The organism is Streptomyces sp. NPDC028308 (genome assembly GCF_055565855.1).
The window spans coordinates 1-57,671 of the sequence record NZ_JBVHTO010000001.1 but is presented as its reverse complement, the minus strand read 5'-3'; the positions used below and the strand labels follow the sequence as shown (position 1 = coordinate 57,671).

Annotated in this window: 40 protein-coding genes and 1 rRNA gene (1 of these 41 running past the window's edge); 24 read left to right on the top strand and 17 right to left on the bottom strand. The window is 72.6% G+C overall.

Going from position 1 to position 57,671, the window contains the following annotated elements; genetic code table 11:
* The 9 genes from ACZ4VA_RS00205 to ACZ4VA_RS00165 all read left to right on the top strand — a co-directional run.
* Positions 1-3 carry the 3' portion of an FHA domain-containing protein gene (locus ACZ4VA_RS00205; protein WP_468079023.1) on the top strand. Its footprint begins 3,534 nt before the window's first position, so the window shows 3 of its 3,537 coding nt (coding positions 3,535-3,537); its start codon lies off the left edge, out of view; its stop codon occupies positions 1-3.
* A gap of 355 nt (positions 4-358) precedes the next feature.
* On the top strand, positions 359-1,738 hold the full coding sequence (locus tag ACZ4VA_RS00200; RefSeq protein WP_468079021.1) for an ABC transporter substrate-binding protein: 1,380 nt from the start codon (positions 359-361) through the stop codon (positions 1,736-1,738).
* Between the two features lie 70 nt (positions 1,739-1,808).
* Positions 1,809-3,089 carry a carbohydrate ABC transporter permease gene (locus tag ACZ4VA_RS00195; RefSeq protein ID WP_468079605.1) on the top strand — a complete coding sequence of 427 codons (1,281 nt, stop codon included), beginning with the start codon at positions 1,809-1,811 and terminating at the stop codon, positions 3,087-3,089.
* Positions 3,086-3,994 (top strand): carbohydrate ABC transporter permease, encoded by a 909-nt coding sequence (locus ACZ4VA_RS00190; protein ID WP_355787311.1) that lies wholly within the window; start codon positions 3,086-3,088, stop codon positions 3,992-3,994. Before ACZ4VA_RS00195 ends, ACZ4VA_RS00190 begins: the two co-directional genes overlap by 4 nt.
* 213 nt (positions 3,995-4,207) lie before the next feature.
* Positions 4,208-6,532, top strand: a complete 2,325-nt coding sequence (locus ACZ4VA_RS00185) for a bifunctional glycosyltransferase/CDP-glycerol:glycerophosphate glycerophosphotransferase (protein WP_452922484.1) — start codon at positions 4,208-4,210, stop codon at positions 6,530-6,532.
* A gap of 122 nt (positions 6,533-6,654) precedes the next feature.
* The gene (locus ACZ4VA_RS00180) at positions 6,655-8,838 is read left to right on the top strand and encodes a bifunctional glycosyltransferase/CDP-glycerol:glycerophosphate glycerophosphotransferase (RefSeq protein WP_468079018.1); all 2,184 of its coding nucleotides are present in this window, start codon (positions 6,655-6,657) and stop codon (positions 8,836-8,838) included.
* A gap of 1 nt (position 8,839) precedes the next feature.
* On the top strand, positions 8,840-11,041 hold the full coding sequence (locus ACZ4VA_RS00175; protein WP_356174233.1) for a bifunctional glycosyltransferase/CDP-glycerol:glycerophosphate glycerophosphotransferase: 2,202 nt from the start codon (positions 8,840-8,842) through the stop codon (positions 11,039-11,041).
* A 113-nt stretch (positions 11,042-11,154) separates the two neighbouring features.
* Complete coding sequence (locus ACZ4VA_RS00170) at positions 11,155-12,435, top strand: hypothetical protein (RefSeq protein WP_356174230.1); 1,281 nt, start codon at positions 11,155-11,157, stop codon at positions 12,433-12,435.
* A gap of 178 nt (positions 12,436-12,613) precedes the next feature.
* Complete coding sequence (locus ACZ4VA_RS00165; protein ID WP_468079016.1) at positions 12,614-14,209, top strand: hypothetical protein; 1,596 nt, start codon at positions 12,614-12,616, stop codon at positions 14,207-14,209.
* Between the two features lie 51 nt (positions 14,210-14,260).
* Here the strand turns inward: ACZ4VA_RS00165 and ACZ4VA_RS00160 are convergent, their stop codons facing one another.
* A complete protein-coding gene (locus ACZ4VA_RS00160; RefSeq protein ID WP_356174225.1) occupies positions 14,261-14,674 on the bottom strand; it encodes an organic hydroperoxide resistance protein in 414 nt (137 codons plus the stop codon).
* 126 nt (positions 14,675-14,800) lie between these two features.
* On the opposite strand from ACZ4VA_RS00160, the gene ACZ4VA_RS00155 reads away from it, so the two are divergent.
* Positions 14,801-15,313 (top strand): MarR family winged helix-turn-helix transcriptional regulator, encoded by a 513-nt coding sequence (locus tag ACZ4VA_RS00155; RefSeq protein ID WP_356174222.1) that lies wholly within the window; start codon positions 14,801-14,803, stop codon positions 15,311-15,313.
* On the opposite strand, the gene ACZ4VA_RS00150 is transcribed toward ACZ4VA_RS00155, so the two are convergent.
* Positions 15,310-17,058: a glycosyltransferase family 39 protein gene (locus tag ACZ4VA_RS00150; protein ID WP_468079603.1), complete on the bottom strand. Its 1,749-nt coding sequence runs from the start codon at positions 17,056-17,058 to the stop codon at positions 15,310-15,312. The two genes, ACZ4VA_RS00155 and ACZ4VA_RS00150, sit on opposite strands and share 4 nt — an antisense overlap.
* A gap of 167 nt (positions 17,059-17,225) precedes the next feature.
* On the opposite strand from ACZ4VA_RS00150, the gene ACZ4VA_RS00145 reads away from it, so the two are divergent.
* The 4 genes from ACZ4VA_RS00145 (at position 17,226) to ACZ4VA_RS00130 (ending at position 22,179) form a co-directional block, all read left to right on the top strand.
* Positions 17,226-18,497, top strand: coding sequence for a glycosyltransferase 87 family protein (locus ACZ4VA_RS00145; RefSeq protein WP_468079014.1), 1,272 nt, complete (start codon positions 17,226-17,228; stop codon positions 18,495-18,497).
* Positions 18,498-18,540: 43 nt separating this feature from the next.
* Positions 18,541-20,133 (top strand): glycosyltransferase, encoded by a 1,593-nt coding sequence (locus tag ACZ4VA_RS00140; RefSeq protein WP_468079601.1) that lies wholly within the window; start codon positions 18,541-18,543, stop codon positions 20,131-20,133.
* A 71-nt stretch (positions 20,134-20,204) separates the two neighbouring features.
* Positions 20,205-21,182 (top strand): UDP-glucose 4-epimerase GalE, encoded by a 978-nt coding sequence (gene galE, locus ACZ4VA_RS00135; protein WP_468079012.1) that lies wholly within the window; start codon positions 20,205-20,207, stop codon positions 21,180-21,182.
* A 43-nt stretch (positions 21,183-21,225) separates the two neighbouring features.
* Positions 21,226-22,179 (top strand): ADP-ribosylglycohydrolase family protein, encoded by a 954-nt coding sequence (locus tag ACZ4VA_RS00130; protein WP_356237584.1) that lies wholly within the window; start codon positions 21,226-21,228, stop codon positions 22,177-22,179.
* On the opposite strand, the gene ACZ4VA_RS00125 is transcribed toward ACZ4VA_RS00130, so the two are convergent.
* On the bottom strand, positions 22,166-22,804 hold the full coding sequence (locus ACZ4VA_RS00125; RefSeq protein WP_389389681.1) for a TetR/AcrR family transcriptional regulator: 639 nt from the start codon (positions 22,802-22,804) through the stop codon (positions 22,166-22,168). The genes ACZ4VA_RS00130 and ACZ4VA_RS00125 overlap by 14 nt on opposite strands.
* 159 nt (positions 22,805-22,963) lie before the next feature.
* Between ACZ4VA_RS00125 and ACZ4VA_RS00120 the strand changes: the two genes are divergently transcribed.
* Both ACZ4VA_RS00120 and ACZ4VA_RS00115 read left to right on the top strand, forming a co-directional pair.
* Positions 22,964-23,878, top strand: a complete 915-nt coding sequence (locus tag ACZ4VA_RS00120; protein ID WP_355786619.1) for an ABC transporter permease — start codon at positions 22,964-22,966, stop codon at positions 23,876-23,878.
* 4 nt (positions 23,879-23,882) lie between these two features.
* Positions 23,883-24,704 carry an ABC transporter ATP-binding protein gene (locus ACZ4VA_RS00115; RefSeq protein WP_388904019.1) on the top strand — a complete coding sequence of 274 codons (822 nt, stop codon included), beginning with the start codon at positions 23,883-23,885 and terminating at the stop codon, positions 24,702-24,704.
* Between the two features lie 33 nt (positions 24,705-24,737).
* Here ACZ4VA_RS00115 and ACZ4VA_RS00110 read toward each other — a convergent pair whose 3' ends face one another.
* From ACZ4VA_RS00110 to ACZ4VA_RS00090, 5 genes are all read right to left on the bottom strand, one after another.
* On the bottom strand, positions 24,738-25,928 hold the full coding sequence (locus ACZ4VA_RS00110) for a glycosyltransferase (RefSeq protein WP_356174252.1): 1,191 nt from the start codon (positions 25,926-25,928) through the stop codon (positions 24,738-24,740).
* A gap of 2 nt (positions 25,929-25,930) precedes the next feature.
* Positions 25,931-28,804, bottom strand: a complete 2,874-nt coding sequence (locus ACZ4VA_RS00105; protein ID WP_468079008.1) for a bifunctional glycosyltransferase/CDP-glycerol:glycerophosphate glycerophosphotransferase — start codon at positions 28,802-28,804, stop codon at positions 25,931-25,933.
* Between the two features lie 152 nt (positions 28,805-28,956).
* Complete coding sequence (locus tag ACZ4VA_RS00100; protein ID WP_356237581.1) at positions 28,957-33,903, bottom strand: NAD-glutamate dehydrogenase; 4,947 nt, start codon at positions 33,901-33,903, stop codon at positions 28,957-28,959.
* 1,178 nt (positions 33,904-35,081) lie between these two features.
* Complete coding sequence (locus ACZ4VA_RS00095) at positions 35,082-35,747, bottom strand: HAD family hydrolase (protein ID WP_356174205.1); 666 nt, start codon at positions 35,745-35,747, stop codon at positions 35,082-35,084.
* A 64-nt stretch (positions 35,748-35,811) separates the two neighbouring features.
* A complete protein-coding gene (locus tag ACZ4VA_RS00090) occupies positions 35,812-36,327 on the bottom strand; it encodes a DUF6912 family protein (RefSeq protein WP_388903969.1) in 516 nt (171 codons plus the stop codon).
* A 321-nt stretch (positions 36,328-36,648) separates the two neighbouring features.
* On the opposite strand from ACZ4VA_RS00090, the gene ACZ4VA_RS00085 reads away from it, so the two are divergent.
* Positions 36,649-37,236 (top strand): Rv3235 family protein, encoded by a 588-nt coding sequence (locus ACZ4VA_RS00085; protein ID WP_356174200.1) that lies wholly within the window; start codon positions 36,649-36,651, stop codon positions 37,234-37,236.
* Positions 37,237-37,389: 153 nt separating this feature from the next.
* Here the strand turns inward: ACZ4VA_RS00085 and secA are convergent, their stop codons facing one another.
* The gene (gene secA / locus ACZ4VA_RS00080; RefSeq protein WP_355785872.1) at positions 37,390-40,224 is read right to left on the bottom strand and encodes a preprotein translocase subunit SecA; all 2,835 of its coding nucleotides are present in this window, start codon (positions 40,222-40,224) and stop codon (positions 37,390-37,392) included.
* A 303-nt stretch (positions 40,225-40,527) separates the two neighbouring features.
* On the opposite strand from secA, the gene ACZ4VA_RS00075 reads away from it, so the two are divergent.
* Together ACZ4VA_RS00075 and ACZ4VA_RS00070 are read left to right on the top strand one after the other, a co-directional pair.
* A complete protein-coding gene (locus tag ACZ4VA_RS00075; RefSeq protein WP_355785869.1) occupies positions 40,528-41,097 on the top strand; it encodes a GNAT family N-acetyltransferase in 570 nt (189 codons plus the stop codon).
* A 75-nt stretch (positions 41,098-41,172) separates the two neighbouring features.
* Positions 41,173-42,348, top strand: coding sequence for a winged helix-turn-helix domain-containing protein (locus tag ACZ4VA_RS00070; protein ID WP_356174196.1), 1,176 nt, complete (start codon positions 41,173-41,175; stop codon positions 42,346-42,348).
* A gap of 30 nt (positions 42,349-42,378) precedes the next feature.
* Here the strand turns inward: ACZ4VA_RS00070 and ACZ4VA_RS00065 are convergent, their stop codons facing one another.
* The 7 genes from ACZ4VA_RS00065 to mtnA all read right to left on the bottom strand — a co-directional run bounded on the left by ACZ4VA_RS00065 (position 42,379) and on the right by mtnA (position 51,461).
* On the bottom strand, positions 42,379-43,125 hold the full coding sequence (locus tag ACZ4VA_RS00065) for a response regulator (protein ID WP_121402578.1): 747 nt from the start codon (positions 43,123-43,125) through the stop codon (positions 42,379-42,381).
* A 205-nt stretch (positions 43,126-43,330) separates the two neighbouring features.
* Entirely contained in the window at positions 43,331-44,023 is a 693-nt protein-coding gene (hpf, locus tag ACZ4VA_RS00060; protein ID WP_402383191.1) for a ribosome hibernation-promoting factor, HPF/YfiA family, read from the bottom strand.
* A gap of 315 nt (positions 44,024-44,338) precedes the next feature.
* The gene (locus tag ACZ4VA_RS00055) at positions 44,339-45,295 is read right to left on the bottom strand and encodes a ComF family protein (RefSeq protein ID WP_468079002.1); all 957 of its coding nucleotides are present in this window, start codon (positions 45,293-45,295) and stop codon (positions 44,339-44,341) included.
* Between the two features lie 128 nt (positions 45,296-45,423).
* A complete protein-coding gene (locus ACZ4VA_RS00050; protein ID WP_355794176.1) occupies positions 45,424-47,253 on the bottom strand; it encodes an LpqB family beta-propeller domain-containing protein in 1,830 nt (609 codons plus the stop codon).
* On the bottom strand, positions 47,243-49,318 hold the full coding sequence (gene mtrB, locus ACZ4VA_RS00045; RefSeq protein ID WP_356237576.1) for an MtrAB system histidine kinase MtrB: 2,076 nt from the start codon (positions 49,316-49,318) through the stop codon (positions 47,243-47,245). The genes ACZ4VA_RS00050 and mtrB overlap by 11 nt, the downstream gene beginning before the upstream one ends.
* A gap of 1 nt (position 49,319) precedes the next feature.
* Entirely contained in the window at positions 49,320-50,009 is a 690-nt protein-coding gene (mtrA, locus tag ACZ4VA_RS00040; protein ID WP_220784158.1) for a two-component system response regulator MtrA, read from the bottom strand.
* 303 nt (positions 50,010-50,312) lie between these two features.
* The gene (gene mtnA, locus ACZ4VA_RS00035; protein ID WP_468078998.1) at positions 50,313-51,461 is read right to left on the bottom strand and encodes an S-methyl-5-thioribose-1-phosphate isomerase; all 1,149 of its coding nucleotides are present in this window, start codon (positions 51,459-51,461) and stop codon (positions 50,313-50,315) included.
* Between the two features lie 140 nt (positions 51,462-51,601).
* Here mtnA and ACZ4VA_RS00030 point away from each other — a divergent pair, with 140 nt between their 5' ends.
* The 5 genes from ACZ4VA_RS00030 to ACZ4VA_RS00010 are packed head-to-tail and all read left to right on the top strand — an operon-like array spanning position 51,602 to position 57,272.
* On the top strand, positions 51,602-52,975 hold the full coding sequence (locus ACZ4VA_RS00030) for a DUF7847 domain-containing protein (RefSeq protein ID WP_389389688.1): 1,374 nt from the start codon (positions 51,602-51,604) through the stop codon (positions 52,973-52,975).
* A 4-nt stretch (positions 52,976-52,979) separates the two neighbouring features.
* Positions 52,980-53,786: a DUF4129 domain-containing protein gene (locus tag ACZ4VA_RS00025; protein WP_468078996.1), complete on the top strand. Its 807-nt coding sequence runs from the start codon at positions 52,980-52,982 to the stop codon at positions 53,784-53,786.
* Positions 53,783-54,973, top strand: a complete 1,191-nt coding sequence (locus ACZ4VA_RS00020) for a DUF4350 domain-containing protein (protein WP_468078994.1) — start codon at positions 53,783-53,785, stop codon at positions 54,971-54,973. The genes ACZ4VA_RS00025 and ACZ4VA_RS00020 overlap by 4 nt, the downstream gene beginning before the upstream one ends.
* Positions 54,973-55,962 (top strand): AAA family ATPase, encoded by a 990-nt coding sequence (locus ACZ4VA_RS00015; RefSeq protein WP_468079598.1) that lies wholly within the window; start codon positions 54,973-54,975, stop codon positions 55,960-55,962. Before ACZ4VA_RS00020 ends, ACZ4VA_RS00015 begins: the two co-directional genes overlap by 1 nt.
* Positions 55,962-57,272 (top strand): DUF58 domain-containing protein, encoded by a 1,311-nt coding sequence (locus ACZ4VA_RS00010; RefSeq protein WP_468078992.1) that lies wholly within the window; start codon positions 55,962-55,964, stop codon positions 57,270-57,272. The genes ACZ4VA_RS00015 and ACZ4VA_RS00010 overlap by 1 nt, the downstream gene beginning before the upstream one ends.
* 122 nt (positions 57,273-57,394) lie before the next feature.
* Here ACZ4VA_RS00010 and rrf read toward each other — a convergent pair.
* Positions 57,395-57,511 (bottom strand): 5S ribosomal RNA (gene rrf, locus ACZ4VA_RS00005).
* Between the last annotated feature and the right edge of the window lie 160 nt (positions 57,512-57,671).

Below are 57,671 nucleotides of genomic sequence, written 5' to 3'. Positions count from 1 at the left end.
TGACCCCGCACGCTTCTTCGACCCCGGCGCTTCCCTCACCCCGGCACCCGGAACGAGCGCTCCGCTTACGTGCCGGTCCGTCAACTGGCGTGTCCGAAAAGGACATTCGGCGCGTCCGCCCCATGACGGAACCTCACATTCCGTCCGTGTCGGGCGGATACGCCGGTGATGACGCGAGCCGTGATCCCGTGGAAGCCGCCCCCGCCGGAAGCCCGCAGGTCACGACGCGGTCACGATCACTCACTTGACACCGTAGGCGCTCTTGCCGCCCTCAAGCAGGCGGGCGTAGACCAGAGCGCACGGGACACGCTCAACACACCGCTCAGACGTTCGACGAGGAACGAAGAACGGGGCACAGATGCGCAGCACTGTTCACTCACGCAAGCCGAGCAAGACCGCACGGAACGCGGCCGCGGCCCTCACGGCCGGTGCTCTCGCCCTCGCGCTCACCGCGTGCGGCGGAGACGACGACGGCGACAAGAGCGGCGGCAAGGACAAGGAGAGCGGCGGATCGTCCGTCTCGCTCCCCAAGCTGGACGGCGAGAACCTGGAGGTCGCCGCCGTCTGGACCGGCCCCGAGCAGGCCAACTTCAAGAAGGTGCTCGCCGAGTTCGAGAAGCGCACCGGCGCCAAGGTCACCTTCGTACCGGCACAGGACCCGATCATCAACTTCCTGGGGTCGAAGATCGCGGGCGGGGAGCCGCCGGACATCGCGATGCTCCCCCAGGTCGGCGCCATCAAGCAGGCCGTCGAGAAGAAGTGGGCCAAGCCCGTCGGCAAGGCGGCCCAGGAGCAGTTGCGGAAGAACTACTCCCAGGGCTGGCAGGACCTCGGGAAGGTCGACGGCGAGCAGTACGGCGTGTACTACAAGGCCGCCAACAAGTCGCTGGTCTGGTACAACACGCAGGTCTTCGAGAACGCGGGCGCCAAGGAGCCCAAGACCTGGGACGAGTTCCTCGACACCGCGCAGACCGTCTACGACTCCGGCGTCACGCCCGTCTCCGTCGGCGGCGCGGACGGCTGGACCCTCACGGACTGGTTCGAGAACATCTACCTCTCCCAGGCCGGCCCCGAGAAGTACGACCAGCTCGCCGAGCACAAGATCAAGTGGACGGACGCGTCCGTGAAGGACGCGCTGACCACGCTCGCGCAGCTGTGGGGCAAGAAGGACTACATCGCGGGCGGCGCGAGCGGGGCCCTGCAGACGGAGTTCCCGGACTCCGTGACGCAGACGTTCCAGGGCGGCGACCAGCCGAAGGCCGGCATGGTCTTCGAGGGCGACTTCGTCCAGGTCAACATCGCGGAGACCAAGGCGAAGGTGGGCACGGGCGCGAAGGTGTTCCCGTTCCCGGCCGTGGGTGACGAGGCGCCGGTCGTCAGCGGCGGCGACGCGGCCGTCATCCTGAAGGACTCCAAGGCGGCCCAGGCCCTCGCCACGTTCCTCGCCTCGTCCGACGCGGCGGCCATCCAGGCGAAGCTCGGCGGCTACCTCTCCCCCAACAAGAACGTCGACGCGTCGGCGTACCCGAACGCGGTGCAGCGCAAGATGGCGCAGGCCCTGGTCTCGGCCGGCGACGACTTCCGCTTCGACATGTCGGACCAGGCGCCTCAGGCGTTCGGCGGCACACCGGGCAAGGGCGAGTGGAAGGAACTCCAGGACTTCCTGAAGAACCCCAAGGACGTCGCGGGTACGCAGGAGAGGCTGGAGTCGGCCGCCGCCAAGGCGTACAAGGACTGATCCGGGGATGACGTCGGCATCGGCGGGAGGAGTCACCCCGACTCCTCCCGCGGCTCACCACCGCAAGAGCGTGACCGGCACCCGCAAGGCGGTGGCAGCGCTGTTCCTGCTGCCCGCCCTGGTGCTGCTCGGCGCGCTCGTGGTCTACCCGATCGGGTACTCGCTGGTCCGCAGCTTCTTCGACCAGAGCGGCGACGGCTTCGCCGGCGTCGACAACTACAAGGCGCTGTTCACGGACGACGGCATCCGCACCGCGTTGAAGAACAACGTGCTGTGGGTGGTGTTCGCGCCGACCGTCTCGACGGCCCTCGGCCTGATCTTCGCGGTGCTCACCGAACGGGTGCGCTGGGGAACGGCGTTCAAGCTGGTCGTCTTCATGCCGATGGCGATCTCGATGCTCGCCGCCGGCATCATCTTCCGGCTGGTCTACGACGAGGACCCGGAGAAGGGCGTCGCCAACGCGGTCTGGGTGGGCGTCCACGACACCTTCGCGGAGTCGTCGGCCTTCCCGAAGGCGCACCCGGGCCGGGAGTCGCCGCTCAAGGCGGACGACGGCGGGTTCGTCACCAGGACGCCCGTCAGCGCCGGCCGGCCGGTGACGCTGCCGCTGGTCGGCGTGGCCCCGGACAAGATGCCCGACGGCGCGAAGAACGCCGTACAGGCGAAGGCGGAGCCCGGCAAGGTCACCGGTACGGCCTGGCAGGACTTCACCCGCGGCAAGGGCGTCGGCGAACTCGGCGCCGTCGACGGCACGGAGCTCGGCTACGCGGGCATGAAGGTCGAGGCCGTGAAGGACGGCAAGGTCGTGGACTCCACGGAGGTCGGCGCCGACGGCACCTTCATGCTGTCCGGCGAGGCGGACGGGGCTCTGCTGCGACTGCCGGCGAGCAACTTCCGCGAGCCGTACAACGGCGTGGACTGGCTCGGCCCCTCCTTGGTGACCCCGGCCGTCATCGGCTCGTACGTGTGGATGTGGGCCGGCTTCGCGATGGTGCTCATCGCCGCGGGGCTGGCCGGCGTGCCGCGCGAACTGCTGGAGGCGGCGCGGGTGGACGGCGCCACCGAGTGGCAGGTGTTCCGCCGGGTCACGGTGCCGCTCCTCGCGCCGGTCCTCGCGGTCGTCACGGTCACGCTGATGATCAACGTGCTGAAGGTCTTCGACCTGGTCTTCATCATCCCGCCGGGCTCGTCCCAGGACGACGCGAACGTGCTGGCCCTGGAGCTGTACCGCAAGGGCTTCTCCGAGGACCAGCCCGGCATCGCGAGCGCGATCGCCGTGTTCCTGCTGCTCCTGGTCATCCCCGTGATGCTGTTCAACGTCCGCAGGCTGCGGCGGGAGGTACGCCGATGACCACACAGACCGGCACTCTGATCAAGACGGCGCCCGTCGAGACCGTCCGGGCGAAGAGGTCGCTCGGGTCCCGCCTGGCGAGCGGGGTCAGCGGCGGTGTGCTCCAGCTGTTCCTCATCCTGGTCGCCCTGTTCTGGCTGGTGCCGACCATCGGGCTGCTGCTGTCGTCGCTGCGCAAGCCCGAGGACATGAGCGCGAGCGGCTGGTGGAAGGTCTTCAGCGAACCCTCGCAGCTGACCGTGGACAGCTACCAGAAGCTGCTGGAGAACAGCGACATCACCAGTTCGCTGGTGAACACGGTGCTGATCACGGTCCCGGCTACGCTGCTGGTGGTGGTGATCGGCTCGCTCGCCGGCTACGCGTTCGCCTGGATGGAGTTCCCGGGCCGCGACTGGTGGTTCCTCGGCGTGGTCGGCCTGCTGGTGGTGCCCGTGCAGGTGGCGCTCATCCCGATCGCCGAACTCTTCGGCAAACTCGGCCTGTTCGGGACGATCCTCGGAGTCATCCTCTTCCACGTCGGCTTCGGACTGCCGTTCGCGGTGTTCCTGCTGCGGAACTTCTTCGCGGAGATCCCGCGGGAGCTGCTGGAGGCGGCGCGGCTCGACGGCGCGGGTGAACTGCGCCTGTTCCTGCGGGTCGTGATGCCGCTGGGCGGGCCGGCGATCGCCTCACTCGGCATCTTCCAGTTCCTGTGGGTGTGGAACGACATGCTGGTGGCGCTGGTGTTCACCAAGGCCGGCACCCAGCCGATCACGGTGGCCCTTCAGACGCAGGTACGGCAGTTCGGCAACAACATCGACGTGCTGGCGCCCGGCGCCTTCATCTCGATGGTGATCCCGGTGGCCGTGTTCTTCGCGTTCCAGCGGCAGTTCGTGTCCGGCGTGATGGCGGGCGCCGTGAAGTAGCCACGGCACCAGAGCAGTCGGAGGGCGGGCCGGTTCCGGTCCGCCCTCCGTCGCGCGTACGCCGGTCCGGCACGGGACGTCACGGGGGCGCGGGCGCCGGAGCGTTCGCCGAGCTCGCGCGGCCGCCGTCCCCCGGATGCCGCATCCGGCGTAACCAGGTCACCCCTTCGGCCGTTCCCGGGCAGTATGCCCGCGCCGACCCATGGATGTCCCTTGCCCAGGTTCAGTGTCATCGTCCCCGCGTACAAGGTTCAGGCGTACCTGCACGAGTGCCTCGAATCCGTGCTTGAGCAGTCCTGCCCGGACCTCGAGATCATCGCGGTCGACGACTGCTCACCCGACGCCTGCGGCGCGATCATCGACGAGTTCGCGGCCCGCGACGCCCGCGTGCGCCCGCTGCACCTGCCCGAGAACGTGGGTCTGGGCCGCGCGCGCAACGCGGGCCTGGGGCACGCGCGCGGCGACTACCTGCTCTTCCTGGACGGCGACGACACCCTCACCCCCGACGCGCTGCGGTCCATCGCCGACCGGCTGAAGGAGACCTCCGAGCCGGACGTCCTGGTCTACGACTACGCGCGTACCTTCTGGTCGGGCGAGGCCGTCCGCAACCGGCTGGCGGGGCAGCTCACCGAGCAGGGCCCGGCGCCCTTCCGGCTCGAGGACCGGCCGGGGCTCCTCACGATGCTGATGGTCGTCTGGAACAAGGCGTACCGGCGGGACTTCGTCGAGCGGGCGGGCCTGACCTTCCCGCCCGGGCTCTACGAGGACACCCCCTGGACCTACCCGGCCCTGATGTCCGCCGAGACCATCGCCACCCTGGACCGGGTCTGCGTCCACTACCGGCAGCGGCGCCGGGGCAGCATCCTCGGCACGCCCGGCCGGGGCCACTTCGACGTCTTCGACCAGTACGACCGGGTCTTCGCGTACCTGGACGCGCACCCGGAGCTGGCGCACTGGCGGCCGCTGCTGTTCCGGCGGATGGTCGACCACATCGCCACGGTGTTCACCCGGCGCGGGCGGCTGCCGCGCGGCAGCCGCGCCGAGTTCCTGCGCAGGGCCCGCGCCCACTACGCCCGGCACCGCACCCCGGGCGCCCCGGTGCGAGCACGTGTCAGGCTCCGGCACGCGCTGATCCGCCTGGGCAGCCACCGCACGTACCGGCTGCTCTCGCTCGGGTCGCGGCTGCGCAGACGGGCGCTGCGGTCGACCGCGGGCCTGCGCCGCCGGGTGCGGGAGGCCGCGCTCCGGCTCCACTACCGCGTCCAGCTGCGGCTGCCGCTGCGCGCCGACCACGCGGTGTTCTCCAGTCACGACGGCCGCGGTTACGGCTGCAACCCGGGCGCCCTGGAGTCCGCGTTCCGCACCCTCGTCCCGCACATCCGCACGGCGTGGATCGCGTACGCCGAGCACCACCACACCGTGCCGCCGGCGACCCGCCGGTTGCGGCCCGGGTCCGCCGCGTACTGGACGGCCCTCGCCCGCTCCACCTACGTGGTCGACAACGCCGGTCTCGGGCTGCGGCTGGTCAAGCGCCCCGGGCAGGTGGTGATCCAGACGCAGCACGGCACCCCGCTGAAACGGATGGGGCTCGACCTCCAGGACCGCCCGGCGGCCGCCCGCGACACGGACTTCGCGGCGCTGCTCCGCTCCGCCGACACCTGGGACTACTGCCTGTCGGCCAACCGCCACTCCACCCTGGTCTGGGAGCGCGTCCTGCCCTCCGGCTACACGACGCTGGAGTACGGGCAGCCGCGCAACGACGTGTTCCAGCAGGCGACGGCGGCGGACGTGGCCCGGCTGCGGGAGTCCCTCGGCATCCCCGAGTCCTCCGTGGCCGTCCTGTACGCGCCGACCCACCGCGACTACCGCCGGGGGCAGCTGCACACCCTCGACCTGGAACGCGTGCTGCGCCGGCTCGGACCGCGCTACGTGCTGCTGACCCGGGCCCACCCCTCCTACGGCCGCCCGCTCGCCCAGGGCTCGGGCGGCCGCCTCATCGACGTGAGCGACCACCCGAGTGTCGAGGCCCTGTGCCTGGCGGCGGACGCCCTGGTCACGGACTACTCGTCGATCATGTTCGACTACGCCAACCTGGACCGGCCGATCGTCGTGTACGCGGACGACTGGGAGGCGTACGAGGCGGCCCGCGGCACCTATTTCGACCTTCGGTCCTTCCCGCCGGGGGCGGTCGCCCGCAACGAGGACGAGCTGATCGACATCTTCGCGACCGGCCACTGGCGCGGCTCGCGCTCGGCCCAGCTGCGGGCCGCGTTCCGCGAGCGCTTCTGCCCGCACGACGACGGCCACGCCGCCGAGCGGGTGGTGCGCCGGGTGGTCCTCGGCGAGCGGTCCGGGCTGCCGGCGGTGGTACCGCTCGCCGAGCGCCGCCCGGCGCCGTCGGCCGCGTCGGCCCGTCCCGCCGTCCCCCTCACCACGTCGCCGTCCGTACAGGTCCCCGTCCCGGACGCCCCGCCCCTCACGCACGTGCCGTCACCCGGGGCGGGGGCCGCCGCTCCCGTCACCCCCGACGGCCTCTGAACCGGAGCGCGCATGCCCCGCAGCTCGTCGCGGCCCACGCCGACCCGGCCCGCCACCTGGCGTCCCGCCGGCCGGCCGGGGCGATGACCCACCGGCTCGCGTCCCTCGACAGAAAGAGCAGAATGCCCCGCTTCAGCATCGTCGTCCCCACCCATGAAGTCGCCGGGCGCCTGTCCCAGGCGCTGGACTCGGTCCTCGCCCAGTCCTTCGGCGACTTCGAGCTGATCCCCGTCTGCGACGCCCCGGACTCCCCCGCCGGCGCCGTCGCCGCCGCGTACGCCGGGCGGGACACCCGGGTGACCCCGGTCCAGTCCCCGCCGTCCGCCGGGCTGGGCGCGGCCCGCAACACCGGGACGGCGGCCGCCACCGGCACGTACGTGCTCTTCCTCGACGGCGACGACGAGCTGGCGCCGGGCGCGCTGGCGGCCCTGGACGCGGGGCTGCGGGGTGAGGAGGTGGACGTCCTCTACTTCGAGCACGAGCGGGTCCACTGGTGGGACGTGGAGACGAGCACGCCCCCGCTGCCGAGAACGCCCACGGGTGCCTTCGCGCCGGAGCGGGCCCCCCGGCTCACCGGCGTCGCGCTGCCCGCCTGGAGCGCCGCCTACCGGCGCGCCTTCCTCACCGAGCACCGGCTCGCGTTCCCCGCACCGCACTTCACGGACGTGGGCTGGGGCGGCCTGGTCACCCTCGCGGCCCGCCGGGTGGCCGTGGTGCGCACGGTCGTCGTACGGCATCTGCTGCGGCGGCAGGGCAGCCGGCTCAACGCCCCGGGCCCCCACCAGCTCGACCTCCTCGACCAGGTGGAGCTGGTGCTCACCCGGGCCGCCGCGCAAGGCCTGCCCCCCGAGCGGTCGCAGCCGCTGTTCGAGCAGCTCTTCACCCTGGTGCTGAAGACGGCGGCCCATCCGGAGCGGCTGCCCGCGCGCCGGCGCCGCGCCTTCTTCCGCCGGGCGGGCGGCCTCTACCGGCGCCACCGCCCGGCCGGGTTCCGGCCACCTGCGGGCAGTCTCGGCGTGCAGCACCGGCTGCTGGCGTCCGGCGCCTACAGCGCGTTCCGCGCGCTGCGGGGCGCCAACCGGCTGCTGGCGGCGGCGGGCCGGCGGGCGCCGCGGCCGCGGATGCTGCGCACCCGCGCGCTGTACGCGCTGAACCTGCGGCGGCCCCTCGACGAGAACCTGGCCGTGTACTGCGCGTACTGGGGCCGGGGTTACGCCTGCAACCCCGCGGCGATCCACGCCAAGGCGCGTGAACTGGCCCCGCACATCCGCTCGGTGTTCCTGGTCGAGCCGGACGCGGTGGACGCGCTGCCGGAGGGCCTGGACCACGCGGTGATCGGCAGCCGCCGGTCCTGGGAGGTGCTGGCCCGCGCCAAGTACCTGGTGAACAACGCCAACTTCGCCGACGCGGTCGTCAAGCGTCCCGGCAGCGTGCACCTGCAGACCCAGCACGGCACCCCGCTGAAGAAGATGGGCGTGGACCAGTCGACGTACCCGGTGGTGGCCGCGGCGACCGGCAGCTTCGCCAAGCTGCTGAACCGCGTGGACCGCTGGGACTACAACCTGTCCGCCAACCGGCACTCCACCCAGATGTGGGAGCGCGCCTTCCCCGGCGGCTACGAGGCGCTGGAGTACGGCTATCCGCGCAACGACGTCTACTACACGGCCGACGCCGGGCACGTCGCCCGGGTCCGGCGCGCGCTGGGCGTCCCCGAGGGCGCCACGGCCCTGCTGTACGCGCCGACGCACCGCGACCACAGCACCGGCTTCGAGACCCGGCTCGACCTGGAGGCGTTCTGCGAGGCGGCCGGCGACGACTTCGTGGTCCTGCTGCGCGCCCACTACTTCTACGACGAGGGCCGCTCCCGGGGCAGCGGCCGGATCATCGACGTGACCCGGCACCGCTCCTCCGAGGACGTCTGCCTGGCCGCCGACGGACTGATCACGGACTACTCGTCGATCATGTTCGACTACGCCAACCTTGACCGGCCGATCGTCGTGTACGCCGACGACTGGGACGTCTACCGGGAGACGCGGGGCAGCTACTTCGACCTGATGAAGAGCCCGCCCGGTCATGTGGCGCGCACACCCGAGGAGTTGACGGGCCTGTTCCTCGACGGCTCGTGGGCGGACGGGGAGTCGGCGGCCCTGCGGGCGCGGTTCCGCGAGCGGTTCTGCGAGTTCGACGACGGGCGGGCCGCCGAGCGCGTCGTGCGGCGGGTGTTCCTCGGCGAACCCCCCGAGGCCATCCCGTCCGTGCTCCCCCTCGCCGAGCGCACCCCGGCCCCCACCCTCGTTAGGAGCTGACGTGCCCCGCTTCAGCGTCATCGTCCCCGTCTACAAGGTGCAGGGCTTTCTGCGCGAGTGCCTCGACTCGGTCCTGGAGCAGTCGTACCCGGACCTGGAGGTGATCGCCGTCGACGACCGGTCGCCGGACGGCTGCGGGGCGATCCTCGACGAGTACGCGGACCGCGACCCCCGGGTGCGGGTGCTGCACCTGCCCGAGAACGTGGGCCTCGGCCGGGCACGCAACGCCGGGATGCCACACGCCACCGGCGACTTCCTGTTCTTCCTCGACAGCGACGACACCCTCACGCCTGGCGCCCTGCGCGCCATGGCCGACCGGCTCGACGAGACTGCCGACCCGGACGTGCTGGTCTTCGACTACGCACGGACCTACTGGTGGGGCGGCACCCGCCGCAACGTGCTGGCGCGGGTGCTGGCCGAGGGCGGTGACGGCACCTTCACGGCCGCCGAGCACCCCGAGATCCTCGAACTGCTGATGGTGGTGTGGAACAAGGTCTACCGCCGCGACTTCGTCGAGAAGCACGGCTTCCGGTTCCCGCCGGGCTACTACGAGGACACGCCGTGGACGTTCCCGGTGCTGCTCAGCGCGGAGCGGATCGCCACCCTCGACCGGATCTGCCTCGCCTACCGCCAGCGCCGCCAGGGCAACATCCTGTCCACGACCAGCCGCAAGCACTTCGACATCCACGAGCAGTACGAGCGGGTCTTCGCCCACCTGGACGCGCACCCGGAGCTGGCGCACTGGCGGCCGTACCTGCACCGCAAGATGGGCGAGCACTGCCTGGACGTCCTCGGCAAGCCGGACCGGCTGCCGGAGGCGGACAAGGGCGAGTTCTTCCGGCGTACGGCGGAGCTGTTCCGCGGGTACGGCGACGGGCCGGTGCCGGCCGAACTGCGGGTGCTGCGGGGCGGTTACGCCCGCTACCGGGTCCGGCGGCAGGCCGCCCGGGCCGCGAAGGCGCTCGACGAGCGCGGGCAGCGGACGCGCGCGGCGGCCGTGAGCCGGGTCCGCGGCGGATGGTCCGCGGTGCAGGAACTCCGGCCGCTGGACCCCGATCTCGCGGTGTACTCGGCGTTCTCGCACCGCGGGGTGCTCGGCGATCCGGCGGCCGTCCACCGCGCCGCCCGTGAACTGGCTCCGCACATCAGGGCGGTGTGGGTGGTGCGCGAGGACCAGGTGCCGCTGCTGCCGCCCGGCATCGAGCACGTCACGCCGGACTCCCTGCGCTACCGGCAGGTGACCGCCCGGGCCACGTACTTCGTCAACAACGTCAACTGGCCCGGCACGCTGGTGAAGCGGCCCGGGACCGTCCACATCCACACCCACCAGGGCACCCCGCTGAAGTACATGGCCGCCGACCTGCTCGGCAAGCCGGGCGCCCGGCACGGCTTCGACGTCCCGCAGATGCTGCGCCGCGCGGACCGCTGGGACTACAGCCTGGTCGCCAACCGCCACTCCGAGCTGGTCTGGGACCGCGCCTACCCCTGCCACTTCACCTCGCTGCGCACCGGCAGCCCCCGCAACGACGTCCTCGTGCGGGCGCGCCCGGAGGACGGCGCCGCGGTCCGCGCCCGGCTGGGCATCCCCGCCGACCACACGGTGGTGCTGTACGCGCCGACGCGCCGCGACTACGTCCGGGGCGGGCACGTCGACCGCGTGGACCTGGCCCGGTTCGCCGACGACCTCGGCGCGGGCCACACCCTCGTCGTACGGCTGCACCCCTCGCTCGCGGAGGGGCCCGCGCGCGGTCTCGGACTCGCCGAGCTGCACCGGCGCGGCGTCCTGGTCGACGGGACGGACGAGCCGCACGTGGAGGAGCTGATGCTCGCCTCCGACGTGCTCGTGACGGACTACTCGGCCCTCATGTTCGACTACGCGAACCTCGACCGGCCGATCGTGGTGCACGCCGACGACTGGGGCGCGTACACGGCGAGCCGGGGCGCCTACTTCGACATCACGGCCGACGCGCCGGGCCATGTGTCCGCCTCCTACCGGGAACTGGCGTGGCTGTTCGCGTCCGGGGCGTGGCGCGACGAGGAGTCGGCGCGGCTGCGGGCGGGGTTCCGGTCGCGGTTCTGCGAGTTCGACGACGGACGGGCCGCCGAGCGGGTGGTGCGGACGCTGATGCTGGGCGAGCCGGACGCGCCGGTCCCGGTCCGGGTGCCCGCGCCCGCCGGACACGACGTGCGGGTGTCCTCGTGACGGCGGACGCCCCGGGGGGCCCGGACGGGCCCCCTCGCCCGCGGCCCGGCGGGCTCGCGCTTCGGGCGCGGGCCCGGAGGTGGACGGTCCGCCCGGCGCGGGCCCGGCACTGGGTGGCCCTGGTCGCGCTCGTGTTCGCGGTGCTCCAGCTCGCCAACGTCACCGGCCGGGACACCCCCGACACCAAGAACTACCTGTCGTACGCGCTGAGCCTGCGCGGCGACGGCAAGCGCGAGGCGGCGGCGGCGACCATCGACTACGTGTGCGCAGGGAAGGCGTCCATCGCGCGCCGCAACCAGAGCGTCGACGTGGTCCGCTTCCACCGCGCGAACCCGGCCCCGTGGGTCGCCGAGGAGTGCCGGCGCGAGCAGTGGCGGCAGGTGGACGAGCGGCTGCGGGCGGGGCAGACGTCCGGTCACACGGTGCCGTTCATGCCGGCCCGGTTCATGCGGATCTTCGAGGCCAGGCCGGGCTATCCGGTGTTCCTGCTGCCCTTCGTCACGGTGCTCGGCGTGACCTGGGGGCTGTGGGCGGCGGGTGTCGCCGTCACCGTCGCCGGGGGTGTCCTCGCCTTCCTCGTCCTGCGTACCCTGCGGGCGCCGGTTCCGGTGGCCCTGTGCGGGCAGGTCCTCTTCCTCGTCCTGCCGTGCGGCACGACCGCCATGCGTCCCATGACCGAGGGGCTGCTGCTCACGCTCACCCTCGCGGCGCTGTGGGGCTGCGCGCTGGCCCTGGACGGGCGGACGCGGCCCGCCGCCGCCCTGGTCGGCGGTTCCCTGCTGCTGCTGTTCACGGTGAAGCACTCGCAGGCGCTGTTCCTCGGGCTGTGCCTGGCGGGCGCGTGCGCGGTGCTCGGCGTACGCCGGGCGGGGCCGTCGCTCGCGGGCGCCTGGAGGGTGCTCGGGCGGCCGCTGCGGACGGTCGCGGTGCTGGGGGGCGGTGCCGCCGTGGCAACGGTCCTCGCGGCGCGGCTGCTGCGCTACCCGTCGGAGTCGGAGAGCCTCCAGGACCTGCTGACCGGGCACTTCGGCCACCCCGACCGGAGCCGGCCGTGGCCGGAGTTCCTCCACCTCCAGTCGAACTTCTGGCTGGAGTGGCTGCGCCGCCGGCTGTGGGAACCCCTGTTCCTGGCGGCGATGCTCGCCGGGGCCTGGGGCGCGCTCAGGCAGCGGCCCGCCTTCGGGGCCTTCGCCCTCGCGGCCGCCCTGACCGGCGTGCTGAACCAGGCGGGGCACCCGGACATCAACATCTACGGGGACCGGCTCATCGTGCTGGCCTGGCTGCTGCCGGTGCTGGGGCTGCCGCTGCTCGTGGAGCGCGCCGCCCGGCCCCGGGCCGAGGTCTCGGGCACGGTCCCGGGACCGCTGCGCAGGGACGCGCCCGTCTCCCGCTAGAGGTCCCGCCGCCACAGGCTGATTCCCGGCGTGGTCCTGACGGGACCGCGCCGGGACTCCGGCGAACGGGGAAGAGGGCATCCCCCGAAGAGGTGACGCACCGCTAGGGCGTTGACGCCGGCGGGAACATACGTCAAATGCTCCGAATCGCTTCGCCCCGCCCGACCCCCCGCGCCCGGTGAGCGCCGACCTCCTCGTCCGGCGGGCCGTGCTCGGCGCCACGGCGCTGCGCGGCGGCGCGACCTGGCGTCCGACTCCGTACCAGGTCTTCGGCGGCCTGTTCTGGCTGGTGATGTCGCTCGCCCACTGGCGGGTGCCGATGTGCTGCGACTTCGGCCAGCACGCGGCGGTCGTCGAGCGGCTCAAGGCGCGGCTGCTCGACCCCCGCCACCCGATGGCCGACCTGCCGGGCGCGGGCAGCCCGTACTACTCGCCGTACGCCGTCGCGCAGGGTGCCCTCGCGCGGGTGACGGGGCTCGCGGGCTGGGAGGTCGTACGGCTGTCCGCACCGGTGAACCTGCTGGTGCTGCTGACCGGCATCGGCCGCTTCGTGCGGGTGCTGGCGCCGCGCCGCCCCTGGGCCCCGGTGTGGGCGCTGCCGGCGATGGTGCTGCTCTGGGGCACCGAACGGGCCTGGTGGAGCGGCTATCTCGGGCTGATGTCGATGACGGGGAACCTCGGCTACCCCTCGACGTTCGCCATCGGGCTGGCCTTCTGGGCGTGGGCGCTGACGGGTTCCCGCGCGGCCGGCCTCGGCGGCCCCGTCCGCTACGTCGGCCCGAGCGGCCTCAGGAGCTTCTCGGGGTACGCGGCGGTCGGCGCCCTGTACGGCCTGATCCTGCTCGTCCATCCGATCACCTCGGTGGCCGCGGTGACCGGAGCGGTGGCGTTCGTGGCGGCGTGGCAGCGCGGATGGCGCGCGGCGGTCGTGGGCCGGTGGGCCGTGGCGGCAGGCGCGGCCCTGCTGGTCGCCGCCTGGTGGCCGTATTTCGACGTGTTCGCGCTGACCGGTGACACCAGCGTGGACGCCATGCACCGGCGGCTGTACGAGGGGCTGCCCGGACAGTTCTGGCTGGCGCTCGTCGGGCTGCCGGCGCTGTGGCTGCGGGCGCGGAGGGCCCGGCGCGCCTCCCCGGACGGACGCCGGTGGCGGAGCGCCCGCGATCCGCTGGTGCTGATGTTCGCGCTGGAGTCCCTGGTCGTGGCGTACGGCTGGGTCAGCGGGCACTACACGTACGGCCGGATCCTGGGGCTGACGCTGGTGCCGCTCCAGTTCGCCCTGGCGGTGGAGCTGGCGGCGCCGCGGCCCTGGCCGGTCTGGCGGCGCGCGCTCGGCGCGACCGCGGCTCTCGGGGCCTGCGTGGGTTTCCTGACCGTCCAGGCCGGGGCGGTCGTGCCACGCCCGCTGGACCCGGTCGGCTTCGCGCAGCCGCCGCACTGGCCGACGTACGAGTGGGCGGCGCGGCACATCGGGCCGGGCGAGGTCGTCATCACCGACGGGTACTACGCCGTCCACTCCATCGCCGGGTACGGGCCGAACCTCGCGACGCCCGCCTGGCCCGACGCCGCGCTCGACGAGCGGGTGCGGCTGCGGCGGCTGGCGGCGGTGCGCGCCTACCTCGATCCGGCGTCGACGCGGGCCGAGCGCGGCGCGGTGGTCCGGCGCTACCACGTGCGGTGGCTGCTGCTGACCCGCTGGAGGCGGGTGCCCCCGGAGGCCGTGGTGGTGGCATGGAGCCCGGCGACGGGCGAGGTGCTGGCCCGGGTCGCGTGAGCGCCCGGGGCCGAGGGCCCCGGGCGCCGTTGCGGTGCGGTGGTGCGGTGGTTACTCGACGACGATCTCGACCGGGATGTTGCCGCGGGTCGCGTTGGAGTAGGGGCAGACCTGGTGGGCCTGGTCGACGAGCTTGCGGCCCGTCTCGGCGTCGACGGACTCGGGCAGCTCCACGCGCAGCGTGACGGCCAGGCCGAAGCCCTCGCCCTGCTTGCCGATGCCGACCTCGCCGGTCACCGCGGCCTCCGTGACGTCGATCTTCGCCTGACGGCCGACGAGGCCGAGGGCGCTGGCGAAGCAGGCGGCGTAACCGGCCGCGAAGAGCTGCTCCGGGTTGGTGCCCTCGCCGTTGCCGCCCATCTGCACCGGGACGGCCAGCTGGAGGTCCAGGCGTCCGTCGGAGCTGACGGCGCGGCCCTCGCGGCCGTGGGTGGCGGTGGCGACAGCGGTGTAGAGCGCGTCCATGGAGACCATCCCTCTCAAGTCAAAGGTGTTGCCCGGGGCGACCGGTCCGGCCGCCTCACAGCCATAAGTAGAGCACGCAATTCAATTGCGCACAACTTAATGGCGGGCAAGAGCTATCCTGGAGGCATGACCGCCAAGCCCGCTCCGAGCCCCGAGGCCCCGCCCGACGGCGACTACCTCCGCCTGGAGCAGCAGATCTGCTTCTCCCTGAACGCCGCCTCGCGCGCCTTCGGCGGCGTCTACCGCGTGCTCCTGAAGGAGCTCGGGCTCACCTACCCGCAGTACCTGGTGATGCTGGTGCTGTGGGAGCACGGGGAGCTGCCCGTCAAGAAGGTCGGCGAGCATCTGCGGCTCGACTCCGGGACGCTGTCGCCGCTGCTCAAGCGGCTGGAGGCGGCGGGTCTCGTACGGCGTGAGCGCAGCGCGCGCGACGAGCGGTCCGTGCACGTCGGGCTCACCGCCGAGGGGACGGCGCTGCGCGAGCGCGCGCTGCTCGTGCCGCGCCGGATCGCGGCGGCGACGGGCTTCCAGCTGGACGAGATCAACGAACTCCGCTCCCGTCTGGACCGGCTGACCGCGGCCCTGGACGAGGCGGCGCTGGACGGGACACCCCTCGGCGAGACCCCGGGCTGCGTCTAGGGCCTGTCCAGGCGGCCGGTGGTCCGGACCCCGGGGGCGTCCGCCCGGGACGTCCACAGCGGGACGGGCGGGCGGCGCACGTACAGCCGCAGGGTCACCCCGCGGCGGGTGTACGTCTCGCGCGGCACGAACTGCTCGTCCACGACGGCGAGTTTGACGCGTTCGGTCGGCTCCGGGGGGTACCAGGACGGCCGCACCGTGAACCGCTCGGCGACGACCCAGACCCGGTCGAGGGCCGCCAGCCGCCGCCGCAGTTCCGCCGGGCCGGTCTCCCGCCCGTACAGGGTCCCCGAGGCGGGCGCCGGCACCCCGAGCGCGACGTCCCGCGTGCCCCGGAACCCGTGCGGGTACGCCAGCGCCGTGCGCCGCCCGATCGCCGGCAGGAACAGCACCGGGTCGCCGGGGCGCAGTCGGCGCGCGGCGACCTCGGAGACGGCGGCGAGGTCGTCCGGGCGGTGGTCGGCGCTGCGGTCCCGCTGGAGCAGCGGCAACTGGCAGAGCAGGACGAGCGCGACGAGCAGGACACCGCACAGCGCGGCGAACGGCGGCCGCGTGCCCCGCCGGACGGCGCCGGTCACCCGCGCCCACGGGACACCCGCTGCCCGGGACACCGCCGGCTTCCGGGCCGCCGCCGTCTGAGGCACCCCCACCCACCGGACACCCGGCGCCCGGGGCACCTTGGGCAACCGGACCGCCACCCCCCGGAGCACCGCCGCCCGCCGGACCGCCGCCGCCGGGGACACCCACGCCCACCTCACCGCCGCCGTCCGGTGCGCCCGCGCCAGGGCGGACGCGGAGAGGCGGAGCACCCGTTCCAGGCCGGCCGCGGCCAGCAGCGGCGCGCCCGCCAGCGCGTACAGCACATAGCGCTCGTCGTAGAGCGGCACGACCTGGGAGACGCCCATCAGCACCGCGGGCGGCACCACCGCGAGCGGCAGGGCGACGGACGCGAGCGACAGCCTTCCGCGGGGCGCGGGCACGGGCAGCAGCGCACAGGCGGCCAGCACCAGGTACGGGACCAGGACCGCCTCCGAGGGCCCGGCGAAGCCCTCGACCAGGCGCTCCACGCTCCGTCCGTCCGGCGGGACCAGCCACGCGACCTGCGCGGCCTGCCCGTGCGAGACCACCGCGAGCGGCAGCAGGACCGCCAGCGCGGCTCCGGCGGCGCACAGCCAGCCCCGCCACACCCGGCCGGGCACCCGCGCGCGTGCCAGCGTCGCGGCGTGCGCGAGGAGCAGCAGCACCGCCAGTTCGTGCAGCAGGCACGTGACGGCGACGACGGCGCCGTACCCGCACCAGTCGCCCACCCGCGCGCGTGCCCCCGCCTCGGCGGGGTTCGGGGTCGCCGTCACCGCGCGGACCAGCAGGAGCGTCGCCCAGGCGGCACCGGCGGCGACCATCGCGTAGGAGCGGCCCTCCTGGGCGTAGTGGCCGACGGCGGGAGCGACCGCGTAGAGCAGGCCCGCCCATAGCCCGACACGCGGGCGGCACAGGCGGCTGCCCAGGGCCGCGACCAGACCGGCGGCCGCGGCGGCGGCGCAGACGGAGGGGAGCCGCAGGGGCACCTCCCCGGGGCGCACGGCCAGGACGAGGTGCATGAGGAGGTAGTACAGGCCGTGCACGGCGTCCACCTCGTGCAGCAGGTGCCAGATCTGCGGCACCGAGCGCCGGGCCACCTGGAACGTGACCGCCTCGTCGCGCCACATGCCGCCGCGGTCGAGTCCCCACAGGCCCATCGCCAGCATGGCGAGCACCGGCCCGAGCACCGCCGCCGTCTCCGCGCGTCCGACCCGCCACCGACCCACGCACTCGCTGAGCATGGGCCGAGTTTGTGCTATTAGCTAAGCATTCGTGCGTATTGACGGCGTATCAGACAGTATTCCCCATCCGTGCGGCTTACGATCCCCTCTTGATGAGCGCCTCGACGAATCACCGCCGCCTGGTCCCGCTCGCCGTCGCCTGGGCGGCCGCCCGTGCCCTGATGCTGTGGATGCTGGCCCACGACGAGCTCGTCCCGCTCGGCCGGGGCGGGGTCTCGCGCGAGGTGGAGAACCTGTACTTCCGCTGGTACGGCGTCCTGTCGCACGGCGCGTACCCCTCGGGCGACCACCTGTGGCAGTACCCGCCCGGCGCCGGGCCGGTACTGCTGTCGCCCGCGCTGCTGCCGGGGCTCGGCTACTTCCAGGCGTTCGTGGCGCTCACGCTGCTCACGGACGCGGTGATCCTCGCGGCGCTCGCGCGCGCGGGCACGCGCCCGGGGCGCAGCACGGCCGGCGCCTGGCTGTGGACGGCGAGCCTGCCGCTGCTGCTGCACATCCCGCTGGCCCGCTACGACGTGCAGGTCACGGCCTTCGCCGTCCTGTCGCTGCTGGCGCTGTCGCGCTCCCCGCGCGCGTGCGGCGCGCTCGCGGCCATGGGGGCCCTGGTGAAGGTGTGGCCGGCCCTGGCGCTCATCGGCACCCCGCGGGGCCGGACGACCCGGGAGGCATGGACGTCGGCCGTCGTCACGGCGGTCGTGCTGCTCGCGGCCCTCACCACCCTCTTCGACAACCCCTTCGACTTCCTGCGCCAGCAGGGCGGCCGGGGCGTGCAGATCGAGTCCCTCGGCGGCACCGTCCTCGGCCTCGCCCGCCACGCCGGCTGGCCGGGGCAGGTGCGCTACCGGTACGGCGCCATGGAGTTCACCGGTCCCCATGTGCCCCTGGTCGCCGCCGCCTCGCTCGCCCTCACCGTGGCCGCGTTCGGGCTGCTGCTGCTCTGGCGGATGCGGGCCCGGCGCTGGACGCCGTCGACGCCGTACGACGCCGCGCTCAGCGCCGTCCTGCTCTTCACGGTCACCAGCCGGGTGATCAGCCCGCAGTACATGATCTGGCTGCTGGGCCTGTCCGCCGTGTGCCTGACCGCCCGTCACACCACGCAACGCCCGGTCGCCGCCCTCGTCGTGGCGGCGACCGCGGTCAGCGCGGTCGCGTACCCCGGGATGTACGGCGAGGTCGTGGACAGCACCTGGACGGGCTGCCTGCTGATGGTCGTCCGCAACGGGCTGCTCGTCGGCGCGGCGGCGCTGTCCTTCCGGCGCCTGTGGAGATCGGGGCTCTCCGTGCCCGACCGGATCGGACACGCCCATACGGAACTATCGCTCGATTCCGGACGTCTTCCGCACAAGACACTAAATGCCTCTTAACGGAAAGCAGCCCCCGCCTCCTACCGCTCCGGCCGTGGAATCCATGCACCCTCATCCCGCACAGGTCAGCGTCGTCGTCATCGGGTACGACGACGCCCCGCACGTGACGGACGCCGTGCGCTCCGCCCTCGCCCAGGGCCCGGCCGTCCGTGAGGTGATCGCCGTCGACGACCACTCCACGGACGGCAGCGCGGACCTCCTCGACGCGCTGGCCGCCGGCGAGCCGCGCCTGACGGTGCTGCGCCGCGCCGTCAACAGCGGAGGCTGCGGCACCCCCCGCAACGACGGGATCGACGCCGCCACGGCGCCGTACGTGATGTTCCTGGACAGTGACGACGTGCTGCCGCCCGGCGCCGTCGACGCCCTGCTCGCGGCCGCCGCAGGACACGACGCGCAGGTCGCGGCGGGCCTGTGCGTCCGGCGCGAGCTGCCCTCCGGGCGCGAGGTGCCCTGGCAGGCGGAGCTCTACGCGCGGCCCGCCCTCGTCGACCGGCCCGCGCGGCGCACCCGGCTGGTCCACGACACGCTCTGCGTCAACAAGCTCTACCGCGCCGACTTCCTGCGCAAGCACGGCATCCGCTTCCCCGAGGGCCGCTTCACCTACGAGGACTTCGTGTTCACCGCGCGCGTCCTGGCCGCCGGACCGCGCGTCGCGCTGGTCCCCGACCGGGTCTACGTCTGGCACGTCCGCAGGTCGGCCGCCCACCTGTCGATCTCGCTCGACCGCGCCGGCATCGACAACTGGCGCGCGCGCACGGAAGCGAACCGCGCCGCGTACGAGATCCTGCTCGGCGCCGGCGAGAAGCGGCTCGCGCGGGCGGTGCGCGCCAAGTTCCTCGACCACGAACTGCGGATGTACGCCCGCGAGCTCGATCTGCGCGACCCCGCTTACCGGCGGGCGTGGTGGGAGCACACACGCGCGTACCTCGCGGCCTTCGACGCCGCCGACTTCGCGCGGGCCCCGGCGCCCGGCCGGGTCGTCGGCCGGGTCGTCCTCGCCTCCGCCGCACCCCGCGACCTGCCCCGCCTCAAGGAACTGGCGGCACGCCCGGCGCGGCTGCGCCCGCCCTACGCGCGCTCCGCCGACGGCACGCCCGTCTGGTCTGCCGACCTTCCGCAGGTGGAGCTGGACCATCTGCTGGAGCGGCCGGTGCGGCTGCTGCCGGTCGCCGTGGACGCGATCTTGCGTCCACGGGTTCGCGGGACACGCCTGCGGCTGCGTCTGCACGAGCTGTACGGGCGGATGCGGGAGGCCGGACCCCGGTCGGTGGACGTCGAGTTCACGCACCGGGAGACCGGACGGGTGGGGCTGCGCCGCGCGTGCCCCCTCACGGCGGACGCCGGTCACGCCACCTGGTCCGCGGAGACGGCGGTGGACCTGGGGGCGCTCGGCTCGGGCACCTGGGACCTGCGGCTGCGGCTGCGTTTCGACGACGGCACGAGCCGCGACACGACCGCCCACGCGGTCGCCGGGCCGGGGCTGCTGCGCCGCTCGGTGCTCCCCAGCGTCCGGCACGGCGTGCTGCTGGTCCAGCCGTACGCCACGCACGCGGGTGCGCTGGCGCTGCGGCTCGCGCCCGGCCGGCGGGGATCGGCCGCGGTGGTCCGCCGCAGGCTCGCCCGCCTGCTTCACTGATACCCGACCGACCGTCCGGCCCGCGGCCGGACGCTCACGACCCATGGCTCACTGACGAGGGGACGGCCGACATGACCTGGCTGATCACCGGCGGCGCCGGCTACATCGGGGCGCACGTGGTGCGTGCGATGACCGAGGCGGGCGAACGGGCCGTGGTCTACGACGACCTGTCCACCGGCATCGCCGAGCGCGTGCCCGCGGACGTGCCGCTCGTCGTCGGCTCCACCCTGGACGGCGAGCTGCTGGCGCGGACCTGCACCGAGCACCGGATCACCGGTGTCGTCCACCTCGCGGCGAAGAAGCAGGTCGGGGAGTCGGTGGAACTGCCCCTGCACTACTACCGCGAGAACGTGGAGGGTCTGCGGGTACTGCTGGAGGCGGTGACCGAGGCGGCCGTCCCGTCGTTCGTGTTCTCCTCCTCGGCCGCCGTCTACGGCATGCCGGACGTGGACCTCGTCACCGAGGAGACCCCGTGCGTGCCGATGAGCCCGTACGGCGAGACCAAGCTCGCGGGCGAGTGGCTGGTCCGCGCGACGGGCCGGGCCACGGGTCTGTCCACGGCGTCGCTGCGCTACTTCAACGTGGCGGGGGCGGCCACTCCGGAACTGGCCGACGTCGGCGTCTTCAACCTCGTCCCGATGGTGTTCGAACGGCTGACGCAGGCCGCGCCGCCGCGGATCTTCGGCGACGACTACCCGACCCCGGACGGGACCTGCGTCCGCGACTACATCCACGTGGTCGACCTGGCCGAGGCGCACGTGGCCGCCGCCCGTGTGCTGCGGGCGACGCCCGGCACGGACCTGACCCTCAACATCGGGCGCGGGGAAGGGGTCTCGGTGCGCGAGATGGTCGACCGCATCAACGCCATCACCGGCCACGACGCTCCCCCGACGGTCACCGCCCGCCGCCCGGGAGACCCGCCGCGGGTCGTCGCCTCCGCCGACCGGGCCGCCGCGGAACTGGGCTGGAAGGCGAAGTACGACGTCCAGGACATGATCACGTCGGCCTGGGACGGCTGGACCCGCCTGCACCCGGGCGCCGCCCGCTGACCGGCCCCCGCGGCCCCGGCGACGCGGGCCGTACGCTGCCCCGATGACCGTCCCCCGCGACCTCCGGGTCACCGGCACCGTCCTCGGCTCCGCGATCGGCGACGCCCTCGGCGCGCCTTTCGAGTTCGGACCCGAGGGAGCGTTCTCGGCCCGCTTCCCCGTCCCCGGGCAGGGCGGGGAGATGTGCGGAGGGGGCGGCTGGGACCCGGGCGAGGCGACGGACGACACGCAGATGGCCGTGCTGGTGGGCGAGTCGTTGCTGGAGCGGGGCGGCCTCGACCCGGCCGACCTCTTCGCCCGCTTCCGGCGCTGGGCCGCCGCCGAGCCCAAGGACATCGGGCTGCAGACAGAGGCCGTGCTGACGTCGGGCGACCCGTGGGACACGGCCGCCGCGCTGCACTTCCAGGTCAGTCAGCGGGCCGCGGGCAACGGGGCGCTGATGCGGGCCGCGACGTCCGCCGTCCGCTTCGCGCCGCTCGGGCGGGAGGCCACCATGGACGCCGCCCGCCGGATCGCCGCGCTCACCCACGGCGACCGGGCGGCCTGGGAGGGAACCGCGCTCTTCCACGAGCTGGTCCGCGTCGCGCTGGACGGCCGGGACCCGCTCGCCGCCGTCCCCGGGGCGCTGGCCGCCGTCGATCCCGGGCACCGGGCCCGCTACGCCGCCGTCCTCGCGCCGGACTGGCATCCGGATCTTGCGACGGAGTTCAACGGCGCCGTCTGGCCCTGCCTCGGGTCCGCCGTGTGGGCGCTGCGCATCACCGGCTCGTACGAGGAGGCCGTGCGCGCCGCCATCGACCTCGGCGGTGACACCGACACCGTCGCGGCCGTCACGGGCGGTCTCGCGGGGGCCGTGTACGGGGCGGACGCCGTTCCCGCGCGCTGGACCGGGGCGCTGCGCGTGCCGCTGCCGGGCTCCGGCGGCCGGGTGCTGCGGGCGGGCGACCTGGCCGCCCTGGCCCGCGGGCTCGCGGACGCCGGGGTCACAGCGCCCTGAGCGCCGCCGCCGTCGCTCTGGCCAGTCCGGTCAGGTAGTCCTTCGGCGGCCGGGGGCCGCGGACCACGACCGCGCGCCAGTACAGCGGGCCGGACATCAGGTCCAGGGCGAGTTCCTCATCGACGCCCGCGCGGATCTCGCCCCGGGCGGCGGCGGCCGCGACGATGCCGCTCGCGACGCCCTGCTGCCCCTCGCGCAGCGCCTTCTGCATGGCCTCGGCGATCTCGGGGTTGCGGGCCGCCTCGGCCTGGAGGTCGGGGATGACCTGGCCGGCCACCGGGTGCCGCAGGGCGCGCGAGGTGACCTCGTACAGCAGGCGCAGGTCGCCTTCGAGGGAGCCCGTGTCGGGCGCGGGCAGCCCCTGGACGGCGACCGCCGACACGAGGTCCAGGACGAGGTGCAGCTTGGAGCGCCAGCGCCGGTACACCGCGGTCTTGCCGACGCCCGCGCGGCGGGCGATGCCCTCGATGGACATCCGGGCGTAGCCGACGGCGGCGAGTTCCTCGAAGACGGCGGTCCGGATGGCCTCGGTGACGTCCTCCCGGAGCACGGCGGCACCGGCGGGCGGCCTGCGGCGCGGTGCCTTGTCCGTGCCGGGCCGGGTCGAGTCGGCGTTCGTCGTCATGCCGACCAGCATAGGCCGCGACGACGAAACGGTTGCGTTCCGACGTGAGACCGGCCTACGCTCACGTTGCGACGATACGGTCCCGTCCCGACGTAAACACCCGGTGAACCGCCGGTGACGGGCCCGCCCACCCCGACCCCCCGAGCGAAAGCAGCGGATGTGAGCCAGGTCCTCCACACACCGCCTCCCGCGACCGCCCCGCCGACCGAGACCCCGGCGCAGCTGGCCGCGCGACACGGCCTGACCGTCAGCGGCGCCCGCCCCACCCTGCCCGCATATGTGCGGCAGCTGTGGGCGCGGCGGCACTTCATCACCGCCTTCGCCACCGCCAAGCTCACCGCCCAGTACAGCCAGGCGAAGCTCGGCCAGGTCTGGCAGGTGGCGACCCCGCTGCTGAACGCGGCGGTCTACTACTTCATCTTCGGCATCCTGATGGGCACCAAGCACGGCGTGCCCGACTTCGTCCCGTTCCTGGTCACCGGCGTCTTCGTGTGGACGTTCACGCAGAGCTCGATCATGGCGGGCACCCGCGCCATCTCCGGCAGCCTCGGGCTGGTGCGGGCCCTGCACTTCCCGCGGGCGGCGCTGCCGGTGTCGTACTGCCTCCAGCAGCTCCAGCAGCTGCTCTTCTCGATGGCCGCCCTGGTGGTGATCCTGCTCTGCTTCGGCGTGCCGGTCACCGCCTCCTGGCTGCTGGTCGTCCCGGCGCTCACCCTGCAGTTCGTCTTCAACGCGGGCGTCGCGATGGTCGTCGCCCGGATGGGCGCGAAGACACCCGACATCGCCCAGCTGATGCCGTTCCTGCTGCGCACCTGGATGTACGTCTCCGGGGTCATGTGGAGCATCGACCGGATGCTGCACGACCGGGACATCCCGCACGCGGTGCTGGTGGCGCTCCAGTGCAACCCGGCCGCCGTCTACATCGACCTCATGCGGTTCGCGCTCATCGACAGCTTCCACGGGAGCCAGCTCCCGGCCCACGTGTGGGCGCTGGCGGCGGGCTGGGCGCTGGTCGCCGGTGTCGGCGGCTTCATCTACTTCTGGAAGGCTGAGGAGACCTACGGCCGTGGCTGACACCCTGACGAAGGAAGCCGGACGTCCCGACGGGTCCGGTGCCGCCGTGCGCGACGCGGCCCCCGTCCCCACCGTCATCGCCGACGGCGTCGACATCGTGTACCGCGTCAACGGCACCGGGGCCGGCCGCGGCACCGCCACCGCCGCGCTCAACCGGATGCTGCGGCGCAGGAGGACCGAGCAGGCGGCCGGCGTCCGCCGGGTGCACGCCGTCCGGAACGTCTCGTTCACGGCGTACCGCGGTGAGGCCATCGGCCTGATCGGCACCAACGGTTCCGGCAAGTCCACGCTGCTGAAGGCGGTCGCGGGCCTGCTCCCGGTGGAGAACGGCCGGATCTACACCGACGGGCAGCCATCCCTGCTCGGGGTGAACGCGGCCCTGATGAACGACCTGACCGGCGAGCGCAACGTCTTCCTGGGCGGCCTGGCGATGGGCATGTCCCGGGAGCAGGTGAAGGAGCGCTACCAGGAGATCGTCGACTTCTCGGGCATCAACGAGAAGGGCGACTTCATCACGCTGCCGATGCGCACGTACTCCTCGGGCATGGCGGCGCGGCTGAGGTTCTCCATCGCGGCCGCCAAGGACCACGACGTCCTGATGATCGACGAGGCGCTGGCCACCGGCGACCGCTCCTTCCAGAAGCGCTCCGAGGCGCGCATCCGCGAACTGCGCAAGCACGCCGGCACGGTGTTCCTGGTCAGCCACAACAACAAGTCGATCCGTGACACCTGCGACCGCGTGCTGTGGCTGGAGCGCGGCGAGCTGCGCATGGACGGGCCCACCGGAGAGGTCCTGAAGGAGTACGAGAAGTTCACCGGGAAGTGAGCCGGGCTCGCGGGGCCGGGCGGGCCCCGCGGGTCAGCGCTCCAGGAACGTGAACAGGTCCTCCCAGCGCCGCACGATCTCCTCGGCCGTGTAGCGCTGGACGTTCACCCGGGCCGCGTCCCCCATGCGGTCCCTGAGTTCCCTGTCGGACATCAACGTGTCCAGACGGCGGGCCAGTTCGCCGGTGTTGCCCGGCCTGGCGAGCAGGCCGTCCTCGCCGTCGCGGACGATCTCGCGGACGCCGGGCGCGCAGTCGAAGGCGGCACACGGCAGCCCGGCCGCCATGGCCTCCATGAGGGCGAGCGGAAAACCCTCGCCTCGTGAGGCGAGCACGAAGACGGAGCCGGTGCGCAGGGCGCCCGGCACGTCGCCGGTCCGGCCCATCCACCGCACCGAGTCGTCGAGGCCGAGCGCCGCGCACTGCCCGCGCAGGACCTCCTCGTCCTCTCCGGAGCCATAGATCCGCAGCGTCCAGCCGGGGTGGCGCGGGGCGACCTCGGCCCAGGTGTCGAGAAGCAGGTCGATGCCCTTCTGGTCGGTCAGCCGACCCACGCTGACGACCGCATTGCCGGTGCGCGGCGACGGCTCCCGCGGCATGAACGGCAGCGGGTTCGGCATGAAGGAGGCGTTGTTCAACCCCTGCCCGATCCACAGGTCGGCGTCCTCGCGGGTGAGCGCCAGCATGCGGTCGACGTCCCGGTAGTGCGTGCGCACCCGCCGGAACCGCGAGGTCGTCCGGGAGTACGCGTAGGACTCGTGGCTCATGCCGATGACCGTGAGGCCGCTGGTGTCGGCCAGCTCCACCCACTCCATGGCCCACACCTGCGTGACGATGACGACGGCGCCGGGGCGGGCGGACCGGAACAGCGCGGTGAGCCGGGCTGCCTGGCGCCGTGCGCCGTCCGCGCGTGCCGCCCGCAGCCTGCGCTCGGCGGGATTCAGCCGCGCGACCAGGCTTCCCATCGGCGCGACGCGCGGCGGGTGGACGTCGTACAGGGTCGTGGTGGGGTACGGGAGTTCGCCGAGCTCCTGGGGGACGGCGGGCACGGTGATGCCGACGACGTGGACGCGGTGGCCGCGGCTCGTGAAGAGGCGGGCCATCTGGTGCGACCAGCTGGTCACGCCGCCCAGCTCGTCGACGCTGTTGGAGACGAGGAAGATGTCGCGTCCAGGCCGCTCGTCGGCTGCGTGGCACCCGGCGTGTCCCTCCGGCCCGAGGCGCACGCTCACCCGGGCCTCCAGTGGGAGAAGAACTGGTCGACGACGCTCCGGGCGGCCGTCCCCCGGTCGTACTCGCCGAAGTCGGCGACGAACCGCTCGCGCGCCGCCGCGTACTTCACGCCCTGCTCGTCGAACGACCCGAGGGCCGCGTACAGCTCGTCCTCGGTGCGCACGACGGGGCCCGGCGCCCGCTCCAGCAGGTCGAAGTAGGTGCCGCGGCCCTCGTGCACGTACTCCTCGTAGTCGTGGACGAGGAAGAACATCGGCCGGTCGAGGAGCGCGTAGTCGAACATCACGGACGAGTAGTCGGTGATCAGCCCGTCGGCGAGGGCCAGCAGCGGCGTCATGTCGTGGTGCGCCGTGACGTCGAGGACCCGGCCCCGCACGGACGGCGGGAGCACGACGTGGTTGAGGTAGTGCGAGCGTACGAGGAGGACGTACCGGTCGCCGAACGCGTCGGCGAAGCGCTCCGCGTCGAAGGGCAGCTCGAACCGTTTCCGCCCGCCGCGCTGCCGGAACGTCGGGGCGTAGAGCAGCACCGTCCTGTCGTCCGGGATGCCCAGCTCGGCGGCGAGGGGCCCGCGTTCGCGCACCCCGCCGGCCGTCTCCTCCCGCTGCCTGGCCCGCACGAGCGCGTCGTTGCGCGGGTAGCCGACCCGCAGCAGCGTCTTCTCCTGGAGCCGGAAGGCGCGGGCGAGGGTGCGGACGTCGTGCTCGGAGCGGATGAGGAACCGGTCGAAGCGGTCCAGGGTGCGCTGCTGTGCCTCCTGCTCTGCCCGGGACCTGAGCTTCCACTCGGTCTCGTCGAAGCCCATCCGCTTGAGCGCCGAGCCGTGCCAGGTCTGGATATACGTGGTGCCCGGCCGCTTGGCGAGCTTCAGCGGGTAGCTCTGGTTGTCGACCCAGAACTCGGCCTGGGCGAGAGCTCTGAGGTAGGGCAGCGACCAGCGGCGCACCAGGGTGGCGTCGGCCGGGAAGCCGTCCGGCCGTCCGGTGTACGACCACACCGCCTCGAACCGCAGGCCCTGGCGGCGCATCTCCTCGTAGATCGCCCGGGGGCTGTCGCTGTACTGCCGGCCCAGGTGGCTCTCGAAGACGACGAGGCCCTTGCGCAGGGGCAGGCGGCTGAACACCTCGTGGTACACGCGGAGTTTGGTGTCGCCCGAGGTGAGCCTCTTCCGTACGGACCTGGCCTTGCGGTAGCCGGACTTGGCCAGCCGGCCGGCCGGGCCCCGGGCGCCGCGCAGGACGAGTTCGCTCGCCTTCTTGTCCGGCACGAGCCGGAAGGCGAGGTGGCCGCGGGCGGAGACGACCGGTTCGACGCTGTCGGCGACCAGCCGGCTGAGCCGGGGCCGCACCGGCAGCGGGCCCCCGTCCAGGTCCGGCCGGGTGACGGTGAGCCGGGTCGAGGTCCGTGCGCCGTCGACGTCGAGGTGGAGCCGTACGTCCCACACGGCGTCCACGATGCCGAGCGGTCTGACGGCGCCGAGGTCGGCGGCGGCCTCCCAGGCGACGGCAGCCCCCTCGTGCCGCAGTGCCGCCACCGGGAAGCGGAAGGTGCGCAGGCGTACGCCCTTGCGGCGGGCGTAGAACTCCAGCTCCCCGCTGAGCCGGGCGCCGGGCGGGACGATCCCGAGGGGGTTGGTGATGCGCCCGGCGAGCCGGACGGTGCCGCCGGTCCGCTCGTACGCGGTGAGCGCGTTGCGCAGGAACATCCGCTCGATCGGCCGGGTGTGGTAGCCGAGCTCGGTGACGTCCAGGACGTGCCGGCCGAAGTCGTCGTCGAGGTGCTCGGCGCACCAGTACACGCGTCCGTCGCGCTCGACGAGGGGTGAGGAGATCTTGTCGCGGTTGGTCAGGGTGTCGACGGCGGGCAGCAGGTTGTCCCAGTCGCTCTTCTGCAGGAGGTAGGCGCAGACGGCGTGGACGGGTTCCGCCTCGTCGAAGGCGGCGCGGTCGATCGACTCCAGGTACTCGCGGGCGATCGCGGCGAACTCCTGCCGGTAGGAGGCGTCCCGGAAGGGCAGGTCGCGCAGGTGCAGCACGAGGTCGTGCTTGAGGAACTTGACGTCCTTGCGGAACTTCAGCTCCAGCAGGCCGCTGTCCGCGAGGAGGCTGTCGACGCGGCGGTGGATCTCCATGCGGTGCGCGAAGTTGGCGATCTCGTCACGCCGGTTGCTGATCGACCGCACGGCCGTCGTCGCCGGCTTCTCCACGACGTTCCAGTCGTAGACCCGGTTCGGGACGAGGGTGATGCGGCGGGCGGCAACGTACGCCTGGGCGGAGAACAGCAGGTCCTCGTAGTGGATGCCGACGGGGAAGCGGAGCCCCTGGTCGAGCAGGAACCGGCGGCGGTAGCACTTGTTCGTCGAGAGGGTGTCGAACACCAGCAGGTCGGGCAGCTCGGAGACCGACTCCAGGGTGCGGGTGCGCGCGTACAGCCAGGGGTACCACTTGACCTCCTTGCGGGTGCGCGAGTCGACGTGCACCCGTACGCAGAGGCCGGAGACGAGGTCGGCGCCGGTGCTCTCGGCCGCCTCCAGGAAGTTGCGGCAGGCGTTGCGCTCCAGCACGTCGTCGCTGTCGAGGAAGAGCACGTACTCCCCGCGGGCCTCCTCGATGCCGCGGTTGCGCGGCGCGCCGCAGCCGCCGCTGTTCTCCGGCAGCCGGAAGGCGCGGATGCGGCCGGGGTCTCCGGCGGCCATCTCCCGCGCCACCTCGTACGAACCGTCCGTGCTGCGGTCGTCGACGATGACGATCTCGACGTCGCGCAGCGTCTGGTCCAGGACGGACCGCACCGCTGTGGGCAGCCTGGCCGCGTCGTTGTAGACGATCACGACCACGGACACGGCGGGCGCGGGGCGCTGATGCAGGTTCACCCCATTGATGCTAGTTAGTCCCACGGCAATGGCCCTGGTGAACTGGTCCGGTAGTGCACCGAACGGGCCCACCGGGGCGGCGGACGGCAGGAAAAAAGGGGGTGCCCCGGACCGTGCGGTCCGGGGCACCCCCCTCTCGGCTGGGCCGGGGACTACGAATGCGTCCGCAGCAGCGTCCTCATCGTCCGCATCGCCACCGACAGGTTCGCGAGGTCGAAGGAGTCCGAGCCGCGGATCTCCTCCAGCGTCGTGCGGGCGCGGCCGAGGATCGCGGCGTTCTTCTCCTCCCACGCCTTGAAGCGCTCCTCGGGAGTCGAGGTGCCGTTGCCGACGGCCAGGACGTCCGCGGTGAGCGCCGCGTGGGCCGCGTACAGGTCCTCGCGGATGGAGGCGCGGGCCATGGACTGCCAGCGGTCGGCACGCGGGAGCTCGATGATGCGGTCCATGAGCTGGGTGATGCTCAGCCGGTCGGCGAGGTCGTAGTACACCTCGGCGACGGCCATCGGGTCCTTGCCCATGCGGTCGGCCACCGCGACGATGTCCAGCGTCGGGAAGGCCGAGGAGAAGCCCGCCACCCGCTCGGCGAGACCGTCCGGGACACCGGCGCCCGACAGCTCGTCGTAGATCTGCTGGTACCACTCCAGGTCCGCGCCGCGCAGCAGCTTGGGCAGCTCGCCCCAGACCTTGTTGACGCCCTCGCTGAAGAAGGAGATGGTCTCCGCCAGCTGCAAGGGCTGCGGCCGGTTGTTGAGCAGCCAGCGCGTGCCGCGCTCGACGAGCCGGCGGGAGTGCAGGCGGATCCGGGTCTGGACGTCCGCGTCCACGACGGTGTCGAGCGCCTCGACGGCGTCCCACACCGCGCTCGACTCGAAGATCGCGCGGGCCGCGGTCTGGGCCCGGACGATCTCCTCCAGGGAGGCGCCGGTCTCCTCGCGCAGCCGGTGCAGGAAGCTCGTCCCGCCGGTGTTGACGGTGTCGTTGACCAGCACCGTCGTGACGATCTCGCGGCGCAGGGCGTGCGCGTCGATCTGCTCGCGGAACCGCTCGCGCAGCGCCGTCGGGAAGTAGGCGTGCGCCAGCTTCTGCAGGTAGGGGTCGTCGGGCAGCGAGGTGGCGAGCAGCTCGTCGGACACGGTGATCTTCGTGTACGCGAGCAGGACGGCCGTCTCGGGACCGGTGAGGCCCTGCGCGCTGTTCAGGCGCTCGCGGATCTGCCGGTCGGTGGGCAGGAACTCCAGGGCCCGGTTCAGGTGGCCCTCGCGCACCAGGTGGCGGATGAACCGCTGCTGGGCGTGGAGCATGCTGCCGGACTGGGCGAGCGCGTTGGCGATCGCCACGTTCTGCGCGTAGTTGTTGCGCAGGACGAGCTGTCCGACCTCGTCGGTCATCTCGGCGAGCAGCTTGTTGCGCTGCTTGACGGTCAGGTCGCCGTTCGCCACCACCGCGTTGAGCAGGATCTTGATGTTCACCTCGTGGTCGGAGGTGTCCACGCCCGCGCTGTTGTCGATGGCGTCGGTGTTGATCCGGCCGCCGGCTTGCGCGAACTCGATCCGGCCGAGCTGGGTCAGGCCCAGGTTGCCGCCCTCGCCGACGACCTTGACCCGCAGGTCGGCGCCGTCGACGCGGATGGCGTCGTTGGCCTTGTCGCCCACGTCGGCGTGCGACTCGGCGGCGGACTTCACGTACGTGCCGATGCCGCCGTTCCACAGCAGGTCGACCGGCGCGGAGAGGATCGCCTTCATCAGGTCGGCCGGGGTCATCTTGGTGACGCCGGCCTCGATGCCGAGGGCCTCGCGGATGTGCGCGTTGACCGGGATGGCCTTGGAGGTGCGCGGGAAGACACCGCCGCCGGCCGAGATCAGCGCGCTGTCGTAGTCGGCCCAGCTGGAGCGCGGCAGCTCGAAGAGGCGGCGCCGCTCCGCGAACGACGTGGCCGCGTCCGGCTTCGGGTCGATGAAGATGTGCCGGTGGTCGAAGGCCGCGACCAGGCAGATGTGCTCGGACAGCAGCATGCCGTTGCCAAACACGTCACCCGACATGTCGCCGACGCCGACCGCCGTGAAGTCCTCGGTCTGGGTGTCGTGCCCGAGCTCCCGGAAGTGCCGCTTCACCGACTCCCAGGCGCCGCGGGCGGTGATGCCCATCTTCTTGTGGTCATAGCCCGCCGAGCCGCCGGAGGCGAAGGCGTCACCGAGCCAGAAGTCGTACGACTCGGCGACCTCGTTGGCGATGTCCGAGAACGTGGCCGTGCCCTTGTCGGCCGCGACGACGAGGTAGGTGTCCTCGCCGTCGTGGCGGACCACGTCGGCCGGGGGCACGACCTCGCCGCCGACCATGTTGTCGGTGATGTCGAGCAGCGCCGAGATGAAGGTCCGGTAGCTGCGGATGCCCTCGGCCAGCCAGGCGTCGCGGTCCGCGGCCGGGTCCGGCAGCTGCTTGGCGACGAACCCGCCCTTGGCGCCGACCGGCACGATGACGGTGTTCTTCACCATCTGCGCCTTGACCAGGCCGAGGATCTCGGTACGGAAGTCCTCACGCCGGTCGGACCAGCGCAGACCACCACGCGCGACCTTGCCGAACCGCAGGTGCACGCCCTCGACACGCGGCGAGTACACCCAGATCTCGTACGCCGGGCGCGGCGCCGGGAGGTCCGGGATGGCCTGCGGGTCGAACTTCATGGAGACGTACTCGTGCGGCTTGCCGCCGACGGCGTGCTGGAAGAAGTTGGTGCGCAGGGTCGCCTTGATGAGGTTCAGGAAGGACCTCAGGATGCGGTCCTCGTCGAGGGACGCGACCTGGTCGAGGGCGGCGTCCAGCTCCTCCATCAGCGCGTCGGTCAGCTCTACGCCGGCCCGCTGCCGCTCCGGCGACATGCGCGCCTCGAAGAGCGAGACGAGCAGCCGGGTGGTGTGGACGTTGTTGCGGAGGGTGTCCTCCATGTAGTCCTGGCTGAAGGTGGAACCGGCCTGGCGCAGGTACTTGGCGTACGCGCGCAGCACCATCGCCTGGCGCCAGTTCAGCCCGGCGCTCAGCACGAGGGCGTTGAAGCCGTCGTTCTCGGCCTTGCCGGTCCAGGTGGCGGCGAAGGCCTCCTGGAACCGCTCGCGGCCGTCGTCGCCGAGGTAGTCGCCGCTGCCGTTCTGCGACTTGGGCAGGCGCAGTCCGAAGTCGTAGATCCAGGCGGTCGTCCGGTCCGAGCAGCGCAGCTCGTACGGGCGCTCGTCGGTGACCTCGACGCCCATGCGGTTGAGCGCAGGCAGGACGGCGGAGAGGGAGACCTGCTCGCCGGTGCGGTAGATCTTGAAACGGCGCTCGCCGGGGGCGGCGCCCACCGGCTCGTACAGGCTGAGCGCGAAGTCCTTGGGCTGGTCGCGCTGCTCCTGGGTGAGCTGCTGGAGGTGGACCAGGTCGGCGACGGCGGCGCGCGGGGTGTGGTCGGCCTTGTAGCCCTCGGGGAAGGCGTTGCCGTACCGGCGCAGCAGTTCGGCGGCGCGCTCCTCGCCGCACTCGGCGGTCAGCGCTTCGGCGAAGCCGTCGGCCCAGGAGCGGGCGGCCTCGACGAGCCGCGCCTCGATGCGCTCCTTGTCGCTGTCGGACAGCTGCGGCAGCTCGGTGCCCTGTGGGACCCGGACCACGAAGTGCAGGCGGGAGAGGATCGACTCGGTGTTCCAGGCGGTGAAGTCGACGCTGATGCCGCCGAGCTCCTCCTTGAGGATGTCGATGATCCGCAGCCGGACACCGGTCGTGTAGCGGTCGCGCGGCAGGTAGACGAGGGCGGAGTAGTAGCGGCCGTACTCGTCCTGGCGCAGGTAGAGCCGCAGCCGGCGCCGCTCCTGGAGGTAGAGGACGCTGGTGACGATGGCCCGCAGCTCGTCGACCGGGGTCTGGAAGAGCTCGTCGCGCGGGTACGTCTCCAGGATCTGGAGCAGGTCGCGTCCGTCGTGGCTGTTCGGCGAGAAACCGGCGCCCTTGAGCACCTCTTCGACCTTGCGGCGGATGACGGGCACCCGGCGCACGGACTCGGTGTACGCGGCGGAGGAGAAGAGACCGAGGAAGCGCCGCTCACCGACGACGTTCCCGTTCTCGTCGAACTTCTTCACGCCGACGTAGTCGAGGTACGAGGGCCGGTGGACGGTGGCGCGGCTGTTGGCCTTCGTCAGCACGAGGAGCTTGTGCTCGCGGGCCTTGGCACGGGCGTCGGCGGGCAGCCGCTCGAAGGACGGGCTGACCGGGTGGCTCTCGTCGCCGCCGTGCTGCGGGTCGGAGCGCAGGATGCCGAGGCCGGTGCCGGGCACGGCGGCCAGGGAGTCGTCGTCGCGGAGCTGGTACTCGCGGTAGCCGAGGAAGGTGAAGTGGTCGTCCGCGAGCCAGCGCAGCAGCTCCCGGGCCTCCTCGACCTCCTGGTCGCGCAGGTCGTCCGCGGTCGGCTCCTTGGGCAGCTCCTCGGCGATGCGCAGCGCCGAGTCGCGCATCTTCTCCCAGTCCTCGACGGACTCGCGGACGTCGGACAGCACGCGCAGCAGATCGGCGGTGATCTGCTTGAGGTCGGCGCGGTCGGTCTCGCGGTCGATCTCGACGTGGATCCAGGACTCGACGGAGGCGTCGTGCGGGAGGTCACCGCCCGGGCGGCCCGGCAGCACCTCGATCAGCCTGCCCGTCAGATCGCGCCGCACGACGAACTGCGGGTGGATCACGACGTGGATGCCGCGGCCCTGGCGCGAGAGTTCGTTGGTCACGGAGTCGACGAGGAAGGGCATGTCGTCGGTGACGACCTCCACGACCGAGTGCGTGCAGGTCCAGCCGTTCTCCTCCACGGTCGGCGTGTGGACCCGCACGTTGGCCGTGCCCTGCGGGCGGTTCTCCGCCAGCCGGTAGTGCGAGAAGGCGGCTCCGAAGACGTCGACCGGGTCGCGGTCGGTCAGGTCCTCCGGGGCGGTGTGCAGGTAGTAGCGCTGGAGGAACGTGAGCACGGTGTCCCGGTCGGGTGTGCCCTCGCCCGTCGTCCCGGTCGGTAGATGCCCCCCGACCGGGCTGTTCTCAGCTACCCGGGCGGCCCGTTCGAGCAGCTCGGCCTTTGCTTCGTCCAGCTTGGTCTGCATTGTCCTCTGGCTCCTGTCGCGCGCCGTTGCGTGACGTTGAAGGAAGTTCGGTCTCTTCTACGACGTGACGCCGAGACGCGGGGTGTCCGGTCTGTACCGACGCTATGCCGCATGAAGACACGGGCGAGGGGTTATCGGCCATTTTCGGCGCCCCTGCCGGGTGTGACGCTGCTCTCGGCGGCGCCGGTTCGCCGCGGGTACCAGGGGCACGGGGGCCGCTGGGCGCCGGCGGCGTCGTGGCCGCCTCTGCCGTCCCGGCCTGCCCGACCCGCCCGCGCGGACCAGCGAGCGCCGCCCGGACACGGATGTCGTCCGTGCTCTCCGGGCGCAGGGCAGGGGCGACGATGCCCCCGCGAGATATCGCGCTGATCACGCCACCAGGCTATCGCCCCCCACCCGGGCTGAGTCATGAGCCGTATGTGTACAAAAGCAGGGGTCGAACTTTGACACTCTGCACAGGGACGAAAGCCGTGTGTCTGCGCATGCGCAGGGTCCACCTCCCGGCACACGCGCCCGGGGGACGTGCCCGACGCCCGACGGTCCACGTCGCTGGACGCGGGGCCGCCCGCCGGGCGCCCCCGGGAGACCGCCGCCGAAGCGAACGCGTCCCCGCGCGCCGCGGAAGCGGCCACGGCCCGAGTGAACCGGACGCAAGCCCGTCCACCCCGGGTCACGGAAGCCGACGGACCCCCGCGCCGCCGGCGCCTCGGGGGAGACGCGCTGGAGCGGACGTGGGTGCGTCACCGCCCGCCACGAAGGCGGGCCTCAACCCGCACGCCCCCGTGCCGGCTCAGGTCCGCCCGGCACGGGGCACGGGGGCCGCCGAGCCTCCGCGCCGCCCGGTGCCTCCGGCGGGCCCGCGCGCTGCGGGTCACGGAGGCGGGCGTGGGTCAGCGGTTCGCGGGTTCCGGACCCGGGCGCAGATCCGTCGTCGCGGGACGCGGCAGCCTGCGGCTCCCGGCACCGCCGGCAAACCCGCGCGGGAGCAGACGCGGGTGCGTCGCCGTCGGCGCCAGGCCCAGGCGCAGATCCGTCCGCGCCGGGACACGGGAGCCGACGGACCCCCGCGCCACCCGGCGCCTCCGGCAGATCCGCGCGGGAGCGAACGTGGGCTCGCGCGTCGCGGGTCACGGAAGTGGGCGTGGGGCCGGGCGCCCGGGAGCTGACGTCACCGCAGGTCAGGCGGCCAGCCGTTCGGCTTCCTCGACCGCTTCCTCCAGCGTGTCCACCACCGGCACGCCCACCACCTCCAGGCTGGCGCGGCTGTGGGAGCCGCCGGTGTAGAGCACCGCCTTCGCCCCGACGTGCAGCGCGGCGACCGCGTCGTCGGCGGCGTCCCCGATCACGACCGTGCGCGCGGGGTCGACCCGGGCGAGCGCGCCGATGTGCCGCACCATGTGCTCGGCCTTGCTGCCGCCGGAGGGACCGGTCCGCCCGTCGACCCGCAGGAAATGCGGCTCGATGCCGAAGCCGCGCACCAGCGGGACCAGCTCCTCGTGCCCGTACATGCTCAGGATGGACTGGCTGCGCCCCGTGGACCGCCAGCCGGCGAGCAGGTCCGGCACCCCCTCGGTGAGCGCGCAGGCAGTCCGGTGCTGCGCGTAGTACCGGTGGAAGATCTCGTCCATGACGAGCCACTCGGCATCCGTCGGCAGCCTGCCTATCAGGCGCTCGTAGAACTTCGGGACCGGTACGCAGTAGAGCGACCGGTACCGCTCCAGAGTGATCGGCGGGATCCCCAGCTCGGCGAACGCGGCGTTCGTCGCGCCGATGATCGCGGCGTTGTCGTGGAACAGCGTCCCGTTCCAGTCCCACACGATGTGCGCTGCTTCGTGCTTCCCCATATCCAGAAAATACCCGCCGCCACCGACAACCGACCGCGAACGTCTGTACGCCCTCCGCGACCCCTCAGTCGCCGAGCCCCACCAGGTTGGGGATCTCCTGCGTCGCGTACCAGAGCAGCTCGTGGTCCTCGGCGCCGTCGACGGTGAACTGGGCGTCGTCGTCCCCGAGGTCCGCCGCGCCCAGCGCCTGCGCGGCGGCTACGACGTCCGCCTCCGCCTCGTCCGAGTCGACGTGCACGGCGGCCGCGCCGGAGAGCCGGACGGGCCCCGCGATCCGCACCTCGCCGAGCGCCGCCGTGTCGAGCCCCCGGTCGGGGTCGGCCTGCGCGGCCCCGTCGGGCACGTCGACCGCGACGACGACCCGGCGCCGGGGAGCGCCCGGGTCGACCGCGATGAGCCGCAGGGAGGCGAGCGCGGCCCGGTTGAGCGCCGCGTACTCCAGCTCCTCCAGGTCGTCCGAGAGGTACCACTCGCGCAGCGCGGGGGTGACGGCGTACGCGGCGACCGGTCCCGTCCCCAGCTCTCCCGTCTTGTACGCCTCGGCGAGACCGGAGAGGGTCAGGGGGACGTAGACGCGCATGGCTGGCCGCTTTCGTAGTCGGTGGGCCCCCAGGGCGGTTCCCGCGCCTCCGGGAGGGCCTTCAGGATACGTGCGGGTGTCCCCCTTCGGGGTCCGGGCCGTACGCCGACGGCTGTCAACCCGCGTCCAGGACTTCACCCGGTGCGCCCCCGCCGTACCGGTCTCCGGCGGCCCCTCGGTCACTCTGATAAGTGAACCGGTCCTGCCCCGCCGACGCGCTCCCCCGGTCCTTGCCGCCGCGTCCCGGCGGCCCGTACAAGATCCCCACCAGCAAGTTACCGCCCGGTATTCATCCGGGTTCCAGGAAAACGGGGACACCACATGAACAAGGTGATGACCAGGGCCAGGCGCAGTGCCGGTGGCCGTCCGCCCGTCCGCCACGACACGCGCCGCCCGAGCGGGACCCCGCCCCGCGCCCCCGGCGGTGGCGCCCCGCGCGCCCTGCCCCGCGGCGGCCGCCAGCCGGCCCCGGAGGCCACAGGAGCCCCCTCCCGCCCGGCGGCGGCCGTGCCCGCGCCGCCGGCCCCCGCGCGGCCCGCCGGCGCGCCGGTGGTCGCCCCGGCTCCCCGGCCCAGGCCGACCGACGTCTTCGCCGACCGGCTGCTGGCCGTGCTCAGCGGCGGGCGCCCGGTGCACTCGATGCTCCGCCACACCGCAGGCCGCGCCTACGACGAACTGGCCTGGCTGGCGGAGCACAACCCGCTGCGCACCCGCGGCACCCGTCCCGTCGTCCGCGACCTCGGCTACTACGTGCCGCGCCCGGGCGCCGTCGAGGTCTTCGCCCGCATCGGCGCGGGTGAGCAGCTGCGCGCCATGGCGTTCCGGCTGGAGCAGGGCGCCGACCTGCGCTGGCGCTGCACGGCCGTGGAGCTGGGCGGCCCCCGGATGCCCCGCCCGGACGACGACTGAGCCCGCGTCCGCTCCGGCACTCCCCGCCCCGCGCCCCCTCCCGGGGACGGGAACACGAAGGCCGGGCACCCTCGGGGTACCCGGCCTCCACGACCATCGACGGTCACGCGCGACGATCACACGGCGGCGATCACCCGGCGTCCGCCGCGTCCGCTACTTCTTGCGGCGACGGCCGCCCTTCTGCTGCTTGCGGCGCTCCGCGCGCGTGAGGCCGTCCGCCTCGGAGCGCACCGGCTCGTCGCCGTCCACGAATTCGCCCTCGACGATGCCGCCCTCGCCGTCCACGGTGGGCGCGGAGAAGTGCAGCCGGTCCGGCCGCTGCGGGGCGTCGAGGCCCTTGGCGCGGATCTCGGGACGCGCGCCCGCGGGGACGGCGTCCTCCTTCTGCAGCGACGGCGCGTCCTGCACCGGGACCTCCTCGACCTGCTGCTCGACCTGGACCTCCAGGTTGAACAGGTAGCCGACGGACTCCTCCTTGATGCCGTCCATCATGGCGGTGAACATGTCGAAGCCCTCGCGCTGGTACTCCACCAGCGGGTCCTTCTGCGCCATGGCGCGCAGGCCGATGCCCTCCTGGAGGTAGTCCATCTCGTAGAGGTGCTCGCGCCACTTGCGGTCGAGGACCGACAGGACGACCCGGCGCTCCAGTTCGCGCATGATCTCGGAGCCGAGCTGCTCCTCACGGGCCGCGTACTGCTCGTGGATGTCGTCCTTGATGGACTCGGAGATGAACTCGGCGGTCAGGCCCGCCCGGTCACCGGCCGCGTCCTCCAGCTCCTCGACGGTGACCTTCACCGGGTAGAGCTGCTTGAAGGCGCTCCACAGCCGGTCCAGGTCCCACTCCTCGGCGAAGCCCTCGGCGGTCTCCGCCTCGATGTACGCGTCGATCGTGTCGTCCATGAAGTGCTGGATCTGCTCCTGCAGGTCCTCGCCCTCCAGGACGCGGCGGCGCTCGCCGTAGATGACCTCGCGCTGCCGGTTGAGCACCTCGTCGTACTTCAGGACGTTCTTGCGGGTCTCGAAGTTCTGCTGCTCGACCTGCGACTGCGCGGAGGCGATGGCACGGGTGACCATCTTGTTCTCGATCGGCACGTCGTCGGGGACGTTCGCCATCGACATCACGCGCTCGACCATCTGCGCCTTGAACAGCCGCATCAGGTCGTCGCCGAGGGAGAGGTAGAAGCGGGACTCGCCCGGGTCGCCCTGACGGCCGGAACGACCGCGCAGCTGGTTGTCGATGCGCCGCGACTCGTGGCGCTCGGTGCCGAGCACGTAGAGCCCGCCGAGGTTCTTGACCTCCTCGAACTCGGCCTTCACGGCCTTCTCCGCGCGCTCCAGGGCGGCGGGCAGGGCGGCGGCCCACTCCTCGATGTGCTCCTCGGGGTCGAGGCCGCGCTGGCGCAGCTCCGCCTCGGCGAGGTCGTCGGGGTTGCCGCCGAGCTTGATGTCCGTACCGCGGCCGGCCATGTTCGTGGCGACGGTGACGGCGCCCTTGCGGCCGGCCTGGGCGATGATCGGCGCCTCACGGTCGTGCTGCTTGGCGTTCAGCACCTCGTGCTGGACTCCGCGCTTGGAGAGCTGCTGCGAGAGGTACTCGGACTTCTCGACCGACGTCGTACCGACGAGGATCGGCTGGCCCTTCTCGTGCTTCTCGACGATGTCGTCGACGACCGCCTCGAACTTCGCGACCTCGGTGCGGTAGATCAGGTCGGACTGGTCCTTGCGGACCATCGGCCGGTTGGTCGGGATCGGGACGACGCCCAGCTTGTAGATCTGGTGGAACTCGGCGGCCTCGGTCATCGCCGTACCGGTCATGCCGGAGAGACCCGGCAGTTCCTTGCCCTGCTGGTCGTGGCGCTTGTAGAGGCGGAAGAAGTTCTGCAGGGTGATCGTGGCGAGGGTCTGGTTCTCGTCCTTGATGTCCACCCCTTCCTTCGCCTCGATCGCCTGGTGCATGCCCTCGTTGTAGCGGCGGCCGGCGAGGATACGGCCGGTGTGCTCGTCGACGATCATGACCTCGCCGTCGATTACGACGTAGTCCTTGTCCTTCTTGAAGAGCTCCTTGGCCTTGATGGCGTTGTTCAGGTAGCCCACCAGCGGGGTGTTGACCGACTCGTAGAGGTTGTCGATGCCGAGCCAGTCCTCGACCTTGGCGACACCGGGCTCGTGGATCGCCACGGTGCGCTTCTTCTCGTCGACCTCGTAGTCGCCGGTCTCCTCGATGCCCTTGAGCGGGTTGCCCGGCTCGCCCTTCTTCAGGCGCGTGACCAACTTGGCGAAGTCGCCGTACCACTTGGTGGCCTGGTCGGCGGGGCCCGAGATGATCAGCGGCGTACGCGCCTCGTCGACGAGGATGGAGTCGACCTCGTCGACGATGGCGAAGTTGTGGCCGCGCTGGACGAGTTCGTCCTGGGACCACGCCATGTTGTCGCGCAGGTAGTCGAAGCCGAACTCGTTGTTCGTGCCGTACGTGATGTCGCACGCGTACTGCTCGCGGCGCTGGGCCGGCGTCATGTTGGCGAGGATGCAGCCGACGCTCAGGCCCAGGAACTTGTGGACGCGGCCCATCATCTCCGAGTCGCGCTCGGCCAGGTAGTCGTTCACCGTGATGAGGTGGACGCCCTTCCCGGAGAGGGCGTTCAGATACGCGGGCAGCGTGCCGACCAGGGTCTTGCCCTCACCGGTCTTCATCTCGGCCACGTAGCCGAGGTGGAGCGCGGCACCGCCCATCATCTGCACGTCGTAGTGACGCTGGCCGAGGACGCGCTTGGCGGCCTCGCGGACGGTGGCGAACGCCTCGGGAAGCAGGTCGTCGAGGCTCTCGCCGTCGGCGTACCGCTGCTTGTACTCATCGGTGAGGGCCCGCAGCTCGGCGTCGGAGAGGTCGACGAAGTCCTCTTCGATGGAGTTGACCTGGTCCGCGATGCGGTGCAGCTTGCGCAGGATCTTGCCTTCGCCTGCACGCATGATCTTCGAGAGGACGGACACGGGGGTTGGTCTCCTTGCCGGTCGGGCCTGGGACGGTCGGTTTTCCTTGATGCAACAGAGCAACGGCCATCGTATGCGAGGACCCCGCCACGCCGGGAGGTCTGCTCTCGTGACAGCTACCAGGACAACGGGCGGGGACGGCGGATGGTGCCGCGTCCGGTCGCGAAATGAACTAAATGTGACCGCACCCTCACCCACCGTCCACCGGTGGCGGGTCTCGCGTCCCCGCGCGCGTGGGGCCCGTTCGGCCGCACGCGCGCCAAAGCGATGGCGCCCCCGCGGCGGCCCGAGCAGAATCGGCCGATGGAACCCGTCACGCTGACCACCGAACGTCTCCGGCTGCGCCCCGTGGGCCCGCAGGACGCCGAGACCGTGTACGCCGCCGTGCAGGACGCCGACATCCAGCGCTGGACGACGATCCCCTCGCCGTACCTGCGCGAGCACGCCGAGGGGTTCCTCGCACAGATGGTCCCGGACGGCTGGGCGGACGGTTCGATGTTCACGTTCGGGGTCTTCCTCCCCTCCGGGCAGCTCGCCGGCATGCTCAGCCTCACGATGCGCTCCCTGGGGGTGGCCGAGGTCGGCTACTGGACCGCCAAGGAGCACCGGGGCAACGGGTACATCACCGAGGCCGTCCTCGCCGCCTCCCGCTGGGCCTTCACCGAACGCGCCATCGACCGCGTGGAGTGGCGGGCCGAGGTCGGCAACGCGGCCTCCCGCGCGGTCGCCGAACGGGCGGGCTTCACCGTGGAGGGCACCCTGCGCTCCGCCCTCAACAACAAGGGCGTACGACGCGACTGCTGGGTGGCGTCCCTGCTCCCCTCAGACCTCGGACTGCCGTCCTCGGCCCCCTACCTGCCCGCCCCCGCGTGACCACCGCGACCTGAGGGGGTGCGCGATCACCCCGCCCCGCGACGAGTGTCAGTGGCACCGCCTACCGTGTGGGGCATGACGAGTCTGCCGCGTCCCACCACCGCGCTCTCCGCCGACGAGGCCCGCCGGATCGCCCTGCGCGCCCAGGGATTCCTGGGCGCCCCCGACCGCAGGGGCGGAGTGCGGGGCGTCCTGCGGCACCTGGGCGCGGTGCAGCTCGACACGATCTCGGTGCTGGCCCGCTCCCACGAACTCGTCCCGTACGCCCGGCTGGGAGCCGTCGGCCGCAGGACGGTGGACCAGGCGTACTGGACCGACACGCACGCCTTCGAGTACTGGTCCCACGCCGCCTGCATCCTGCCCATCGAGGAGTGGCCGCACTTCGCCTTCCGCCGCCGCGCCTACCGCGCCCGCCCGCACTGGAACCACGACCTGCCGGACGGCACGTACGAGCAGGTCATCAAGCAGCTGCGCACCGAAGGCCCGCTCACGGCCACCGAGTTGGGCGGCGCCAAGAAGACCAGCGAGTGGTGGGACTGGTCGGGCACGAAGGTCGCCGTGGAGCGCGCACTGATGTACGGCGAGGTGGTGTGCACCGAGCGGCGCGGCTGGAAGCGGGTGTACGACCTCGCGGAGCGCGCCGTCCCGCAGGCCCTGCTGCACGACGAGCTGGACGACGCCGAGTGCCTGCGCCGCCTCGTCCGCCTCGCCGGCCGCTCCCTGGGCGTCGGCACGCGCGCGGACATCGCCGACTACCACCGCCTCAAGGGTGAGCAGGTCGACGCGGTGATCGCGGACTCGGGGCTGGTGCCGGTGACGGTGGAGGGCTGGGGGAAGCCGGCCTGGGCCGACCCGGCCGCGCTGGAGACACCCCCGCGGGGGCGGCACCGCACGACGCTGCTGTCGCCGTTCGACTCGCTGGTCTGGGAGCGGGCGCGCACGGAGCGGATCTTCGGCTTCACTCACCGCCTGGAGGCGTACGTCCCGAAACCCAAGCGCGTCTACGGCTACTTCGCGATGCCCGTCCTCGCCGGCGGCCGTCTCGTCGGCCGTGTGGACCCCGCCCGCGAGGGCAGCACCCTGGTCGCCAAGCAGGTGACCCTGGAGGGCCCGAGGGCGGTGCCGTCGGTGGCGCAGGCGCTCGTGGAGGCCGCGAGCTGGGTGGACTGCACGGACGTGCGTGTGGAGCGGGTCGACGCACCGGAGCTGCGCGCGCCGCTCGCGGCGGAGCTGGCCCGGGCACTGGCCTGAGCGTCCGGCGCCGGCCCGGCGCCCGTCGGTTCAGCGGATTTCGAGGATCTTCTCGCGCATCGCGTAGACGACCGCTTCCATCCTGGAGTGCAGCTGCAGTTTCTCCAGGATGTTGCGCACGTGGTTCTTCACGGTGTTCTCGGAGATGAACAACTGCTTGGCGATGTCGCGGTTGTTCATTCCCGTCGCGACCAGTTTGAGGACTTCGAGTTCGCGGTCCGTCAGCCGGGGCGCGGGCACCAGGCGCCGCTCGTCCGTGCGCTGGATCATCGACTTGAACTCGGTGAGCAGTTTCGACGCCATGGACGGGCTGATCTGCGACTGTCCGTCGGCGACCGCGCGAATGGCCGTGGCCACCTCGTCCGTGGAGATCTCCTTGAGGAGATAGCCGGTGGCGCCCGCCTTGATCGCGTCGTAGAGGTCGGCCTCCTCGTCGCTGATCGTCAGCATGATGATCTTCGCGCTGGGGGCGACCTCCTTGATGGAGGTGCACGCCTCGATCCCGCCGCGCTTGGGCATCCGGACGTCCATCAACACGATGTCGGGCAGCAGGTCGGCGGCCTTGTCGACCGCCTCGGCGCCGTCACCCGCCTCACCGACGACCTGGATGTCCTCCTCGGCCGCGAGCACGATCTCCAGGCCGCGGCGGAAGAGGGCGTGGTCGTCCACGACCAGAACCCGGATGGGCTCCTTGCGTGGTGGGCCCGCGTCCGGGCCCATGCCGACGACGCCGTCGTCGGCGTCCTCGTCACGCATCGGTCCGAAGCTGTCCGGCATCGATCCTCCCCCTGAAGGCCGTGGCCTGCGTTCCTGTGCCATCGCCAACCCAAGGCTGCGGCCCACGGGTTGGGCCGGTCCGGCCATGATTCCATGCCCGGACGACAGTGCGGGCACAGCGCGGGGCGTGAAGTGGTCGCACACCGGTGCCCCTGGGGGCGCACGCGCTCACCAGGGGCACCGGCTCGGCTGTCACCGGAGGAGGTCAGCCGCCGAGCGCACCGCCCGGCGCGGCGGGGTCGGCCTGGGCGACCATCGGGTCCGTGTTGAGGTGGATGACGCCGTAGTCGTAAGCGTGCCGCCGGTAGACGACACTCGGTTCCTTCGTCTCGGAGTCGACGAACAGGTAGAAGTCGTGCCCGACCAGCTCCATCTCGTAGAGCGCCTGGTCGAGCGTCATCGGGGCGGCCACGTGGGTCTTCTCGCGGACGACGAGGGGGCCTTCGCCCATGACCTCGAGCGAACCGATCTTCTTGGTCGGCACACCGTCCGACGGCTCTTCGTGGACGACGCTCCCGTCGCCGTTCAGCGTCGCCGCGCCCGGCACCGTGTCGGCGACCTCGGCCGCCGAGAGCCTGCCGTTCCCGCGGCGCGTGTGGCGCTTGTCGTGCTGCTTGCGCAGACGGGCCTCGAGCTTGTCCGCCGCCAGGTCGAGAGCCGCATACGGATCGTTTGCCGCTGCCTCCGCCCGGATGACCGGACCGCGCGAGCGGAGCGTGATCTCCACCCGGTCACAACGGTCAGCCTGCCTCGGGTTGGGCTCCTTGGACACCTCGACGTCGAGGCTGATCACCTTGCCATCGAGCTTCTGGATCTTCTCCAGCTTCAGCTTCTCGGCCACGTGCTTGCGGAACCGCTCGGGCACCTCGGTCTTGCGGCCCTTGACGACGATGTCCACGCAGAACTCCGTTCCCGGATCGCCCCGCTCTGCCGGCGGGGCATCTCCCTCTTGCACCAGGCTCCGGTGAGCCCCGGAACCTCGGACTCGGTGACTTTCACCTCCTCCTCCCCCGCGGACAAGATCTCCACCCCACCGGCGCGGGTGATTGAGGAAAACCCGCAGCACGGCATTCGGATAGGCGAGGTACGGCCTGCGCCATTGCCTCACAACCGAACATATCTCGCCCGGACGGATGACGTCACCCTCTACTGCGGCGCACCTCCGTTCAGGTGAATTGGCCTTCTCATAACCTGCAACGATGCAACTTTCCAGTCAGTTCCGGTTTATTTCGAAAGCGTCCGGTGAAGCCGCGACCACCGCCGCGCCGATCTCGCCCGGGACGGCTCCCGCGCCGAGGTCCGCACCCGTCGGTCCCGTACGGCTCTCCCTTCGATCCTCCTCCTCGTCCGCCGTCACCGCCCTTTCGAGGAGCACCGGCACTTCGGATCGTGCCCGTGTTCCCGCGACGTACGCGCGTGCGTCCGCCACCCGTGCCGACGACGCCTCCCGCACCGCCCGCGCCGCCTCCGCCAGCGAGGCACCGGTGGTCATCAGGTCGTCGACGAGCACGACCCGGCCGGCCCCGGCGAGCAGCCCGGCGGCCCCGGGCACCACCTCCAGGGCGCCGGCGAGATTGTCCAGCCGCTCCCTGGAGTTGAGGCCCGACTGGTCGGCCACCCGACGCCGCTGCCGCAGCGCGCCGAGCACCCTGGCCGCCGTCCCGCCGCAGCGCAGCTCCCCCGCCGCCGCGAGCGCGATCCGCCGGGCGGGATCGTGCCCCCGGGCCCGCACCGCCCGGCGCGCGGACGGCACGGGAACGAGCAGCACGGGCCCCGGGAGCACCCCCGGGCGGCCGGTGACCGGGACCGCCGGTGCGCCGCCCGCACAGCCGCCCGGCCCGGTCCCGGGCCCGGCGAACCCCGCCCCCGGCTCCCGCCGCGCCAGCCCCGCCCGCACGGCTCCGGCCAGCGCCGCCCCGAGGGGACCCGCGAGAGCGAGCGCGCCCCGCTCCTTGTGGGCGAGGAGCACGGCCCGCACCTCGTCCTCGTAGGGAGCCGCCGCGTACACCACGGGCAGCCCCGCCGGTTCCGGCACCGGTCGCACCCGGCACGGCGCGGAATCGCGGAGAGTCGCACGGCACTCGGGACAGAGCACCGTGCGAGGTCGTCCGCAGCCTCCGCACTCGGCCGGCAGCACCAGGTCGGTGAGGTCCTGCCACCACCCCCGCATGCCCACCACTGTGCCGACATCCGGGCGGGCCTGCAGGGCCTGTGGACAACTCCCTGTGGACAACGTCGCGCGACGGTCCACGACCGTCACCCGGAGGGGGCCGCGCCCCTGTGCGAGACGGCTGCGGGCTACCCGGGATAGACGGGCGCCGAGCCCTCCTTGACGACCTTCTGCCACTGCGAGGACGAGGACAGCCGCACGATCCCGTCCACCGAGTACGCCACCAGCGGCTGCTGCTCGTCCTCGGACGCGGCGATCTCCTTCACGCCGGTCAGCGCCGACGGGAGGCTGCGCAGCGGCGTCGAGCCGTCGACCTGGACGTAGCGCATCTGCTGGACTCCGCCCGACTCCCGCCCCACCACGACCAGTTGGCTGTCCGCGGCCCACGACATGGCCGTGACCTCCTCGAGCTGCGGGGTCGCCGAGCGCAGTTCGAGAATGGACACGCCGGGGCGCTCGCCGCTCTTGTCCTCGCGCTCGATCCGGCCGATCTGGAGGGACGTCCTGCCGTCCTTCTCCACGATCAGGGCGATGCGCACCCCGTCGGCGGCCACCCGCACCGCCTTGATCCGCCCGTCCAGCTGCGGCGTCCTGACCGTGACCGGCTCGCCCGCGCCGCCCTCCAGCAGGAGCAGCCGGGACTTCCCGGGGTCGCGGTCGGCCACCCACAGGTCACCCGACCCGTCCCAGCTGGGCGTCGTCAGCCGTTCGTCCTCGGTCTTGCCGGCGCTGCGCAGCACCGCCTCGCCGAGCGAACCGCCCGACACCAGCGACCCCACGTAGAGCGAACGCCCGTCGAGGGACACCCCGGCCGCGCTGTCCTCGCCGCGCGAGACCGCGGCGGCGCGCAGCGCCTTGTCGCCCTCGCCCAGCGCGCCGGGCACCGGTTCCGGGTCCTTGCCGCTGCCGGCGGCGAGGAGCCGCACCAGTCGCTGCTTGGCGTCGATGAAGTACTGGTACTCCGGCGGCTTCCCGGGTCCGTGGGCCGCGACGGTCCCGGCCCGGTCGTCACCGAGCACGCACAGCTGCGAACCGTCGGACCGCTCCAGCTCCACCTCGTCGACCCCGGTGGGCGTCAGGTCCTTGAGCGTGAACAGCAGCTGGGCCGCCATCTTGGTGCACTGGGTCTGGCCGACGTGGTCGGCCTTCGCGTTCAGCGGCACCGTCAGCTTGTTCTGGTCGTCGGGCGTCAGCGAGCGGACGCCCTTCCTCAGTGCCGTGCTGGTGGGGAAGCTCGACCTCACCACCGGGTCGAGCCAGCGCGTGGGCCCCCGCAGGAGCGCCCGGACCGTCTCGGTCATCGGGTCGACCTCCTTGCGCACGTAGATCGGGTCGGCGACGGCACCCGGCCGTCCGCCCGAGCCGGTGGGCACGGTCGAGGCGAAGTAGTACTTGTTGACCGACTGGTAGTTGCGCTGGAAGTCGGACTTGCCCATCAGGACGCCCTGCGGCAGCCCGTCGATGCGCCACTGCTTGTCCTTCTGCTGCGTGAGGTACACCGACTTCTTGTACGTCCCGCCGTCCGGCGCGTACGCGTGCTGCGCGTCCACGGTCGCGACCTTGTCACCGGTCAGCGTGAACACGTAGTCGTCGCTGCCGTCACGGGCCCCGCTGTGCTGGGTCACGGTGTTCGGGCCGTCGGCCAGCACGGTCGTCGACTCGTACGGCTTCCACTTGCGCCGGGCGCTCTCGGTCAGGTACTTGCGAGCCGTCTCGTACTGCGGGTCGTCGCTGGTCAGCGCCTCCAGAAAGCCCTGCACGATCTCCTCGGGCCGGGCGTCGTCCCGCGGCGGCATGGCGAACACCCGCACCTGCGCGTCCTGGCGCGGTGTGGACTCGACGTCGCGCAGGTCACCGCCGTCCGGCATCGAGGCGCATCCGGCGAGCAGTACGGCACCGCAGCCCACGTACACACCGACACGCAGCGGGCGCCGGCGGCCTCCCCCCTCAGCGCCCACGAAATGCCTTCCCTTCCTCGACGTCGTCCGTTCTGCCGCCCCCGCCGGGCGGTGTCCCCGCGTCACCCGTCGCCGACTGTGCCGAATCCTGCGGGCGGACGGGCCGGGCGGGCCGCGGCACCACGCGCGCGCCGTTGCCGGGCAGCGCCGTCGGGTCGGCCGTGGGCGCCGCTCCGCCCTGGCGTGCCCCCATGGCCGCCCGCGCCGAAGCGCTCTCGCCGGACGGCTGGACGGGCACCGTGGCCAGCTTGTTGCCGCCACCGCGCGGCAGACCGGCGTCGTCGAGTCCCCGGTTGCGCCGCGAGTCCTTGGGCTCCAGGGGTATCGGCGAGCCCCTGAGGGGTTCGTCCGCCGTCCGCGGCAGCGTCAGCCGGAACTGCGAGCCGCCGCCCGGCTCGCCCCACGCCTGCAGCCAGCCGCCGTGCAGCCGGGCGTCCTCCAGGGCGATGGACAGACCGAGTCCGGTGCCGCCGGTGGTACGCGCGCGTGCCGGGTCCGCCCGCCAGAAGCGGCTGAAGACCCGGGTCGCCTCACCGGGCTTGAGGCCCACGCCGTAGTCGCGTACGGCGATCGCGACCGCGCCGCCCGCCGAGGCGAGCTTGACCACGACGTCCTTGCCGTCGCCGTGCTCCACGGCGTTGACGACGAGATTGCGCAGCACCCGCTCCACGCGCCGGGCGTCCGCCTCGGCGACCACGGGCTGCTGGTCCCCCACCACGCGTATGCGGGAGCCCTTGCGCTCGGCGAGCGGCTCCGCCCCGCTGATGACCCGGCGCACGACCTCCCGCAGGTCTATCGGCTCGGCCTCCAGGGCCGCCGCGCCCGCGTCGAAGCGGCTGATCTCCAGCAGGTCCGCGAGCAGCGTCTCGAAGCGGTCCAGCTGGTCGGCGAGCAGCTCGGCGGAGCGCGCGGTCATCGGATCGAAGTCCGCGCGCGCGTCGTGGATGACGTCCGCCGCCATCCGCACGGTCGTCAGCGGCGTACGCAGCTCGTGCGACACGTCGGAGACGAACCGCCGCTGCATCCGCGACAGCTCCTCCAGCTGCTGGATCTTCAGCTGCAGGCTCTGCGCCATCTTGTTGAAGGCCTCGCCGAGCCGTGCGATGTCGTCCTCGCCGGTGACCTTCATACGCTCCTGGAGCCGCCCGGCGGACAGCCGCTCGGCGATGCCCGCCGCCATCCGTACCGGCGTGACGACCTGGCGCACGACGAGCCAGGCGATGGCCCCGAGCAGCACCACGACGAACAGTCCGGCGGTCGCCAGCGTGCCCTTGACCAGGCTGAGCGACTTCTCCTCCTGCGTGAGCGGGAAGAGGTAGTACAGCTGGTACGGGTTGCCCTTGGGGTCGTTGACCTGCTTGCCGATGACCAGCGCGGGCTGGGAGTCCTTCTCGTCCGTGTAGACGACACGGGTGTAGCTCTGGGCGGCGACCATGCTCGTGTCGACGCGTCGCCGCAGGTCCTCCGGGACGCTCGCGGCCGGGTCGACGTTGCCCGAGGAACGCGGGCCGCGTCCGCCGCTCTCGTCACCGGTCGCGGCGGACGCGCTGAGCGTCACCACGTCGAAGGCGCCCTGCCCGCCGCTGGACAGCGACTCCACGAGGTCGCTCATCCACTGGGGGCTGACGCTCTGCGCGGAGCGGCCCTCGGCGCCCGAGCCCCCGCCGCCGCTCGACGCCGCGGCCGTGTCGGCCTTCTGCTTGGCCACCGCGAACCCGCCGGTGGCCTGGCTCTGCGACGCCCTCACCTTCGCGTCCAGCAGGCCGTTGCGCACCTGCCCGATGACGACGAAGCCGAGCAGCAGCACCACACCGAGCGACATCAGCAGGGTCGTGACGACGATCTTGAGCTGGATGTTGCGCCGCCACAGCCGCATGACCGGCAGCAGCGGCCGGCGCACCCAGCGCATGAACAGCCTCAGGACCGGGCTGCCCTGGACCCCGCCCTGGAGCAGCCCGCCCTGCACGAGTCTTTCCCAGCGGGAGCCCGCCGTCTTACGACCGACAGGCCGCTCCGCACGAGCCCCCGGCTGTCCGGGCGCCGAAGCGGCACTGTCCCTGGACATGTCAGCTCGGTCCGGCCTTGTAACCGACACCGCGGACGGTCACCACGATCTCCGGCCGCTCCGGGTCCTTCTCGACCTTGGAGCGAAGCCTCTGCACATGGACGTTGACGAGGCGGGTGTCCGCCGCGTGCCGGTAGCCCCACACCTGCTCCAGGAGCACCTCGCGCGTGAACACCTGCCAAGGCTTGCGGGCCAGCGCCACCAGCAGGTCGAACTCCAGCGGCGTGAGGGCGATGGACTGCCCCTCCCGCTTCACGGAGTGACCGGCCACGTCGATGACCAGGTCACCGATGGTGAGCTGCTCGGGAGCCGGCTCCTCGGAACGCCGCAGGCGCGCCCTGATCCGGGCCACCAGCTCCTTCGGCTTGAACGGCTTCACGATGTAGTCGTCGGCGCCCGATTCGAGGCCCACCACGACATCGACGGTGTCGCTCTTGGCCGTGAGCATCACGATCGGCACCCCGGACTCCGCCCTGATCAGGCGGCACACCTCGATGCCGTCCCGTCCGGGCAGCATCAGGTCCAGGAGCACCAGATCGGGCTTGGTCTCACGGAAAGCGGCCAGCGCCTTGTCGCCGTCGGCTACGAAAGACGGCTCAAAACCTTCACCACGCAGCACGATGCCGAGCATCTCGGCCAGTGCGGTGTCGTCATCGACGACAAGGACTCGTCCCTTCATAAACGACATCATCCCATTCTCGTAACATTGGTGAAGGCAGTGGTGAACAAGGTCACTGGCCTGTGACGATAGTCGTATCCGGTCGTCACTGTCTGCCCTCGCCTCCGGCCGCCGGCCCAGCCGGCCCGCCCCGGACGTGCCCGGCCCGGCCCACCGCTCCGCGCGCGGCCTGTCCGATTCCGGCCGCTCTCCCCGCCCACGAAGGGCAATCGACCCCTACGGCCCCCGGTCCCACCTCTCGGACCGGCCCCTGCCGCACGAGGTACCACCGCGCGGCGGAAGGGGCCGGATCCCTCGAGGAGTGCGACTCCCTCCTCAGCCGGTCGTCACCTGACGTGAGCGGGCACACAGCTCGGCGAGGGCCTCCCCCGTGACGGGCGACACCACGCCCTCCTCCGTGACGATCGCCGTCACCAGCTCGGGCGGCGTCACGTCGAAAGCGGGGTTGTACGCCTGGGTCCCCAGGGGCGCCACCGGTATCCCGCCGCCGGCTTCCGCTCCCGCCACCGGCACCTGCGGCGCTGTGATCTCTGTCACTTCATGGCCTCCGCGCTGCTCGACCTCGATGGAGGCGCCGTCGGGAGTCCCCGGGTCCACCGTCGTCACCGGCGCCACCACGATGAACGGGACGTGGTGGTAGCGGGCCAGCACGGCGAGCGGATAACTCCCCACCTTGTTCGCCACCGAACCGTCCGCCGCGATCCGGTCCGCCCCGATCACCACCGCGTCCACCTCCCCGGCCGCGAACAGGGACCCGGCGGCGCTGTCGGTCAGCAGCGTGTACGCCATTCCCTTGCGCGCCGCCTCGTACGCCGTCAGCCTCGCGCCCTGAAGCAACGGCCGCGTCTCGTCCACCCACAGCCGCCGCAGCTGCCCGGCCCGGTGCGCCGCGAGAGCCACCGCGAACGCCGTGCCCTCCCCGCCCGACACCAGCGCCCCGGTGTTGCAGTGCGTCAGGATCCGGTGCCCTCCGCCCGGCAGCAGCTCCTCCAGCAGCGCCAGGCCGTGCTCGGCCATACGTGCGCTGGCCTGGGCATCCTCCCGGTGCACGGCCCGCGCCGCGGTGAGCGCCGCGTCGGCCGCCTGCCCCTGACTCCCTCCGCCGGCGAGCGCTGCCCGATACGCGGACAGGGCCCTGTTCACCCCGACGGCCAGGTTCGCCGCGGTCGGCCGGGCGCCGGCGAGCGACTGGGCGGCGTCCTCCACGTCGAAGCCGCGTACGGCGGCGAGCGCGACGCCGTACGCCCCGGCGATGCCGAGGAGCGGCGCCCCCCGCACCGCGAGCGTGCGGATCGCCTCCACCAGCGCGGGGGCGTCCGTGCAGACCAGCTCGACCTCCCCGGCCGGCAGCCTCGTCTGGTCGAGAAGGACCAGCACGGGGCCTTCCGGTGGCTCCTCCCAGCGGATCGCCGGTATCTCCGTCGGCCGGTTGTCTTCGCGGGCGTGCGCGTACTGATCAGCCATTCGCCCAGTCTGCCCCGTACCCGGCCGACTATTGAAGGTGTACAGCCCAGACGACCCCCGGTCCCCCGACGCGCACGCCGTGGCACGATGGCTGCCAACCTGCCGCCGCGACCGCGGACGGGCACCGTGAAGGAGCGACGATGAACGACACTCCGGGCTGGGCCTCGCCCGGATCCGCCCCCTCCGACGGGCAGGAGCCGGACCGCACCGGCCCCGCTCGGCCCACGGACCAGAGCGGCGCCGACCAGAGCGACACCCCGTCCAACTGGTCCAAGGAGCAGCCCCCGCCCGGCCAGTGGAGCGCTCCGGCACCCCAAGGCCCGCCGCAGGCCCCGACCCCGCCTCCGCCGCCGCCCGGCCAGGGCTGGGGCGCACCCCCCGCGGGCCCCGGCGGCTACGGCTACGGAGCCCCGGGTCCCGGAGGTCCCGGCTACGGCGCCCCCGGCGGCCCGGGCTACGGCTTCCCCGGATACGGAAGCCCCTACGGCTATCCGGGCCCCGGCGGCTGGGGCGGCCCGCCGCCCGCCGCCAAGCCCGGCGTGATCCCGCTGCGCCCGCTCGGCGTCGGCGAGATCCTCGACGGCGCGGTCTCGACCATGCGCACGTACTGGCGCACGGTCCTCGGGATCTCCCTGACCGTCGCCGTCGTCACCGAGATCATCGTCGTCCTGCTCCGGGGCCTCGTCCTGGACGAGAGCGCCGGCTCCGACGTCCTGAACGACCCGAGCGCCACCGCCGGGGAGCTCGGCCGCGCCTTCGGCGACGTCATGCTCAGCTCCGGGGCCGTCGCCCTCGTCACCGTGGTCGGCAGCGTCTTCGCCACGGCCCTGCTCACGACCGTCACCAGCCGCGCCGTACTCGGCAAGTCCGTGACCACGGCGGAGGCCTGGCGCGATGCCCGTCCCCGGCTGGCGAAGCTGTTCGGCCTGGTCTTCCTCCTGATCCTCATCGGTGCCGGGATCGTCGCCGTGGGCACCCTGCCCGGCATCCTGATCGCCGTCGCCGGAGCGGCCGGCCCGGGCGCCGCCCTCGCCGTCATCGGCGGATTCGGGGCGTCCCTCGTCGCGATCTGGCTGCTGGTCCGCTTCTCGCTGGCCTCGCCCGCCCTGATGCTGGAGAAGGAAGGCGTCAGGAAGTCGCTGAACCGCTCCGCGAAGCTGGTGCGCGGTTCGTGGTGGCGGGTCTTCGGCATCCAGCTGCTCGCCGCCGTCATCGCGAACATCGTGTCGTCGATCATCGTGATCCCCTTCGCCCTCATCGCGGCCGCCCTCAGCGGCGACGGCATCGGCGGCTTCGTCAACGGCACCGGCGACCTCGGCTGGACCTTCCTCGTCGTCAGCGGCATCGGCGCGGTGATCGGCTCCATGCTCACCTTCCCGATCAGCGCCGGCGTGGCCGTACTCCTCTACATCGACCAGCGCATCCGCCGCGAGGCCCTCGACCTCGACCTGGCCCGCGCGGCCGGCGTCCAGGGCTACGGCGCGGGCACCCCCGGCGCGACAGCGGGGAGCTGATGCGGTGAGTCCGGCGGGGGGAGTTCTCACAGCGGTGCCGGCGCTGCAACGCGCCGCCGGCACCGCCCTGCGGCATCTGTCGCACACCGGCGACACGGCCGTACTCACGACGCCGCACAGCGGGCTCGGGGCCGTCCTGTCCCTGGCCCGCTCCGGCGGCGAACCGCCGGTGACCATCGAGCGGGACCCCGCACGGGAGGCCGCCCGGCGCGAGCTGTCCAAGGGCATGTACCACGAGAACGACCCGAGCCTCTTCCAGCGCGCGCTGGACGCCTTCTGGGAGTGGCTCGGCAAACTGCTCGGCGCCACCTCGGACGCCACCCCCGGAGGCGCCTTGGGCCTCGTCGTCATCGTGCTCGCGGTGCTGGCCGTGCTCGGCGCGCTGTGGTGGCGCCTGGGCAGCCCCCGCCGCGCCGCCACCTCGTCCGCCGTGCTGTTCGACGACCGCCCCCGCAGCGCCGCCGAACACCGCGCGGCCGCCGAGGCGCACGCCGCCCAGGGCCACTGGAACCAGGCCGTCCAGGAACGCATGCGCGCCGTCGTCCGCTCCCTGGAGGAACGCGCCCTGCTCGACCCCCGCCCCGGCCGCACCGCCGACGAGGCCGCCGCCGAAGCGGGCCGCACCCTGCCCTCGCACACCGACCGACTGCGCGCCGCCGCCCGGGACTTCGACGACGTCACGTACGGCGGACGCTCGGCCACCGAGGCGACGTACCGCCGGCTCGCGGCCCTCGACGGCGACCTGGAGCGCACGAAACCCGTCCTCGCGGGCCACGCGGCCCACGGCGGCGGCCAGGGAGCCGCCGGATGACCACCGAGGCCCCGCCCACGTCCACCTCGGTCTCGCCCACCGCCCGCCAGGTGTGGACCCGCTCGCGCGGTGTCGTCCTCGCCCTCGTGGTGCTCCTGGTGGCCGCCGTCGCGATCGCCGCCGTCCGCTCCAACGCCCAGCACGGCCGCCTCGACCCGCGCTCCGCCGACGAGAACGGCAGCCGCGCCGTCGCCGAACTCCTCGCCGACCGCGGGGTGTCCACGAGCGTGGTCACCACCGCCGGCGAGGCCCGCGACGCGGCCGGCCCCGACACCACCCTGCTCGTCGCCGTCCCCGACCTACTGACCGAACGGCAGCAGAGCCTGCTGCGCACGGCGACCGAGGACTCCGGCGGCCGCACGGTGCTGGTCGCCCCCGGCCCGCCCTCCGTCGGCACCCTCGCGCCCGGAGTCACCGCCGACCTCGCGACCAGCTTCGACTCGACGCTCTCCCCCGGCTGTGAGCTGCCCGCCGCCCGCCGCGCGGGCACTGCCGACACCGGCGGGATGCGGTACCACACCGATCTCGACGCCGACTCCTGCTACCCCAGCGACGGCCTGCCCACCCTGCTGCGCGTCCCGTCGGCCACCGGGGGCGGCGACACCGTCCTGCTCGGCGCCCCCGACATCCTCCTCAACGACCGCCTCGACGAGCAGGGCAACGCCTCCCTCGCCCTGCAACTCCTCGGTTCCCGCTCCCACTTGGTCTGGTACCTCCCCTCGCTCTCGGACACCTCGGCCGACGACGAGGCCGAGCGCGGCTTCTTCGACCTGCTCCCCTCGGGCTGGCTCTGGGGCACCCTGCAGCTCTTCATCGCGGCAGCCCTGGCCGCCCTCTGGCGGGCACGCCGACTCGGCCCCCTCGTACCCGAGCGGCTCCCCGTCGCGATCCGCGCCTCCGAGACCGTCGAAGGCCGCGCCCGCCTCTACCGCAAGGCGGACGCCCGCGACCGCGCGGCAGACGCTCTTCGCTCCACCACCCGCACCCGCCTCGCCCCCCTCGTCGGTGTCTCCCCCGCCCAGGCGCACGCGCCCGAGGCCCTGCTCCCCGCCCTGTCCGCCCACCTGTCGGGCGACGGACAGACCCTGCACTCCCTGCTCTTCGGCCCGCCGCCCGGCGACGACGCGGCCCTCATCGCACTCGCCGACCAACTCGACGCCCTCGAAAGAGAGGTACGCCGTTCATGATGGACCCGACCACTGACAACGCCGGGTACGCCGGGGATCCGGGCACCGCCCGCTCCTCCCTGGAAGCCCTGCGCGCCGAGATCGCCAAAGCCGTGGTCGGCCAGGACCCCGCCGTGACCGGACTCGTCGTCGCCCTCCTCTGCCGTGGACACGTTCTCCTCGAAGGAGTCCCCGGAGTGGCCAAGACCTTGCTCGTCCGCGCGCTCGCGTCCGCACTGGAGCTCGACACCAAGCGCGTCCAGTTCACGCCCGACCTGATGCCGAGCGACGTCACCGGCTCCCTCGTCTTCGACGCCCGCAGCGCCGAGTTCTCCTTCCAGCCGGGTCCGGTCTTCACGAACCTCCTCCTCGCCGACGAGATCAACCGCACCCCGCCCAAGACCCAGTCGTCGCTCCTCGAAGCGATGGAGGAGCGCCAGGTCACGGTGGACGGCACGCCGCGCCCCCTCCCGGAACCGTTCCTGGTCGCCGCGACCCAGAACCCCGTCGAGTACGAGGGCACGTACCCCCTGCCCGAGGCCCAGCTGGACCGCTTCCTCCTCAAGCTGACGATCCCGCTGCCCTCCCGCGAGGACGAGATCAACGTCCTCACCCGGCACGCCGAGGGCTTCAACCCGCGCGACCTGCGCGCCGCCGGCATACGGCCCGTGGCGGGCCCGGCCGACCTGGAGGCCGCCCGCAACGCCGTCGCCAAGACCGCCGTGTCGCCCGAGATCACCGGCTACGTGGTCGACATCTGCCGTGCCACCCGCGAGTCGCCGTCCCTGACCCTCGGTGTCTCCCCCCGAGGAGCGACGGCGCTCCTCGCCACGGCCCGCGCCTGGGCCTGGTTGACGGGCCGCGATTACGTCATCCCGGACGACGTGAAGGCCCTCGCCCTGCCCACCCTGCGGCACCGGATCCAGCTCCGCCCCGAGGCCGAGATGGAGGGTGTGACGGCCGACTCCGTCATCAACGGGATCCTCGCCCACGTCCCCGTCCCGCGCTGATGGCACTCACCGGTCGCGCCGCGCTCCTGGCGGCTCTCGGCTCCCTGCCCGTCGGCATCTGGGGACCCGGCTGGACGGGCATCCTCGCCGTCAACGCGCCCCTGGCCCTCGCCTGCGCGTGCGACTTCGCGCTGGCCGCGCCGGTCCGCAGACTGGGCCTGGCACGCTCCGGCGACACCTCGGTACGCCTCGGGGAGACCGCCGACGTCACCCTGACGGTCACCAACCCGTCCGGCCGCCCCCTGCGCGCCCATCTCCGGGACGCCTGGCCGCCCAGCAGTTGGCCTCCCGACACCGAGGTCGAGGCCTCCCGGCACCGTCTGACGGTCCCCGCGGGCGAACGCCGTCGCGTCACCACGCGGCTGCGCCCCACCCGGCGCGGCGACCGTCAGGCGGACCGGGTCACGATCCGTTCCTTCGGCCCGCTGGGCCTCTTCTCCCGCCAGGGCAGCCACAAGGCCCCCTGGACCGTACGGGTCCTGCCTCCGTTCACCAGCAGGAAGCACCTTCCCTCCAAGCTGGCCAGACTCCGCGAACTCGACGGCCGCACCAGCGTCCTGACGCGCGGTGAGGGAACGGAGTTCGACAGCCTCCGCGAGTACGTCCCCGGTGACGACACCCGCTCCATCGACTGGCGCGCCACCGCCCGGCAGACCACGGTCGCCGTCCGCACCTGGCGCCCCGAGCGCGACCGTCACATCCTTCTGGTCCTCGACACGGGCCGCACGTCAGCCGGCCGCGTGGGCGACGCCCCGCGCCTCGACGCCTCCATGGACGCGGCCCTTCTCCTGGCCGCCCTGGCCTCCCGCGCCGGCGACCGCGTGGATCTCCTCGCCTACGACCGCCGGGTACGGGCCCTCGTCCAGGGCCGCTCGGCGGGCGACGTCCTTCCCTCCCTGGTCAACGCGATGGCCACCGTGGAACCGGAACTCGTCGAGACGGACGCCCGCGGCCTCACCGCGACAGCGCTCCGTGCGGCTCCGCGCCGCTCCCTGATCGTCCTGCTGACCAGCCTCGACGCTGCCCCCATAGAGGAAGGCCTGCTCCCCGTACTCTCCCGCCTCACCCAGCGCCATACGCTCCTGGTGGCGTCCGTGGGCGACCCGCACATCGCCCGGATGGCGACCGGCAGGGGCCGCGCGGAAGCCGTGTACGAGGCAGCCGCGGCAGCTCAGTCCCAGACGGAACGTCAGCGCACCGCCGATCAGCTGCGCCGCCACGGCGTCACGGTCGTCGACGCCACCCCGGAAGACCTGGCACCCGCTCTCGCCGACGCCTATCTGGCCCTCAAAGCCGCCGGACGTCTGTAACCGTAGAAAGCAAGAAAGGGGGCCTCCGAAACAGAGGCCCCCTCAAACTGAATATCGCGCACGTACAACGCAGAAAACCCCCGTACCGGTATCCCCGGTACGGGGGTTCTCTTTCAAAATTTGTTCGGCGGCGTCCTACTCTCCCACAGGGTCCCCCCTGCAGTACCATCGGCGCTGTAAGGCTTAGCTTCCGGGTTCGGAATGTAACCGGGCGTTTCCCTCACGCTATGACCACCGAAACACTATGAAACTGTCAACCGGAGCCGTGGCATAGCTACGACGGTTGTTCGTGGTTTCAGAACCAACACAGTGGACGCGAGCAACTGAGGACAAGCCCTCGGCCTATTAGTACCAGTCACCTCCAGCGGTTGCCCGCCTTCCAGATCTGGCCTATCAACC

Coding starts and splice junctions, on each gene's coding strand:
- ACZ4VA_RS00200 (WP_468079021.1), top strand. CDS start 359: ATGCGCAGCACTGTTCACTCACGCAAGCCGAGCAAGACCGCACGGAAC.
- ACZ4VA_RS00190 (WP_355787311.1), top strand. CDS start 3,086: ATGACCACACAGACCGGCACTCTGATCAAGACGGCGCCCGTCGAGACC.
- ACZ4VA_RS00180 (WP_468079018.1), top strand. CDS start 6,655: ATGCCCCGCTTCAGCATCGTCGTCCCCACCCATGAAGTCGCCGGGCGC.
- ACZ4VA_RS00160 (WP_356174225.1), bottom strand. CDS start 14,674: ATGGACGCGCTCTACACCGCTGTCGCCACCGCCACCCACGGCCGCGAG.
- ACZ4VA_RS00155 (WP_356174222.1), top strand. CDS start 14,801: ATGACCGCCAAGCCCGCTCCGAGCCCCGAGGCCCCGCCCGACGGCGAC.
- ACZ4VA_RS00150 (WP_468079603.1), bottom strand. CDS start 17,058: ATGCTGGCGATGGGCCTGTGGGGACTCGACCGCGGCGGCATGTGGCGC.
- ACZ4VA_RS00145 (WP_468079014.1), top strand. CDS start 17,226: ATGAGCGCCTCGACGAATCACCGCCGCCTGGTCCCGCTCGCCGTCGCC.
- ACZ4VA_RS00140 (WP_468079601.1), top strand. CDS start 18,541: ATGCACCCTCATCCCGCACAGGTCAGCGTCGTCGTCATCGGGTACGAC.
- galE (WP_468079012.1), top strand. CDS start 20,205: ATGACCTGGCTGATCACCGGCGGCGCCGGCTACATCGGGGCGCACGTG.
- ACZ4VA_RS00130 (WP_356237584.1), top strand. CDS start 21,226: ATGACCGTCCCCCGCGACCTCCGGGTCACCGGCACCGTCCTCGGCTCC.
- ACZ4VA_RS00125 (WP_389389681.1), bottom strand. CDS start 22,804: ATGACGACGAACGCCGACTCGACCCGGCCCGGCACGGACAAGGCACCG.
- ACZ4VA_RS00100 (WP_356237581.1), bottom strand. CDS start 33,903: ATGCAGACCAAGCTGGACGAAGCAAAGGCCGAGCTGCTCGAACGGGCC.
- ACZ4VA_RS00095 (WP_356174205.1), bottom strand. CDS start 35,747: ATGGGGAAGCACGAAGCAGCGCACATCGTGTGGGACTGGAACGGGACG.
- ACZ4VA_RS00090 (WP_388903969.1), bottom strand. CDS start 36,327: ATGCGCGTCTACGTCCCCCTGACCCTCTCCGGTCTCGCCGAGGCGTAC.
- ACZ4VA_RS00085 (WP_356174200.1), top strand. CDS start 36,649: ATGAACAAGGTGATGACCAGGGCCAGGCGCAGTGCCGGTGGCCGTCCG.
- ACZ4VA_RS00075 (WP_355785869.1), top strand. CDS start 40,528: ATGGAACCCGTCACGCTGACCACCGAACGTCTCCGGCTGCGCCCCGTG.
- ACZ4VA_RS00070 (WP_356174196.1), top strand. CDS start 41,173: ATGACGAGTCTGCCGCGTCCCACCACCGCGCTCTCCGCCGACGAGGCC.
- ACZ4VA_RS00065 (WP_121402578.1), bottom strand. CDS start 43,125: ATGCCGGACAGCTTCGGACCGATGCGTGACGAGGACGCCGACGACGGC.
- ACZ4VA_RS00055 (WP_468079002.1), bottom strand. CDS start 45,295: ATGCGGGGGTGGTGGCAGGACCTCACCGACCTGGTGCTGCCGGCCGAG.
- mtrB (WP_356237576.1), bottom strand. CDS start 49,318: ATGTCCAGGGACAGTGCCGCTTCGGCGCCCGGACAGCCGGGGGCTCGT.
- mtrA (WP_220784158.1), bottom strand. CDS start 50,009: ATGATGTCGTTTATGAAGGGACGAGTCCTTGTCGTCGATGACGACACC.
- mtnA (WP_468078998.1), bottom strand. CDS start 51,461: ATGGCTGATCAGTACGCGCACGCCCGCGAAGACAACCGGCCGACGGAG.
- ACZ4VA_RS00030 (WP_389389688.1), top strand. CDS start 51,602: ATGAACGACACTCCGGGCTGGGCCTCGCCCGGATCCGCCCCCTCCGAC.
- ACZ4VA_RS00020 (WP_468078994.1), top strand. CDS start 53,783: ATGACCACCGAGGCCCCGCCCACGTCCACCTCGGTCTCGCCCACCGCC.
- ACZ4VA_RS00015 (WP_468079598.1), top strand. CDS start 54,973: ATGGACCCGACCACTGACAACGCCGGGTACGCCGGGGATCCGGGCACC.
- ACZ4VA_RS00010 (WP_468078992.1), top strand. CDS start 55,962: ATGGCACTCACCGGTCGCGCCGCGCTCCTGGCGGCTCTCGGCTCCCTG.